62 protein-coding genes (2 of these 62 cut by a window edge) are annotated in these 57,671 nt (G+C 33.8%); 19 read left to right on the top strand and 43 right to left on the bottom strand.

The features are described 5' to 3' along the window. The 11 genes from ligA to HN014_RS22000 form a co-directional block, all read left to right on the top strand. A protein-coding gene (gene ligA, locus HN014_RS22050; RefSeq protein WP_176030990.1) for an NAD-dependent DNA ligase LigA crosses the window boundary here: on the top strand, window positions 1-1,057 show its 3' portion. The gene continues 932 nt to the left of window position 1, outside the view; only the last 1,057 of its 1,989 coding nucleotides appear in the window; its start codon lies beyond the left edge, outside the window; it ends in the stop codon at window positions 1,055-1,057. 31 nt (window positions 1,058-1,088) lie between these two features. After that, complete coding sequence (locus HN014_RS22045) at window positions 1,089-3,815, top strand: ATP-binding protein (RefSeq protein ID WP_176030989.1); 2,727 nt, start codon at window positions 1,089-1,091, stop codon at window positions 3,813-3,815. 85 nt (window positions 3,816-3,900) lie between these two features. Continuing rightward, window positions 3,901-4,425: a hypothetical protein gene (locus tag HN014_RS22040; RefSeq protein WP_254884062.1), complete on the top strand. Its 525-nt coding sequence runs from the start codon at window positions 3,901-3,903 to the stop codon at window positions 4,423-4,425. Between the two features lie 2 nt (window positions 4,426-4,427). Continuing rightward, window positions 4,428-5,300 carry a 4-hydroxy-tetrahydrodipicolinate synthase gene (gene dapA, locus HN014_RS22035; protein ID WP_176030988.1) on the top strand — a complete coding sequence of 291 codons (873 nt, stop codon included), beginning with the start codon at window positions 4,428-4,430 and terminating at the stop codon, window positions 5,298-5,300. A gap of 9 nt (window positions 5,301-5,309) precedes the next feature. After that, window positions 5,310-6,236 (top strand): ion channel, encoded by a 927-nt coding sequence (locus HN014_RS22030; protein ID WP_176030987.1) that lies wholly within the window; start codon window positions 5,310-5,312, stop codon window positions 6,234-6,236. Between the two features lie 109 nt (window positions 6,237-6,345). Then, window positions 6,346-7,143 (top strand): outer membrane protein assembly factor BamD, encoded by a 798-nt coding sequence (locus HN014_RS22025; protein WP_176030986.1) that lies wholly within the window; start codon window positions 6,346-6,348, stop codon window positions 7,141-7,143. A gap of 11 nt (window positions 7,144-7,154) precedes the next feature. Further along, window positions 7,155-7,487 carry a DNA-directed RNA polymerase subunit omega gene (locus tag HN014_RS22020; protein WP_176030985.1) on the top strand — a complete coding sequence of 111 codons (333 nt, stop codon included), beginning with the start codon at window positions 7,155-7,157 and terminating at the stop codon, window positions 7,485-7,487. 8 nt (window positions 7,488-7,495) lie between these two features. After that, entirely contained in the window at window positions 7,496-8,707 is a 1,212-nt protein-coding gene (gene coaBC / locus HN014_RS22015) for a bifunctional phosphopantothenoylcysteine decarboxylase/phosphopantothenate--cysteine ligase CoaBC (protein WP_176030984.1), read from the top strand. Beyond that, complete coding sequence (locus HN014_RS22010) at window positions 8,700-9,587, top strand: DUF4835 family protein (protein WP_176030983.1); 888 nt, start codon at window positions 8,700-8,702, stop codon at window positions 9,585-9,587. Before coaBC ends, HN014_RS22010 begins: the two co-directional genes overlap by 8 nt. Window positions 9,588-9,663: 76 nt before the next feature. After that, window positions 9,664-11,319: a DNA repair protein RecN gene (recN, locus tag HN014_RS22005; protein WP_176030982.1), complete on the top strand. Its 1,656-nt coding sequence runs from the start codon at window positions 9,664-9,666 to the stop codon at window positions 11,317-11,319. 79 nt (window positions 11,320-11,398) lie between these two features. Further along, a complete protein-coding gene (locus HN014_RS22000) occupies window positions 11,399-12,217 on the top strand; it encodes an enoyl-ACP reductase (protein WP_176030981.1) in 819 nt (272 codons plus the stop codon). A gap of 119 nt (window positions 12,218-12,336) precedes the next feature. Here the strand turns inward: HN014_RS22000 and HN014_RS21995 are convergent, their stop codons facing one another. The 10 genes from HN014_RS21995 to HN014_RS21955 form a co-directional block, all read right to left on the bottom strand. Next, a complete protein-coding gene (locus tag HN014_RS21995; protein ID WP_176030980.1) occupies window positions 12,337-13,203 on the bottom strand; it encodes a cation diffusion facilitator family transporter in 867 nt (288 codons plus the stop codon). A gap of 116 nt (window positions 13,204-13,319) precedes the next feature. Next, complete coding sequence (locus HN014_RS21990; protein WP_176030979.1) at window positions 13,320-14,048, bottom strand: hypothetical protein; 729 nt, start codon at window positions 14,046-14,048, stop codon at window positions 13,320-13,322. A gap of 362 nt (window positions 14,049-14,410) precedes the next feature. Beyond that, window positions 14,411-14,716, bottom strand: a complete 306-nt coding sequence (locus HN014_RS21985) for a hypothetical protein (RefSeq protein WP_176030978.1) — start codon at window positions 14,714-14,716, stop codon at window positions 14,411-14,413. Window positions 14,717-14,852: 136 nt separating this feature from the next. Continuing rightward, a complete protein-coding gene (locus HN014_RS21980) occupies window positions 14,853-15,344 on the bottom strand; it encodes a phosphoribosylaminoimidazolesuccinocarboxamide synthase (protein ID WP_176030977.1) in 492 nt (163 codons plus the stop codon). 286 nt (window positions 15,345-15,630) lie between these two features. Next, entirely contained in the window at window positions 15,631-15,918 is a 288-nt protein-coding gene (locus HN014_RS22695; RefSeq protein WP_254884061.1) for a YgcG family protein, read from the bottom strand. A 9-nt stretch (window positions 15,919-15,927) separates the two neighbouring features. Beyond that, the gene (locus HN014_RS22690) at window positions 15,928-16,173 is read right to left on the bottom strand and encodes a hypothetical protein (RefSeq protein WP_254884060.1); all 246 of its coding nucleotides are present in this window, start codon (window positions 16,171-16,173) and stop codon (window positions 15,928-15,930) included. Window positions 16,174-16,386: 213 nt separating this feature from the next. After that, window positions 16,387-16,815: a hypothetical protein gene (locus tag HN014_RS21970; protein ID WP_176030976.1), complete on the bottom strand. Its 429-nt coding sequence runs from the start codon at window positions 16,813-16,815 to the stop codon at window positions 16,387-16,389. Window positions 16,816-16,944: 129 nt separating this feature from the next. After that, window positions 16,945-17,529 (bottom strand): hypothetical protein, encoded by a 585-nt coding sequence (locus tag HN014_RS21965; protein ID WP_176030975.1) that lies wholly within the window; start codon window positions 17,527-17,529, stop codon window positions 16,945-16,947. A 29-nt stretch (window positions 17,530-17,558) separates the two neighbouring features. Further along, a complete protein-coding gene (locus HN014_RS21960) occupies window positions 17,559-19,256 on the bottom strand; it encodes a right-handed parallel beta-helix repeat-containing protein (protein ID WP_176030974.1) in 1,698 nt (565 codons plus the stop codon). A 161-nt stretch (window positions 19,257-19,417) separates the two neighbouring features. Next, on the bottom strand, window positions 19,418-19,984 hold the full coding sequence (locus HN014_RS21955; protein WP_176030973.1) for a nucleoside monophosphate kinase: 567 nt from the start codon (window positions 19,982-19,984) through the stop codon (window positions 19,418-19,420). A gap of 572 nt (window positions 19,985-20,556) precedes the next feature. Between HN014_RS21955 and HN014_RS21950 the strand changes: the two genes are divergently transcribed. Then, complete coding sequence (locus HN014_RS21950; protein WP_176030972.1) at window positions 20,557-21,963, top strand: hypothetical protein; 1,407 nt, start codon at window positions 20,557-20,559, stop codon at window positions 21,961-21,963. 26 nt (window positions 21,964-21,989) lie between these two features. On the opposite strand, the gene HN014_RS21945 is transcribed toward HN014_RS21950, so the two are convergent. From HN014_RS21945 to HN014_RS21865, 17 genes are all read right to left on the bottom strand, one after another. Next, window positions 21,990-22,328, bottom strand: a complete 339-nt coding sequence (locus tag HN014_RS21945; RefSeq protein WP_176030971.1) for a hypothetical protein — start codon at window positions 22,326-22,328, stop codon at window positions 21,990-21,992. A 40-nt stretch (window positions 22,329-22,368) separates the two neighbouring features. Continuing rightward, complete coding sequence (locus HN014_RS21940; RefSeq protein WP_176030970.1) at window positions 22,369-22,932, bottom strand: hypothetical protein; 564 nt, start codon at window positions 22,930-22,932, stop codon at window positions 22,369-22,371. 92 nt (window positions 22,933-23,024) lie between these two features. After that, on the bottom strand, window positions 23,025-24,065 hold the full coding sequence (locus HN014_RS21935; RefSeq protein ID WP_176030969.1) for a hypothetical protein: 1,041 nt from the start codon (window positions 24,063-24,065) through the stop codon (window positions 23,025-23,027). A 41-nt stretch (window positions 24,066-24,106) separates the two neighbouring features. After that, a complete protein-coding gene (locus tag HN014_RS21930; RefSeq protein ID WP_176030968.1) occupies window positions 24,107-24,763 on the bottom strand; it encodes a hypothetical protein in 657 nt (218 codons plus the stop codon). 158 nt (window positions 24,764-24,921) lie between these two features. Then, complete coding sequence (locus HN014_RS21925; protein WP_176030967.1) at window positions 24,922-25,371, bottom strand: hypothetical protein; 450 nt, start codon at window positions 25,369-25,371, stop codon at window positions 24,922-24,924. A gap of 803 nt (window positions 25,372-26,174) precedes the next feature. After that, window positions 26,175-27,587: a S41 family peptidase gene (locus HN014_RS21920; protein WP_176030966.1), complete on the bottom strand. Its 1,413-nt coding sequence runs from the start codon at window positions 27,585-27,587 to the stop codon at window positions 26,175-26,177. Between the two features lie 219 nt (window positions 27,588-27,806). Continuing rightward, the gene (locus HN014_RS21915; protein WP_176030961.1) at window positions 27,807-28,445 is read right to left on the bottom strand and encodes a DUF3885 domain-containing protein; all 639 of its coding nucleotides are present in this window, start codon (window positions 28,443-28,445) and stop codon (window positions 27,807-27,809) included. Window positions 28,446-28,633: 188 nt separating this feature from the next. Further along, a complete protein-coding gene (locus HN014_RS21910) occupies window positions 28,634-29,104 on the bottom strand; it encodes a hypothetical protein (RefSeq protein ID WP_176030965.1) in 471 nt (156 codons plus the stop codon). Between the two features lie 154 nt (window positions 29,105-29,258). Beyond that, window positions 29,259-29,981: a hypothetical protein gene (locus HN014_RS21905; RefSeq protein WP_176030964.1), complete on the bottom strand. Its 723-nt coding sequence runs from the start codon at window positions 29,979-29,981 to the stop codon at window positions 29,259-29,261. Between the two features lie 215 nt (window positions 29,982-30,196). Next, a complete protein-coding gene (locus tag HN014_RS21900) occupies window positions 30,197-30,856 on the bottom strand; it encodes a hypothetical protein (protein ID WP_176030963.1) in 660 nt (219 codons plus the stop codon). A gap of 526 nt (window positions 30,857-31,382) precedes the next feature. Beyond that, entirely contained in the window at window positions 31,383-32,126 is a 744-nt protein-coding gene (locus HN014_RS21895) for a hypothetical protein (RefSeq protein ID WP_176030962.1), read from the bottom strand. Between the two features lie 182 nt (window positions 32,127-32,308). Beyond that, window positions 32,309-32,947, bottom strand: coding sequence for a DUF3885 domain-containing protein (locus HN014_RS21890; RefSeq protein WP_176030961.1), 639 nt, complete (start codon window positions 32,945-32,947; stop codon window positions 32,309-32,311). Between the two features lie 88 nt (window positions 32,948-33,035). Further along, on the bottom strand, window positions 33,036-34,145 hold the full coding sequence (locus tag HN014_RS21885; protein ID WP_176030960.1) for a hypothetical protein: 1,110 nt from the start codon (window positions 34,143-34,145) through the stop codon (window positions 33,036-33,038). Between the two features lie 152 nt (window positions 34,146-34,297). Beyond that, window positions 34,298-34,738, bottom strand: coding sequence for a hypothetical protein (locus HN014_RS21880; protein ID WP_176030959.1), 441 nt, complete (start codon window positions 34,736-34,738; stop codon window positions 34,298-34,300). Further along, window positions 34,710-35,582 carry an endonuclease/exonuclease/phosphatase family protein gene (locus HN014_RS21875; RefSeq protein ID WP_176030958.1) on the bottom strand — a complete coding sequence of 291 codons (873 nt, stop codon included), beginning with the start codon at window positions 35,580-35,582 and terminating at the stop codon, window positions 34,710-34,712. The genes HN014_RS21880 and HN014_RS21875 overlap by 29 nt, the downstream gene beginning before the upstream one ends. Before the next feature lie 153 nt (window positions 35,583-35,735). Beyond that, window positions 35,736-36,734: a hypothetical protein gene (locus tag HN014_RS21870; protein WP_176030957.1), complete on the bottom strand. Its 999-nt coding sequence runs from the start codon at window positions 36,732-36,734 to the stop codon at window positions 35,736-35,738. 70 nt (window positions 36,735-36,804) lie between these two features. After that, on the bottom strand, window positions 36,805-37,107 hold the full coding sequence (locus tag HN014_RS21865) for a tyrosine-type recombinase/integrase (RefSeq protein WP_176030956.1): 303 nt from the start codon (window positions 37,105-37,107) through the stop codon (window positions 36,805-36,807). 358 nt (window positions 37,108-37,465) lie between these two features. Between HN014_RS21865 and HN014_RS21860 the strand changes: the two genes are divergently transcribed. From HN014_RS21860 to HN014_RS21840, 5 genes are all read left to right on the top strand, one after another. Further along, on the top strand, window positions 37,466-38,470 hold the full coding sequence (locus HN014_RS21860; protein WP_176030955.1) for a glycosyltransferase family 2 protein: 1,005 nt from the start codon (window positions 37,466-37,468) through the stop codon (window positions 38,468-38,470). Between the two features lie 98 nt (window positions 38,471-38,568). After that, window positions 38,569-39,534, top strand: coding sequence for a CdaR family protein (locus tag HN014_RS21855; protein WP_176030954.1), 966 nt, complete (start codon window positions 38,569-38,571; stop codon window positions 39,532-39,534). A gap of 7 nt (window positions 39,535-39,541) precedes the next feature. Continuing rightward, on the top strand, window positions 39,542-40,135 hold the full coding sequence (coaE, locus tag HN014_RS21850) for a dephospho-CoA kinase (protein WP_176030953.1): 594 nt from the start codon (window positions 39,542-39,544) through the stop codon (window positions 40,133-40,135). A 69-nt stretch (window positions 40,136-40,204) separates the two neighbouring features. Then, entirely contained in the window at window positions 40,205-41,773 is a 1,569-nt protein-coding gene (locus HN014_RS21845; RefSeq protein WP_176030952.1) for a sensor histidine kinase KdpD, read from the top strand. A gap of 3 nt (window positions 41,774-41,776) precedes the next feature. Further along, window positions 41,777-42,499 carry a response regulator transcription factor gene (locus HN014_RS21840; RefSeq protein ID WP_176030951.1) on the top strand — a complete coding sequence of 241 codons (723 nt, stop codon included), beginning with the start codon at window positions 41,777-41,779 and terminating at the stop codon, window positions 42,497-42,499. 86 nt (window positions 42,500-42,585) lie between these two features. On the opposite strand, the gene miaA is transcribed toward HN014_RS21840, so the two are convergent. From miaA to HN014_RS21800, 8 genes are all read right to left on the bottom strand, one after another. Next, complete coding sequence (gene miaA / locus HN014_RS21835; protein ID WP_176030950.1) at window positions 42,586-43,491, bottom strand: tRNA (adenosine(37)-N6)-dimethylallyltransferase MiaA; 906 nt, start codon at window positions 43,489-43,491, stop codon at window positions 42,586-42,588. Next, a complete protein-coding gene (locus HN014_RS21830; protein WP_176030949.1) occupies window positions 43,484-44,314 on the bottom strand; it encodes an ion transporter in 831 nt (276 codons plus the stop codon). Before HN014_RS21830 ends, miaA begins: the two co-directional genes overlap by 8 nt. Window positions 44,315-44,429: 115 nt before the next feature. Then, window positions 44,430-45,803: an exonuclease domain-containing protein gene (locus tag HN014_RS21825; RefSeq protein ID WP_176030948.1), complete on the bottom strand. Its 1,374-nt coding sequence runs from the start codon at window positions 45,801-45,803 to the stop codon at window positions 44,430-44,432. A gap of 34 nt (window positions 45,804-45,837) precedes the next feature. Continuing rightward, a complete protein-coding gene (locus HN014_RS21820; protein WP_176030947.1) occupies window positions 45,838-46,497 on the bottom strand; it encodes a YggS family pyridoxal phosphate-dependent enzyme in 660 nt (219 codons plus the stop codon). 44 nt (window positions 46,498-46,541) lie between these two features. Next, window positions 46,542-47,786, bottom strand: a complete 1,245-nt coding sequence (locus HN014_RS21815; protein ID WP_176030946.1) for a DUF1015 domain-containing protein — start codon at window positions 47,784-47,786, stop codon at window positions 46,542-46,544. Continuing rightward, window positions 47,786-48,391 (bottom strand): M23 family metallopeptidase, encoded by a 606-nt coding sequence (locus HN014_RS21810; RefSeq protein ID WP_176030945.1) that lies wholly within the window; start codon window positions 48,389-48,391, stop codon window positions 47,786-47,788. The genes HN014_RS21815 and HN014_RS21810 overlap by 1 nt, the downstream gene beginning before the upstream one ends. A gap of 14 nt (window positions 48,392-48,405) precedes the next feature. Further along, on the bottom strand, window positions 48,406-49,299 hold the full coding sequence (locus HN014_RS21805; RefSeq protein ID WP_176030944.1) for a 3-hydroxybutyryl-CoA dehydrogenase: 894 nt from the start codon (window positions 49,297-49,299) through the stop codon (window positions 48,406-48,408). A gap of 62 nt (window positions 49,300-49,361) precedes the next feature. Beyond that, on the bottom strand, window positions 49,362-50,324 hold the full coding sequence (locus HN014_RS21800) for a Gfo/Idh/MocA family protein (RefSeq protein WP_176030943.1): 963 nt from the start codon (window positions 50,322-50,324) through the stop codon (window positions 49,362-49,364). A 144-nt stretch (window positions 50,325-50,468) separates the two neighbouring features. Between HN014_RS21800 and HN014_RS21795 the strand changes: the two genes are divergently transcribed. Then, window positions 50,469-51,116 carry a protein-L-isoaspartate(D-aspartate) O-methyltransferase gene (locus HN014_RS21795; RefSeq protein ID WP_176030942.1) on the top strand — a complete coding sequence of 216 codons (648 nt, stop codon included), beginning with the start codon at window positions 50,469-50,471 and terminating at the stop codon, window positions 51,114-51,116. Between the two features lie 34 nt (window positions 51,117-51,150). Here the strand turns inward: HN014_RS21795 and smpB are convergent, their stop codons facing one another. Continuing rightward, window positions 51,151-51,615 (bottom strand): SsrA-binding protein SmpB, encoded by a 465-nt coding sequence (smpB, locus tag HN014_RS21790; RefSeq protein ID WP_176030941.1) that lies wholly within the window; start codon window positions 51,613-51,615, stop codon window positions 51,151-51,153. 147 nt (window positions 51,616-51,762) lie between these two features. Next, window positions 51,763-52,122, bottom strand: a complete 360-nt coding sequence (locus HN014_RS21785; protein ID WP_176030940.1) for a DUF3887 domain-containing protein — start codon at window positions 52,120-52,122, stop codon at window positions 51,763-51,765. A 453-nt stretch (window positions 52,123-52,575) separates the two neighbouring features. Here HN014_RS21785 and HN014_RS21780 point away from each other — a divergent pair, with 453 nt between their 5' ends. Then, a complete protein-coding gene (locus HN014_RS21780) occupies window positions 52,576-53,328 on the top strand; it encodes a DUF6503 family protein (protein WP_176030939.1) in 753 nt (250 codons plus the stop codon). Here HN014_RS21780 and HN014_RS21775 read toward each other — a convergent pair. The 6 genes from HN014_RS21775 to clpB form a co-directional block, all read right to left on the bottom strand. Then, complete coding sequence (locus tag HN014_RS21775) at window positions 53,325-53,834, bottom strand: phosphoglycerate mutase family protein (RefSeq protein WP_176030938.1); 510 nt, start codon at window positions 53,832-53,834, stop codon at window positions 53,325-53,327. The two genes, HN014_RS21780 and HN014_RS21775, sit on opposite strands and share 4 nt — an antisense overlap. A 4-nt stretch (window positions 53,835-53,838) precedes the next feature. Next, a complete protein-coding gene (locus tag HN014_RS21770; RefSeq protein ID WP_176030937.1) occupies window positions 53,839-54,924 on the bottom strand; it encodes an esterase-like activity of phytase family protein in 1,086 nt (361 codons plus the stop codon). Between the two features lie 353 nt (window positions 54,925-55,277). Further along, entirely contained in the window at window positions 55,278-55,772 is a 495-nt protein-coding gene (locus tag HN014_RS21765) for a thioesterase family protein (protein WP_176030936.1), read from the bottom strand. A gap of 62 nt (window positions 55,773-55,834) precedes the next feature. Then, window positions 55,835-56,431 carry a TetR/AcrR family transcriptional regulator gene (locus tag HN014_RS21760; protein ID WP_176030935.1) on the bottom strand — a complete coding sequence of 199 codons (597 nt, stop codon included), beginning with the start codon at window positions 56,429-56,431 and terminating at the stop codon, window positions 55,835-55,837. A 95-nt stretch (window positions 56,432-56,526) separates the two neighbouring features. After that, complete coding sequence (locus HN014_RS21755; protein ID WP_176030934.1) at window positions 56,527-57,111, bottom strand: hypothetical protein; 585 nt, start codon at window positions 57,109-57,111, stop codon at window positions 56,527-56,529. A 176-nt stretch (window positions 57,112-57,287) separates the two neighbouring features. After that, on the bottom strand, window positions 57,288-57,671 hold the 3' end of the coding sequence (clpB, locus tag HN014_RS21750) for an ATP-dependent chaperone ClpB (RefSeq protein ID WP_176030933.1). It continues 2,217 nt past the right edge of the window; the window shows 384 of its 2,601 coding nt (coding positions 2,218-2,601); its start codon lies beyond the right edge, outside the window; the stop codon is at window positions 57,288-57,290.

The raw sequence follows: 57,671 nt of genomic DNA, 5'->3' as shown, positions 1-57,671 counted from the left end.
AGAGCAAGTGGCTACTGTACTGAAAGAGATAACATATCAGGTGGGAAGAACTGGAGCAATTACTCCTGTTGCTAATTTGGAACCGGTACAATTAGCCGGAACTGTTGTAAAAAGAGCCTCTCTCCATAATGCAGATCAAATTGCAAAATTAGATGTTAGGGAAGGAGATACTGTATTTGTAGAAAAAGGAGGAGAGATCATTCCAAAAATAGTAGGGGTAGATATAACTAAAAGAGAAAATACCTCCCCAACAGTATATATATCAGTTTGTCCGGAATGTCAGACAGCATTGATACGGAAAGAAGGAGAAGCACAACACTACTGTCCAAATGACTTAGGGTGTTTTCCTCAGGTGGTAGGAAGAATACAGCATTTTATTGCTAGAAAGGCAATGGATATAGAGGGACTCGGAGGGGAAACGGTTGCTTTATTAGTCAAAGAGAACTTGATTACAAATTATGCAGATTTATATGATCTGAAAAAAGAACAAGTGATTCCGTTGGAGCGTATGGCAGAAAAGAGTGCAGATAACCTTATTAATGGAATTTTGAAATCAAAAGAAATACCTTTCGAGCGGGTGTTATTTGCATTAGGCATTCGTTATGTGGGAGAAACGGTAGCTAAAAAACTGGCAAAACATTATAAAAATATAGATGCAATTATAGCGGCTACAGAAGAAGAGCTGGTTAATGTAGAGGAAATAGGAATAAAAATAGCACAAAGTGTTCAGGAGTTTTTTAGTGTCGAGGCACATAAGGAACTAATACAACGATTAAAAAATGCCGGAGTACAGTTAGAAATTTCTGCGGAGAAACTTGCCGGGCAGACAGAGGTGTTAAGTGGGAAAGTTTTTGTGGTATCAGGAGTGTTCGAAAAAGTATCGAGAAATGAACTAAAAAAACTGATAGAAGACAACGGAGGAAAAGTATCCAGTTCAATTTCTTCTAAGACGTCTTATGTGGTGGCAGGAGCTAATATGGGACCTAGTAAGTTAGAAAAAGCAACCAAGTTGGGAGTTGCTATTATAAGTGAAGATGATTTCTTGGCAATGGTGTAGGGAGAAGAAGAAGGATAAAAGCATGTAATAATTGGATATACAGAAGTTAATTAAGTACTTTTCGGATTGTTATAAAGCCGATAATAGAGAGTTTAGTATTGTTAATTTCTTTTCGGCTAAATATGAAAATCACTGGATACAGGAAGCAGAAGAGGAATTGATTAATGGGAAGTATCCGCGACAATATATTCCTGAAGAACAAGGGGAAGAGATTTCCAAAAACCTGCAATTGTATAAGCGAGATAAGCAATTGTATTATTGTACAATGTTTATTGTGGGAAGGAAAAAACTGTTTAATAAAAAAACAGTTCGCGTGTGTGCGCCCTTGTTTTATTATCCTGCCACAATAATTCGGGAAGGAGAAACGTATTATGTTTCGTTGGAGATAGCAGAAAGAGAAGTGAACTACGGTTTTTTGAAAACACTGGAAATGTCATTGCCTTTTGAGGATTTTCGGGCTCATTTTACGCAGTTGTTGGAAGAAAATCTTGTAGAGTATTCTTTCTTGATGAAGGTAAAACGACTTTTTGAACGATATGTAGAGGGGCTTCATTTTTCAGACGATATTACACTGTTTCCTAAGCTGAGAAAAGGGAAAGAGCTTCGGAAAGTTTATAATGATAAGGAGGTGGAATTCGGGGTGTTTAGATTGGTTTCTGCTTCTGGATTGATGGTGTCTAGCAAAGCAAATAATATGCAAGGGGTGGTTAATGAATTAGAACGGTTATGTGAAGAGGTGTCATATTCTACTGCTGTTGAAGCGTATTTTGGGCAAGAAAAATACCTGGGAGATGCGATTTATAAACCAGGTGTTCAGCCTTTTATTTTAAACCATGCACAGCAGCAGATAGTTAAATCCGCGTATGAATTAAAAAAATCAGTTTTTATAGGTCCTCCGGGAACTGGAAAAAGTTATACAGTAGCAGCTATAGCAATAGATTACCTCAGTAAAGGGAAAAGCGTATTGGTTGCAGCAAGAACTGAAGAAGCTTTGCAGGTAGTATCAGATAAATTAGCCTCTTTTTCTGTAGGGAGATTCCGAATGAAAGTTGGGGGTAGCCGATATAAAATTTCATTAATAGCAAGTTTAGAACGCTATTTGTATAAGTTTAATACATTGCCTTATATACGAGAAATTGATAAAGATCATACGGGCTTGGAGTTTGTATATGAGGAATTGAAAAGAATAGAGAAAGCGTTTGAAACTGTAGAGGAAAAAAGCAGGAAATTAACCCAGACTATTCTGAGGAAACCGGGAGTGGTGAGAACAGTAAAGATGAAATGGGTGACGCTTTTTAAAACCTGGCAACAAGAAGAGTGGAGGTTGTTGGATTTGTATGTGAAATATCTCAATAAAGGAATTCAAGATACCAATAAAAAAATGATGGGACAGGTTTTGGGTAAGATCAGAGCCAGTGTCAGAGAAAATAGAAAAGAACTTCAGCGTTTGGTGAGTATGTTGAGGAATACAGATAAGTCGACAAAGTTATCAGAGTTAGAACTTTTTGATTTTAAGGTCGTTCTGGATGCATTGCCTGTTTGGTTGGTGAAAATAGATGAAGTGTCAGAGGTTTTCCCTTTGCAAAAAGAGCTTTTTGATGTGTTGGTGATAGATGAAGCAACCCAATGTGATATTGCCGGAGTTCTGCCATTGTTGCAGCGGGCAAAAAAAGTAGTTGTTACAGGGGATCCTAAGCAGTTGCGACATATGTGTTTTTTGTCTAAGCAACAGATGAAGTTGTTGAGTGTAAAGAATGAGTTACCATGGGAAGAGAAATATAACTACCGGGAACGAAGTTTGCTTGATTTTGTGTTAGAAGGAACTAGTAAGGTGGAGCAGGTAAATCTATTGGATGAGCATTATAGGTCATTACCGGATATCATTGGATTTAGCAATCAAAAATTTTATGATGATGCCTTGACAATTATGCATGATTTGCCTAAGAATAAAGGCAGGCAATCCGTGTTTATGCATCGCGTTCAGGGAAAAAGAAATACTAAAGGAGTTAATGAGAAAGAAGCAGAAGAAATAGTATTGTATATTCAGGAGGTGATCAGAAAAGAAGAAAAGTTGTCCAAAACTGCTGCGACTTCTATCGGTGTGATTACGCCGTTTAAAGATCAGATAACCTATATTGGTAAACTGGTAAAAAAAGAAATTTCTTTACAGGCGATGAATAAACATGCTATTCGGTTAGGGACTCCGTATTCTTTTCAGGGGGACGAAAGAGATATCATGTTGATTTCTATGACGGTTGATAATGATAGTCATCATAGCTCGTATAGTTATTTGAATAAAGAAGATATGTTTAATGTTATGGTTACTAGAGCCAGGAATAAACAAAAGATATATCTTTCGGTAGATGAAAATAGTTTATCAGAACATTCTTTGTTGAGGACCTATTTGGATTGGTTTGTAGGAGTGGAGAAATTAGGAGAAGAAGAAACAGGGAATAAATATTTTGATGATTTTGCAACACAGGTACAGGCATTTGTTATGCAGGAAAATCCGGATTCGCAATGTTTTATTGGGTATGAATTGTCCGGGCTGGTTATTGATGTGTTGATAGAGAAAAATAACAAATACTTAGGAATTGACTTAATAGGTTTTCCGGGAGATTTTGAGAAAACATTCTCTATGGAACGTTGCAGAGTACTACATCGGGTTGGTATAGAGGTGGTTCCGTTAAGTTATGTAACCTGGTATTTTGATGAACAGATAAAAAATGAATTGAGTATAAAGATAGAAAATCTGTAAACCTAAAATATCATTATTTCTTTATTGATAAGGGGATGTTTTTAAAATGTAAAATAGCTACATTTGTGAACTAATTTTTTTGTGAATGATTTTAAAAGGTCTTAAACGCAAAGCACTTAAAAAGGGCATTGAAACCAGTCTTAGTAAACGGGGAACTACTACTATGAATGTTTCTCATCTCAAAACACTGGCAGTACTTATAGATGCTTCTCAATCTGTAAATGTATTGTCATTGCTGAAGTTGGCTAATGAGCTGGGGGTAAAATCAGAACGACTCAAGGTGATGGGGTTCAAGGAAGATCAGAAAGAGATCAGTGATGATAAAGATGCTGCTTATTATAACGAACGTTGTTTTGCGGCTAATGGCAGTGTTAAAAGTACTTCACTCAAAGAATTTATACATACAGATTACGACGTTCTGATCAATTTTTATGCAGAGGATAAGTTAGAGCTCAATTACGTAGCTTCAGCTTCTCAGGCAAAATTTAAAGTTGGTTTTGCAGAAGTCGATAATCGAATTAATGATTTAGTGATCGGTTCGGCAATGGATGATACCAATCTTTTTATCGCCGAATTAAAAAAATATTTAAAAGTTTTAGACATAATTTAGCTATGAATGAGTTTTTAAGAGGGACAGGAGTTGCCTTGGTTACCCCGTTTAAAAATGATGGTACAATAGACTATGATGGAGTAACATCATTAGTGGAGTTTTGTATCAAAGGAAAAATAGAATACCTGGTAGTTCTGGGGACTACTGCAGAATCAGCTACATTGACGAAATCGGAAAAGAAAGCGTTAGTAGCTCATATCGTACAGGTGAATAAGAAACGATTGCCATTGGTTATAGGTATAGGAGGAAATAATACACAAGCAGTTATTGATGAAATAGATAGTACAGATCTCAGCGATTTTGCTGCCGTATTATCTGTTGTGCCTATGTATAATAAACCAAGTCAGGAAGGTATTTATCAGCATTATAAGAAAATTCAGGACCATGCTCCGATTCCTGTGTTATTGTACAATGTGCCATCGCGAACAGCGATTAATATGACAGCAGAAACTACCTTGAGATTGGCACAGTTGGATAATGTTATAGGGGTAAAAGAAGCTGTTGGCGATTTTACACAGGTATTGCAGATTATTAAAGAGAGACCAGAAGGGTTTTTGGTACTGTCAGGGGATGATGCTTTAGCATTACCAGCTGTTGCAGCAGGAGGAGATGGAGTAATTAGTGTAATAGGGCAGGGGTTTCCGGATGAATTCTCAGAGATGATTCGATTAGGATTAGCAGGAGAAACACAGAAAGCCTTCTCAGAGTTGTATAAGCTCTTACCAGCGGTTGATCATGCATTTGCAGAAGGGAATCCGGCGGGAATAAAACATATGCTTAAAACAAAAGGAGTTTGTGGAGATGCAGTAAGATTGCCTTTGATTAATGTATCTGATGAGCTGGCAGAAAAGATAGAAAACTTTATAGCTAATTAATGTATAAAAATGGCTAAAAGAATAAAAGATCCCGGTGTTGGAACTTCTTCCGATAAAAAAGCCAAACGGTTTATTAGTTTGGATGGGTCTTTTAATATAAAACATATAAACAAACCAAAATCACTATCCGCTAGCTATTCTTATCTGATAGAAGTTAGTTGGGTAGTGTTTTTTTTATGGGTGTTATTAGGGTATATTTTAGTCAATACTTTTTTTGCAGGGATATACCTTATGATTGGGATGTCCCATATTACAGCACCTACAGGAAGTATTTTCTATGATTTTCTGAATGCGTTCTTTTTCTCTGCTCAAACTATTACTACGGTAGGATATGGAGGAATGTCTCCTCAGGGCGTTCTCTTTGGGGTGGTGTCTTCTCTGGAAGCACTTGTGGGATTGTTGAGCTTTTCCTTTGTTACGGGATTGCTATATGGAAGGTTTTCAAAACCAAGAGCTAATATTCGATTTAGTGATGTGCTCGTGCTTCGGAAACATAAAGGAATCGACAGCCTGATGTTTAGACTGATGAGTAGAAATACCAATGTGATGATTCGTCCTCATATAGAGGTAACGCTGACATTGTCTACAGAAAATGAAGAAAACAAGTATGTGAATAATTTCTATCAACTAAAACTGGAAAGAAGTGCAATAACATACTTGCCGACCACCTGGACTGTGGTACATCCGATAAATGATAAAAGTCCATTGATAGATTATAGAAGAGAAGAGCTGTCCAAACTGCATGGAGAAATTCTCATTTTGGTAAGTTATTACGATGAGTCTTTTGCACAAGAAGTACATCAGGTACACTCATATATGCTGGAAGATATGAGGATGGATCATATATTTGAAAAAGCATTTTATCACGAAGAAGAAGGGTATACGGTTTTAGATCACAATAAGTTGAATAGAACATACCCGGATACAAGAAAGTGAAAATAAAAAGAAGTGCAACACTGTTATTATTTTATAGTTATTGAATAGGTAAATTAAAGTTTTTGTAATACCGCAGAAATAGCTATTTTTGCAAGATGTTTTTTAACTTATGAAGAGATTATTCTATTTACTGATATGCGTATTGCCTTTTGGGGCATGTAGTGAATATCAGAAAGTTCTCAAAAGTGAGGATGTATCCCTTAAATATAATATGGCAGAAGAGCTGTATAAAGAAGGTAAATATCAGAAAGCTTTGCGTCTTTTTGAACAGGTAGTGCCGAAATACAGAGGAAAACCACAGGCAGAGAGAATAATGTATCACTATGCTAATACCTATTATCAGTTAAAGGATTATTATGTAGCGAGTTATCAGTTTGATCGTTTTGTTACGTCATATCCTAAAAGCGAAAAGAAAGAAGAAGCACAGTTTAAAGCAGCAGAAAGTTATTATCATTTATCTCCCAGATACTCATTGGACCAGGAAGATACAGATAAAGCCGTAGAGAAGCTGCAAGGGTATATTAATACATATGCAGAAGAAGGAAAGCATTTAGAATCTGCGAATAAAATGGTGATTGATCTCAGAACGAAGAAAGAGCGCAAAGCATATGAGATCGCCAAGCAATTTCATCATAGAGAAGATTATAAAGTAGCAATTAATGCGTTTGATATGTACCTGGTGGATTACCCGGGGTCAGCATTTAGAGAAAAAGCATTATATTACAAGCTTGAGTCGCAATATTTACTGGCGATCGGAAGTTATGACTTCCTTGTTAAGGATCGATTAGAACAAGCCGAAGAGTATTACCGACTTTATAAAAAATACTATAAGACAGAAGGAGAGCATCTGGAAGATGCGAATGAAATAGCAGAAGATATAAAACTAAGACTAGAAAAAAGAAACTAAAATAGGCGAAGATGGATTTGAAAAAAAGCAATGCACCTGTTAATACAACAACAATAGACAAAAACTTGTTAGATCAGGAAACAGGGAATATATACGAAGCAATATCTATCATTTCTAAAAGAGCAAACCAAATCAATGTTGGGATAAAGAAAGAGCTTTTAGAAAAATTAGACGAGTTTGCTACGTATAATGACAGCTTGGAAGAAGTATTCGAAAACAAAGAACAAATAGAAGTTTCTAAATTTTACGAAAGATTACCAAAACCACATGCACTTGCAGCACAAGAGTGGTTAGAAGGTAAAATTTACTACAGAAACACAAAAGAAGATTCAGAATCTTTATAATCTAAACAATGTCTGTACTCAGCGGTAAAAGAATAGTATTAGGTGTTACCGCAGGCATTGCCGCATATAAAACTGCTACCTTAGTTCGGTTATGTATTAAAGCCGGTGCTGAGGTAAAGGTGGTTATGACCCCGGGTGCCAAAGATTTTGTAACACCCCTGACACTCTCTACATTATCTAAAAATCCGGTACAATCTACTTTTTATGATAAGGATAACGAAAATGAACTCTGGAATAATCATGTAGAGCTAGGATTATGGGCAGATTTGATGGTGATTGCTCCGGCAACAGCAAATACCTTGTCTAAAATGGCGTCGGGAACCTGTGATAATTTATTGCTGGCAACCTACCTTTCTGCAAAATGTCCGGTTTATTTCGCTCCAGCAATGGATCTGGACATGTATAAGCATCCCAGTACAGAACAAACACTGGATACCTTGCAGTCATATGGTAATATCATGATTCCGGCAGAATCAGGAGAATTAGCTAGCGGATTAGTAGGTAAGGGAAGAATGGCAGAGCCCGAACATATTGTTGCTTTTATAGAAGCAGATATAGAAGGAAAACTTCCCATGCGGGGAGTAAAGGTATTAATTACCGGAGGTCCCACTTATGAAGCAATAGATCCGGTGCGATTTATAGGGAATCATTCCAGCGGAAGAATGGGAATTGAGTTGGCTACATATGCCGCAAGCAAGGGAGCAGAAGTAACATTGGTATTAGGGCCCTCTTCGATTCCAGTCAGTCAGTCAGGAATTACTGTAGTTCCGGTTATGAGTGCTCAGCAAATGTATGAACAGGTAGAAAGCCGATTTCATCAAGTAGATATAGCAATTGCATCTGCTGCGGTAGCTGATTACAGACCTAAAACAGTATCTGCTCAAAAAATTAAAAAAACAGCAGGTGATTTTGTGATTGAGTTGGAACGAACAACTGATATTCTCAAATGGATGGGAAGTGTGAAAACACATCAGTTTTTAGTAGGTTTTGCATTAGAAACGAATAATGAAGAAGAAAATGCCAAACGAAAGCTGCAAACAAAGAACCTGGACCTGATTGTTCTGAATTCTATGAATGATAAAGGGGCAGGTTTTAAAGGGAAAACGAATAAAGTAAGTCTTATTAATCATAAATTAGAGATTAAAGCGTTTGAACTTAAAACCAAGGCAGCAGTTGCTGAGGATATATTTAATGAAATTAATCAGCTTAGAGATGTATAAAAGAATTCTATTCGTTGTTTTTTTGTTTAATATGGCTGTTCAGGCTCAGGAATTTAATGCCCGAGTCGTTGTTAATGCAGAGCAAACAGGGCAACCGAATCTACAGGTGTTTAAAACCTTGGAGCGTTCGATGACTGAGTTTGTAAATAATAATAAATGGACAGATAAAGAATTTAGAACAGAAGAACGAATCGAATGTACTTTTTTTATCAATATCAGTAGCTACGATAATGATAATTTTTCGGCAACCTTACAAGTACAGGCATCCAGACCTGTATTTGGTTCTGGTTATGCTACAACTATTTTTAATGTCAATGATAAACAATTTAATTTTAATTATCTGGAATTTCAGCCGCTGAACTTTAACCCTAATGGTTTTGAATCAAACCTGATTTCCGTAGTTTCTTTTTATTTATATACGATTTTAGGAGTAGATGCAGATACATTCGAATTAAATGGAGGAACTCCTTATTATCAGCAAGCCAAAACGATTGTAGGAAATGCACAGGGGAGTAATACGCTGGGATGGAATCTTCAGGATGGAGATAGAACACGATTTAAATTAAATGACGACTTGCTTTCAGGAACCTATGACGGATACAGGAAAGCAATGTATAGCTATCATAGAGAAGGCTTGGATGTGATGAATACCAATGTAAAAGAAGGAAAAAAAGTTATAGTAGAATCGATGAAGTCTATAGAAGAGATGCATAATGTAAGACCTAATTCTTATATGATGAGAGTCTTTTTTGATGCCAAAGCAGATGAGATATCGAGTATTTTTTCAGGCGGTCCTTCTATTGATATTGCCTCAACGATCACTTTGCTAAACAGGGTGGCTCCTACCTATTCAGACAATTGGAAAAAGATTAAATTTTAGCCATTTCTTTTTTTTGAAAGTTTTTTAAAACAATGGTATCTTTGGATTCTTGTAAACCCATTTAATATTCTATCCTTTGTTAAAAGGTCTTTCAATAAATAACTTCGCATTAATAGAACAATTACAGGTATCGTTTGATTCTGGATTGACTAATATTACAGGAGAAACTGGTGCCGGTAAATCATTGTTATTGGGAGCGCTAGGGCTTTTGTTGGGAAAAAGAGCAGATCTGTCCAGTAGTAAAGATAGCACTACTAAGTGTATTATAGAGGGGGTGTTTTCCCTGGGAAAATACAACTTAGTTACTTTTTTTGAAGAACAGGAACTGGATTATGAAGAAGAAACAATTATTCGTAGAGAGATTTTGCCTTCAGGTAAGTCCAGAGCTTTTATCAATGATACCCCCGTAACATTACAATCTCTGGCAGCTTTAGGAGGGAGGCTTATTGATATTCATAGTCAACATCAAACGCTGGACGTAACAACCAATGAATTTCAATTTCAGGTATTAGATGCGCTATCAGGAGCAGAAAGAGAAATAGAGTCCTATAAACGAGGATTGGTTCTTTTGAAACAAAAAGAAAAAGAAGTTGCTACACTTAGGCAAAATCAAGAAGAATTTACAAAGGAGTTTGAGTATAATTCATTTTTATATAAAGAACTGGAAGAAGCGAAGCTGAAAACAGAAGAACTTCAGGAGCTGGAAGAATTATATGAAACCCTAAATAATATAGAAGAAATACAGGAGCGATTGTCCGGAGCAGTCTCTTTACTTAATACAGAAGAAGTAGGGATATCGGATCAGTTGCATACGGTAAAATCTAATGTGTCACGAATAGCATCGTTTTCTAAAGCCTTAAAAGAGTTAGAAGCGAGAATTGAAAGTGTATATATAGAATTAGATGATATTGGAGGAACGCTGCATACAGAGCTCGAGAGTTTAGAGGCAGACCCGGGAAAATTACAGGAGGTTAGTCAGCGATTAGAATTGCTAAATACGCTTCAGGCTAAGCATGGGGTAAGTTCAATAGCAGCGTTGATTGCAATTCGAGATGAGCTGGAAGAAAAAGTACAAAAAACAGCTTCGTTAACAACGGACATTGAATCTCTGGATCAGGAAATTGAAAAAATTAAAACGAAGTTAGATAAAGTAGCGTTACTGATTCATGGTAAGAGGAAAAAAGCACTCCCTAAACTGGTTAAAGAATTAGAAACGATCCTCAGTGATCTGGGAATGGCAAATGCTACTTTTAAGGCAGCTGTAACCATGGAGGAAGCCTATCTGGCAAATGGGAAAGAAGTACTGGAGTTTTTGTTTTCTGCGAATAAAGGAGGAAACTACGGTTTGCTAAAAAAGGTAGCTTCCGGAGGAGAATTATCCAGAATCATGATAGCGATTAAAGCTATTTTATCCAGATATACACAATTACCTACCATTATTTTTGATGAAATTGATACAGGAGTATCAGGAGAAGTCGCTCATAAAATGGCAGATCTAATGAAAGCCATGAGTGAAAATCTGCAAGTTTTTAGCATTACACATTTACCGCAGATAGCAGCAAAAGGAGCCCATCATTATAAAGTATTCAAAGAAGATAGTAAGAATACGACCGTTACCCAGTTAAAGCTTTTAAGCAAAGAAGAGCGAGTAAAAGAAATAGCGGAGATGATCGGAGGAAAAGATATTTCAGAAGCCGCATTAAGCCATGCAGCTTCATTATTGGATCATTAAAATAAAAACAGAATACTAGGACATTTAGGTTGTTTTACTATCTTTACCGATCATATCATTTACTTTAAGTTATTACTAAATGTCACATAATTTATTAAAAGGAAAAAGAGGGATCATTTTTGGAGCATTAGATGAAAACTCAATCGCTTGGAAAACAGCAGAACGAGTTTTTGAAGAAGGTGGAACTTTTGTATTGACCAATGCTCCTGTAGCAATGCGAATGGGGGCAATCAATGAGCTGGCAGAAAAAACAAACTCCAAGATCATACCGGCAGATGCTACTTCATTAGAAGATTTACAGAATTTAGTGGAACAGTCTATGGAAATCCTGGGAGGAAAACTCGATTTTGTATTACACTCTATCGGAATGTCTGTCAATGTTCGAAAAGGACGTCATTATACAGATCTTAATTATGACTGGAGTGGAAAAGGATGGGATGTTTCGGCATTATCTTTTCACAAAACAATGCAGACATTGTATAAAAAAGATGCAATGAATGAATGGGGGAGTATTGTAGCATTGACCTATATGGCTGCACAACGCGTATTCCCTGATTATAATGATATGGCAGACAATAAAGCATATTTGGAATCTATAGCACGTAGTTTTGGATATTTCTTCGGAAAAGATAAAAAAGTTCGTGTAAACACCATATCACAATCTCCAACACCTACCACAGCAGGGAAAGGAGTAAAAGGGTTTGATGGATTTATCGATTATGCTGATAAAATGTCTCCTCTAGGAAATGCCACAGCAGATGAATGTGCTGACTATACAGTTACAATGTTTTCTGACTTTACTAAAAAAGTAACATTACAGAATTTATATCACGATGGAGGGTTCTCTAATGTAGGAGTAAGCCAGCACGTGATGGAGAAATTTATAGATTCAGAATAAGAAATACGGTTTTTTAATCCTATTGATACATAAGAGCTTACTCTATATCGGAGTAAGCTTTTTTAGTCTGGGAGGCCAGTGTTTTTTCTTGATGATTCAGGAGCTGAAAAAAGGAAACTTCAATTTGGTTCGATATGAATAAATACTTCTGTCAGATGTGGGATTTTATCGAGTAAATGATCTTTTAGTTTGTGCGCTAAATCGTGCCCTTCAACAACAGTAAGTGTTCCTTCTACTATCGCGTGAAGATCAGCATGGTACTTCATGCCTGTTTTACGTATAAAACACTTTTCTGTTCCTAGAATTCCAGGCACCTCAAGAGAAGCATTTCTGATTTCTTCTACTAAATCATCATAGAGATGTTCGTCCATGATTTCTCCCAGCGCAGGTCTGAAAATAAGATAGCTGTTGTATATGATAAAACCAGCAGCAGCCAGTGCTGCCCAATCATCAGCAGTTTCGAATCCTTTGCCAAAAATCAGCGAAATAGAAATCCCGATAAAAGCCATTATAGAAGTGATGGCATCACTTCTATGATGCCAGGCTTCTGCAATCAGAGAAGTACTGTTTATTTCTTTTCCTTTTTTGAGTACGATTCGATAAGATAGCTCTTTCCATAGAATGATAGCACTTAATACAAATAAAGTCCAGGGGGCAGGAGCCTGATGTGGAGTCTGTATGTTCTGAATGCTTTTATAAGCAATGATCGTAGCAGAGGTGACCAAAAATGCCACAATGATAAAGGTGATTAAGGGCTCGATTCTTCCATGGCCATATGGATGATTTTTATCAGCAGGTCGTTTTGCATAAGAAAAACCTAATAATACTAAAAAAGAAGCAAAAATATCTGTTGTAGATTCAATAGCATCAGCAATTAGTGCATAAGAATTTCCATAAATCCCGGCTATCCCTTTGATGATAGCAAGACAGGAGTTACTTATAATACTAAAATATGTAGTTTTTATGGCAGCTTTTTCATGGTTCATGTGCGAGGGGTAAATGCTGTTGCTGGAAAACAATATGTGAGTTTTATCAAAGACTAAAAGAATGTGTCAATGATACGATTAAGATAAGGATAAAAAATAACAAAACCGATGAATTGTCAAACAAGTGTTTTGATATATTCGAAACCATTGGTGTTCTTTATTCCGTGGGTTGGATAGCCTAAGGAAGAACTGATATCATCCCCATAAAAGAAATTAAAAAGGAGGTGATAGCTTTCTTCCTTTTTATGAGTATGGTAGAAATGTTTGATAAAGGTATCGTCGTTTTTTTCTTTGAGAGATCTGATACTGTTAGTGTGTTTGTAGACATATCGCTCTTGCTGTACATGTTCTTCTAGAGAGCGAGGTTTTCCGTTCAAGCGCCAATATAAAGTTCGATATACGTATTCGAGGGTTCTTTCTTCGATTAAACGCTTTGTGTATATTTCGCTGGACCAGAAATAAGGCGTGCAGAAATTACGCGTAACCAGGGCGTTTATGTTGAATTTACTGTCAAAGTCGGTTGTGTATCTGTTTGTCCATCCTCCCTTTTCATCATCTGCTATATTAAGTGCTACTTGTATAGGGTGTTTTGATGAGGTGTTTATAGGAGTGAGATTGCTAAGGGTGGTGGCGATTACGTCTTCTGCTCCTAATAGTTGCAGCTCTTTTATTTTTTGTAATAGATGAGGTTTTGCCATTGGGTTAAAACCTCCAATAGGAAATTTGAGCCCCCCTTTGACTCCTCCTTGAAGCATCCTAAGGTACGTTTTAAATCGTTCTATAGTAATCGGTTTTTGATATAGAGCTTCCATTGCAGATAGAACAGGTAGTACTTCGAATGTCATAAAGTAATTGTTTCGAGAGCGACTAAGCTACAAAAAAGATAGAGAACGAAACGTTGTTTTTGATAGAGGAAGGTTAGAAATGTTCGAGGTATTGGACTACCTGGTAATTTTAATATCTATATCATAAAACTAAAAAAACCTTCTTAAAAAGAGCTTAAAATTAGTTGGGTTTTGACAAATTACAGTAGGGGAGCGGTTACCGTATTACACGCAGTTATTTTTCAATTTCTTTAATGGATTTCAAAGTGTATTTGTCGTAAGCCATTAAGTCAAATACTTTTGATTGACCAGTATGTAACCATTTTTTGTAAATCAGTTTTCCATTCAGATAAACATAAAGTTCATTATCAACAGTCTTTTCTTTAAATACCATTTTCTTGAAAAGTTTTATTGAAATCTCGAACTCTTTTATTGTTATCTGAAGCTTTTCGATTTTCGTATTCTGCCCACCACATCACATCTCTCGGGTCGCCTTTTGCAGATTCCAAAAATGATTTAAAACTTTCAATTCCATTATCAGCTAAAAAAATAACACAGCGAATAATTCTATCAGAATTCAAATACTCATAATTAGTCAAATATTCGTTCAATATTTTTTTAGCAGAATCAAAATCCGAATTAAATCGAACTTTCATTTCTTTAACAATATCCTTTGGTAGTTCTTGCAATTTTGCTGCTAATTAAAAAGTGTTTATAAAAAAGCTCATAACTTCAAGGGTTCCAATATCCAGGATATAATAATAACAAACAATATAACAAGGAAACCAATATTTAACTTCAAAATTCTGTTGGCATTTCGTTATGTTATGCATTCAGTAATTTTTCTTCTACCATTATTCTTATTGCTTTTTCAGTTTCATTTTGCCCGTCATTCATTGAACCAGGTAGCATTATTAGTCTTTTCTTTAATTTAGAGTTATCATCTTCAAATAGCACTTCAAATCGAGAACGGGTTAATCCAAATATTGCTTTTTTTAATTTAACTTCTTTTATTTTATTTCTTTCTATTATTGGAGTTGTAGAATTATTCAAGCTTGTAATTATTCCATAGATCAGATATAGTCCGATAAAGCCGAAAAATATTGGTGTCACAATTTGATCATCTTGATAACTTTTAAATGCTGAATATAAAAGAAGTAAAGAAAGGCTACCATAAATTAATAATACTCTATTAATAGTATTTCCAACAGTAACTTTAGCTACATTACCAATTATTCCATCTCTCGTTAGAATAATTTTGTCAGATAAGATATGACAAAATCCAGTTTTCGTTTTAAATATCTTTTCTGTTTTCATTAACTTTTTATCGATTTACAAGGTTTATTATAAACTTTATCAGATGCTTTTTCAGCTTGTTCTCTAATTAATTTTGAACTGCCTTTTATTTTATAAACGATAACTATCCAATTTCAATTTTTAAGCGAACTTTGTAATTGGGTTTCTTCTTTTTTTGTTTACGATTATATCTTTCGTTTGCAAGGTGACTTAAAAGCCTTTTTCTTTGAGTTAAATATCCTTTTGGCTTTTTAAAATTAATGTTTAGTGTAAAATGTATTTTTACACCTTGTTGTACACTGTATTTTTATTTCCATTTTTCTATTAATTCAACTACTCCATTTTTAATACCTGCATAGAATTTTCCATTTTTAAATTCGGGTACTATGGTTTGGTTTATTACGTTTTTACAGATTTTGTCTGTCAAAATCTGTTTGGTTCCAGTTCCAGTTGCAATTCCGATTTTTCTACACGGATTGCACACGACAATTGTCATTCCATTATTTTTTTCTGCTTCACCAACTCCCCAATAATTACTTAAATCAATAGCAAATTTTTGTATATCCGAATAAGGTGAAATACTATCAATTGTCACAACTACTATTTATCGAGTTGTTTCAATGTTATAGTCATAAATCAAATCCGATAGTTCTTTCCTTTCAGAAGGACTGAAAATACTATTATAATCGTTTACTATTTGACCTTTAAGTTTAGTTTCTCTGAACTTTTCAATTGTCGAGAAATCGAATTCGGGAATAGGTTTTTTTGTTTTAGTTTCTTGCGCTGAACCTTTGCAAGAGAGCAAATTTAAAGCCAGAAAAAGGATTAATATTTTAGTTCCGATTTTCATTTTTTTGATTCTGTACAACGGTTAGTATATGGCAAGTAAGGCAGTAGAAAGCGATGACCTTTCAAGTTTGCACAGAGCCGAATTTTTGTATTTTGTTTTTAATTTATCTATTCTTAAAAGCCAAATCAACGATTTGGCGTTGTTGGTAAATAGCATTGAAATTTCGTAAACCACCGAATGCCCTATTTGCTATATACATTTAGCTTTTCGTTTTCATTTTTTTTCTGTCAAATCAATAAATTCAAGTATTTCAAGAGCATTATTTATCACAAAACTTTGTTTAGCGGATTTAGGATTCCAACCATTAGCTAAATAATAGTCAATCAATTTTATAATGACCATTGGTCTATTTAGATTTATCGTCCTACAATCAAAATTCTCTCCTTGAATTGTCGTTTTTCCTGTATTTGAGAACCAAATAACTCCCGAATCAGGATAACCAACGATCCATTTATCTTTTTCATTATTATGATTTATCAATACATTATCTTCCTCTCGAAAATGTAATTTAATAGGTGAGTTTTTAAATTTCTCTAGATAAATAACAATCAGTTCGGCACATTTTGATAATTTATATTCATCAAGATGGTAATGAGCTCTTTTCCAAAGATAAGTCTCCTTTTTGTGAATAATCTTCCTCATCTTTATTTTATTTATCCACTTCATTTTAATGAAAGCTAACGTTCTGTGTATGGCGTGTTGCGGAATTTTCCGAAGGAAACATTCCTATGAGTCACTAAGGTAGCAAATTTGCAATATACACTTTGTTACCTATAGTATTTTTAATTTTTTCGCTAATTCATTTCTCCAACTGTCAATCTCATTATATTTCTCATTGTATTCCTCCACTGGAATATCCAATAGTTTGTACAAAGCCTCTGATTTGTCAAATCCTAATTTTTCTCCTACAGTTTTAAATTTCACTATATCCAGTCCATTTTCAATATCGTCATTAAAATATTGAAACATAATATCTAAAAGAAGTAAATTCCAGTTAGTTCCGTAATCGGTATATATTTCGTCATTCTCTAGTTCGAAATGAAAGATTTTTTGAATAGTTTCATTGTATCCAAATACTCGAAAAGATTCTCCTTCATCATATATTGGAATTATATTTAACCCACTCAATATTTTGTAATTTGTAATTGTTGGAAAATAAAAATATGCACCATCGACTTTTTCAACACGAAATTTTAATTCAGAAATTTTTCCAATGTTTTCAATAAACGATTTTGGGGCGCCAAACTCTAATAGTTTAGATTCTCTTTTGTCTATTGGAATTAGTTTGTTCATATTGTAGGTAATGTTTGATGTATGAGGTATAATGTCCTGTTGGGAGATTATAACTTCATTCATCTGTGTTATAACCGTTTTTTTACAATCTATTACTCTATTTTTATAGATTGAATTAATCTTGTAGATACTATAAAATTATTTTTAACAAAGTTCCAATCGTCACCATCGCCGACATATATACCATAATTTCCTTCGACTTTATTATGAGTGATTGATATTGTATTATTTGATATTACATTTTGAATGTTGTATTTGTCATTAGTTAAAGGGTTGTCGTCCTGAACTTTAGCTATATATATCCCACAATAGTTTCTATCGTCGTTAATTTCCGGATTTTCCCCCGAACGTTTTATAAATCTATGGCGATTAAAGTTCATTATAGTGTTTGATTGAATTGAGGAGTTTTTAGACCTTTCTACAAAAATTCCGTGATAACGTTTATTCATAATTTGGTTGTTATTTATTGTTGCAAAATGGGCGTAACTAATGTGTATTCCGTGACCACTTGGAAATGCAACTTGACCAGTACTGTCAGAAGCTTTTGAGGGATATAGTTTGTTTGGGTTCCAAGTAAATGCTCCATCAATTAAATTATCATTAATTGCTCCAAAAAGACCACCAAAAGCTTTGATAGCAGTATCCGTCGATTTTAGAATAGAATTTCCTTCTATTTTTGTTCTATCGATACTTCCTTCAAAAAAAGTTTTACAATCATCTACATAATTATTGGTAATATGATTATAATAACCGATAACAGTATATGATTCAGGGGTATATGATGTTTGGAAAGCATAACCTTTGGGTCTTATTTTTATACAAGTAGAACCAATTAGAGAACTATCATTAGACTCACTACCCATTGAATGAAATCTGTTTCTATCTATTATATGTCCTCTTGTTTGTGGTTTATGATCATTGTGATCAAATTGAGCTTCTTTAATATAAATTCCAATATAACTAGCTCCAAAAAAACTATCAGTAATTTTTAGATTAGCGCCTTCTCCGTAAATACAATATTTAAAATGAGTAAATCTGCAGTTTGTAACTGAAGCATCTATGTCCTTTGTGTTATTAGACCTAATAAAATTGAGAGCCTTTCCTGTGGCATTAATTCCTTTTACAGTTTTGTTTTTTTTTGTAAAATTTAAATCTGAAAACACAATTCCATATGTAGTTATATTAAAAACACTTGAAATATTATCGTCGATAACGACTAAATCATTAGCAATAACATTACCGGCAGAATATGTCCCTTTTCCTTTTATTTTTATTGATGGAGTATCAATATTAATTTCAGTATTGATTAAATATTCATTTCCATTGAATATTATTTCTCCTCCTCCAATTAATGAATTAAAGGCTTTTTGAATTGGAATGTTATCTTGTTGATTATTCCCTAACGAATTTTGATAAGAGCATTCACCAAACCATTCAGGATAAACCACTTGATTAAATATTTTTATTTTATGATTTAATTCGTTTGTCTCAATAATTTGGGTAAGTAATGCTTTGATACTTCCTTTAATATCTAACGAAACTCCATTGCTTACTATTAACTTATTTCCTGTATAAAAGTTAAGTGTAATTCCAGGAGGAATATTCGTATTTTGTTGAATTAATATATTTCCTTTTATGGTTATTGTCCCAAATCCATTATTTGAATTATTTAGGTTGTTTATAGCATTTTGAAGATCTACTTGAGTTCCACCTAAAAGGACAAATTCAGTTTGAGAAGAACATAAAAAAGGAATGCATACAATCAATAATCCTAATAGTATCTTTTTCATAATATTTTTGAAGTTATTTTTAATTGGTTATAACGTTTACTATAAGTGGCGTAGTAGGGTAAAATGTTACCTCTGTGTTGAGTTTTTCTGCGCATTGATTGCTAACTTTCACTTTCTACAAGCATTGCACCTTGCCAAAAATACAATAGCTATTCGATTGGTCACTTAATAGTGTTATGTACTGATTTTATTTTAGTTTTGATTTCGTCCGAATCCCAGTTTATTGGATAATCAAGATGAATTTTTGAAATAATCTTCGAGTTTTTAAGTAGTTCTGCGATTTCTATATTCCATTTAAGAGCTTCCTGGAATTTAGTTTTCATTTTTTTCTCAACATTTTTATAATTCCGTTCTGAAATAAGTTCTTCTTTATTTTTTAACTCCAAAACCCATAATCTATTAATTTTGAAATCATATTCGCATAGTATTTTTCTTAAAGAGTCTAATTGTTCTTTTGTTCTGGGGTACCCCGTAATTAAAATTCCATTTGTAATTCCCTCAATATTTTCTCTAATTAATTCGGTAATCAAGTCGGTTGAAACTAATTTTCCGCCTTGTAGACATTTATGAATCTTAATAGCTAATTCAGATTCCGCTTCATTCCTCAATTTATTTCTAAATAAGTCTTTTATGGAAACTTTTGTCAAATCAAATATCTTGGTCAAGATGTTTTCAAACGGTTCTTGAGAAAAAAAAGTACTTACTGTTATTAGTTGACATTGTTTCATTTTAATTGAGCCTAACGTTATAAGTCTGTGTAGAAGCAGGGTAAAATGTTACCTTTGTCATTACTTTTTGAAAAATAAATTTCTGTACCTGAGGACGAAAAACTTGAAGCATATTCTATTGCTTCAGTAGATATATTATTTTCTTCAAAAACTAATTTTTTAAATGGTATTGACGTCTTTTTACAACTACTATGAAGTAAGAATAGAATACCCAAAACAATTGTTGAAAATACATTAATTGTAACTCCTAACGCTTTCATTTTATCTTATGATTTGATATTCTACATTGTTTTATATAAGTGTAATAGCAGAATTAAAACACTTACTATTTCTAGCAACTACTAAACTTTGATAAAAATACAGGATTTGAGTTGAAGCACTAAATAGCTATTATGTTTTGTTATGTTCTTTTTCTCTTAGTGATATATGATGATATATTTTTTCAAAAAATATTATAGACATTTGAAATGTAGTCAAAAGCAATATTCGATAGAGTAACTACTATCATCTTTTGATTATATAGGCGGAATCCGAAAAGCCTATTGTATCGTTATAAATTTAAAGTAAATATTATGTCTGTACTAATCACTAATCCTGAAATTGCAGAGATGACTAATTTCTCGTCTGAAAAAATGAATGCTAATGAAAGTAGTTATGTAATGAATGGCTGGGATTTAATTGCAGCCACCAAACAAAAGGTAATCAATAAACAGTTATTAAAGCTTCCAGAGATTACTGTTAATTCACCATTTGAAATAAAAGTTTTTGGGACGTCTATAAATTGTAAGGTTGATGTAGAACTTGGTGCACCCCAAATTGCTCCTGCTGAGAGATCGGGTTCCAAAGTTGATGTTACTTTTCCTATAAGAGGAGAAATAGTTATGGGCGATACTGAAATTGAATTACCTGATAATCAAATATTTATTGTAACTACCGATTTAACAGAAATCGAGGCAATGCTCCAGGATAAAAAGGAAGAAGACATGACTAAGTTTGATCTTATATTAAATATGACAAAAGGCTTTCTCGTAGATATTAAAGTTGAAGGATTAAATGCTGCAGAACTAGTTAGCTTAACAGAGCTTTTAGCTAAGATTATTAAGGAAAAGATCGGTGACGATGGTAAGGAGTTTGAAATTGCATCATTTTACTTAGCAAATGATAAAGTGAAAATATTAGCTCCTTTGATTCCGCATCTGGCTGATTTTACTTTTATCCGAAATGACGACAACATAGAGGAAAGTAATTTCCTGATCCTCATGTTAACAACTTCTACGAAGAAAGGGAATATCTATTTTAATGAGCTAATTCTACCAGATGATCAAGATAGTATGACCATGCTATCCAATAATATATTTATAAATGATATCGTTCGCCCAGGAGTAGTGGAGGGAATTAAAGGAGAAGCGAAGGACAAGGACAAGGTAAATGATCAGATTAAAACCAGATGTATAGATGATCGTATTGGTAACGAAATGTATCAGGTTTATAATGATGGTAAAATTAAATTGGAAAAAGACCATAATCCTTGGATTAATACGTTTGAATTGGATGTTAATTCAGAAAAAGAAAGTTTATACACTTATATAGATGTGAAGGCAGATGTTACATTTATGGATATCCATATTGATACTTGGGTAAAGAGTTGGTCGAAGCTTACAGTCGACGAAAATCAGATGATTGATATTAAAGAAATAAATACTGATTCAGGACATAAAACTCAGATGGAATGGTGGAAGTGGACGATTGTTAGTCTTGTTGCGTTGATTACTGCATTTATCGGTAGCATATTCGGTATGATTTTGCTGATAGCTGTTGGTATAATGAATGCATTCGCCTCTAATAATAATCCGGATTTAGGTGATAACCTTCAAGATATGGCAAAAGATCTCGTACAATGGCCAAATCAGAAATATATTCGAATTGAAGAAATCATAACCCCTGGTAACATTGTATTTTTTATGAAAGTTGATTTTTAATTTAGGATATACCTAATAAGTGACTATTATTTTATCCCTATCCAAGAATTAAAACTGGTGGTATTGTTTTGATTTGTTTTTAATATTTGGGCTTTAATATGAATGGCAACAGTATTTGTATCATGATCATACCCTTCATCTGCACCTATTTCCCAGTAGTGGAATTTCTCTAGGACAGAGTCATTCAAAAAATAATCTATTAAATGTTTTGAGGTATATAATATGTCTAAATATGAATGATCCGAATTCCAATAATAGTAGCACAAAGAAATTTCATTAATCTGCTCTAATATAGAGGTTAATTCATGTTCATCATTCTGAAAATTAACTGGAAACAATCTTACGTATCTGGAGGTATAATTCATTGTTTTCTATAATAGTTAACGGTTTTATGTACCTTGTTGTCTACAGTTTTTTACTTGTTAATTCACTCGAAATTATTTCGTTTTCATTTTCCTTAATGTGTTTTACTATCCCGACACCTAACGCAATGTATATTGTTGTTTTATAATTTTCCATTTCATTATTAACTTCAGTAATAGGACTTATTATATATTGACAACAAGTATATGTTTTGTTATTAATTTTCAGGTCTATATACTTAGAGAATAAGGTGATTTTACTAGTTGCTATCTCGGACATACTAAAACTATCTCCCATGTCATAGAACTCGGTAATTTCAGTATATTCAAAAGGAGTGTTTTCAATTGTATTTGGGTGTTTTAAAAATAAAGATCTAGTTATAAAAACTTTTTTTTCAAAATTAGAACGCCTCAAACCTTTCTCGGTGTTACGGACAAAATACTCCTCATCAAAAATATTAATTATATACATCTTATTTTCATCTTCCCATGAATCGATGACTTTATTTGTTACTATTCGTTCCTTAGTTTTAAATGTTTTTTTATTATAAATAGTCTGTTTGTAAATCCATTCATTACCGATTTTTAAAGGAATTAAATCTTTCAACTTACTTTTATTTAGGATTGATTCAAATTGTAGGGAACGTTTAGTATAAAATACGTTTTTAATGCATTTTTACACCTTGTTGGTGGTAGTTTTTATTCTTTTTTGGGTTTAGGAATGCTAATAGAGGGAAGTTCTTCCCCCATTTCTTTAGCTACTTGGTAATGGGACCAGTTCTCAATTTCCTGCTCCCCATAAATAATCATTCTTACTGCCGTATCCTTCACGTCCATATCACCTACATACATTCTCTCATGTTCAGGAATATTCTCATAAGCTTCTTTTAATTCTTCCTTTAATCTTACTGTGGGATTACCCATATATTTTTGATATATCTCTCGACATAATTCAATGGTTGAAGGTTCTCCATTTAACACCCGAATTGTGTCTTTTACTTCTAGTAGTTTTTCTGATATTTTCGCTGAATACCGTTCTTCTTTAATTTTGAAAAAGCCTAATCCAAAGATATTTACTTGAGTGCTAATAGGTAATTCTGTCAGTATCTTTTCTTCTAAGATCATTTGTTCAAATTGAGTCAATGATATCTCAAAGGGCTCCTCAAATCGATTAACCCATATTGATTCTTGGTCATAAACATCGAATCTCACTAAATGATATTCACCTTTCTCGTCCTTAAAGAAAAGGTTAATTCCCGTACCTTTTATTTTTTCAGGAAATGGGTCGTTTGGGGTTCTTTTCTTTTCCTTATAGATTTTTCCTTTTCCGCTTTCACCAATTGTTACTCCATTAACTTTTTTCTCCGAATAGCTGTAAATGTTGTCCAGTTTCGGATTTAGGTGTTTAACAATTGACCAAACGTAATCAATAAATGAATCTTTGTTGTAATTCCATGAACCATCACTTACAGTCCAACTTCCAAGACTATGAATTGAGATTTCTTCACCATTAGGAATATTAACAGCAACCCAACCTCTTTTGACGTCTTTTTTGAAATGCTCGAAATCTTCAAAATTCCAGCATTCAACCCGACCGTCTTCATATACTTCTAAGTCCACAAAAAAATGCGTTCCATTTCTGATAATTCCTGGAATTGAAACTCCTTCAATTACTTTAGTTCGATATGTGCTTGGGAGATTAAAGTCCACTTTATTTTTTCTAAATAGATTTAATTTCATTTATATTCAATTGCCACCAACGTTTAATGTAAAATGCATTTTTACATAGTGTTGTATTTTTGTTGTTTTTTTTGTTCAATTATCTGATTAATGTTCGATTTACATAATTCAATCAATTTTGACTGATCAAGTTTTTCATGGGCTTGCTTGCTGAATGCAACAATGTTGTAACTGTCAATCTTAATGTCTTGTGGAATTTTGAAGCCTTTTTTAATTTGTTTAAAAGTATCTGATTTTGAGAATTCAGAGTTTCTTGATTCAATCACTTCGATTGAGTTTTGTGCTACTATTAATTTCTTTTCCAGTTCTTTATAACCCCCATCAATTCTCCATGGGTCTAGGGAGCTTTTTTCAAGTTTAGACAATTCATCTTTCAAAAAGTTAAGTATCTGATTCATTCTTATTTTTGTCTCATTAATAATCTCAGACTCGTTAGTTAAATCACTAAACCCAAAATCAAAATCACGAGATTGATTTTTTGTATACCAATCATCAAATTCCTTATCACTACTGAATAAAATTTCGTTTTGGTTCACAGAATCTAAGATTTTTATTGGTCGACCTTTCTTGCAAACATTTGAGCTAAACCCAATGAGGTTTGATTGATGACTAGCCCAGAAGACCCGCTTATCAGTAAAATACTCTTCACCAAATAGTGAATAGTGTGATTTGTCTTTAAAAATTGCCTTATATCTCATTGATTTAGATTGATGAATTACAACGGTAACGCATAAGAATAGTAGCGGGTTTTTATGCTATAGCTTTTCCGTTTGTTACTGCTGTTTGTTCTATAAATTCATTTTCGTTTTAGCGATTAAACCGCAATTATTTTTATGCATTGTTGTGCTTTGTGTTTTTATTTTACCACGCCATCGTAATTGTCAAGTTTCCACCCTTTTTCAGGTCTTATTTTTCTCCAATCCCAATATTTGTCATAAAGTTCATCGTGAAGAAAATCTAGGTTTTCTGCTAATTCATCCGTTTTGTCAACAAAACAAATTTCAGTCCATTTTCCAAAACTCTCATCAGGTTCTGAAGTTCCGTCAATTATATTAAATAAATCGAACAAAACTCCAGCAGAGTTGTCAGCCAAAATTTTTCTTAATGCACTTTTTAAATTCGGGTCATTTTTTAATTTTTCTAAAGAGTTATATTCTTCTTGGGTAAAACCACAATTTGGCGGATATGTTACAAAATCCATATCACTTCCTTTATTTAGCTGATCAGAAATGAATTCAGCATTTTCCTCAATTTTTTGATTAGCGGATAATAAAAAAGTTTTGATGTTATATTCAGATAGTTTCATTTTTCAGCATTAAGCATAACGTTTACTATAAGTGGCGTAGTAGGGTAAAATGTTACCTTGCTATTGACATTTTCTGCGCTGATTTTATAATTTTCTTGCCATAAAATCTTTGCACAATAGCAACTATACACGAGCCTTCAAATCAACCCAAAAACCTGCTATGATATATACTTGATGCTAGAGTGCGTGTTTTTTTACGTTTCACTTTTCGTTTGGATTCGATTAAACTTCCATAAATATTTTTCAATTTCACATTCCTCTTGCGTTCCGTTTTTCACATTTCCTCCGCTTTCTGATTATCAATTTCGAGTTGCGTTCTGCTTTTTGTTTAAATAAAGTAATAATATTATGATCAAAACTGGTACAATCACACAAATCACAACTGATGCTTGTACATAATTCAATCCAATATGTTCAAACCAGTTTAAAAAATCTACAGATAGATCAAATAATTTATCTGAGAAAATTTCGAAATCTGGTATAATTAAAAATAATATTAGAACTAAAACCAGAAAGCTAATAATTAGGTGTTTTTTCTTGAGAATTTTACTGATCAAGAAAACAAAAAACGTTGGAATTACTATAAAATAGACAATGATATTTACTTCACGATATGTCAGTCCTGTAAGTTCTGAAATCCATTTTAGAAGTCTGTAAATTAAGTCAAAAATTTCATTCATTATTCAAAATGTACTCTAACGGTCTAGTGTATGAAAAGTAGCGGATTTCTACTCATTTACCTTTCGGTTTTGCACTGCTCTTTTTTATATTTACTTACTTTCATTTTATCACTTAAACCGCTATTACTTATAGACCGTGTTATGCCACGTTATTATTTTGTCAATTCCAATATCTTTAAACTCGTTTCCCTTATAAAAACTGTTGTAAAAACTGGTTCTGTCTTTTGGGTAATCAGTTTCATAGTTGGGCGGCACTCCTGTAATTTCATAAATGTTTCCTTTTGGGTCGCTATAAACTTCATTAGATAAGCTAAACTCCCAGCCATTCGGTAAGTTTTTCCATAAAATTTCAGAAAAAATTCCATTTGTTGAAGAACCAAAACGTTTTATTTCAGGGTAAGCCATTGTACCAAGAGCAAAAATTTCGGCAGCACTTGCTGTATTGTGACTTGTTAATACTGTCACTTTTCCTTGATAAACGTTCTTCGCTGGGTTTAAAATATATTCTTGCTCATTTGTGTAATTATTCCCATTTTTTGCCTTAATTGATAGAATGTGTTTTTGTTCTTTAATGAAATGACTCAATAGTTTTAATGCGACAGTTTCATAGCCACCACCGTTAAATCGTAAATCAATAATTATGGAATTAGTTTCTGCCAAATCTGACAGAATTTTGTTCATAGCAAAATCAACTCCTTTAAGCTCATCATCTAATTGAGTAATGCCAGATTTAGTTTCCAGAACTTTTTCATATTCTTGTTTAAACTCTTGTGCTGTTAAATCTTGATTTGGAATGTAATTAGAGAAATTGTTCATATCCGTAATCACAATGTAACCTATATTTTCTTTTTTCAGAATTCCCCATTGTATAAGGTCATTATTATAACTCTTGAAACCGTTCAAATAAGTAGTTACAATATCGTTTATTACTTCCTTTTTTGTTTTTCGGTTTTCATTCTTTTTGCTAATGACATTTTTTACTCTCAATGAATCTGGTACATCTAATCTGATGTGTCCATCATTAAAGCTGTTTAAAATATCTGCGAAAAGATTATACAATTCCTTATCGGACTGAATGTTTTTTAAGTTCTCTTGATATTCTATTTTTACGCTATTCCAATCGATATTACGTTGTTCGAAAAACGCATAATGTTTATCAAAAGTATTCCATAAAATGTTGAAATTTAGTTCAGGGGAATGATCTTTTTTTATGTTGTGATTTACACAATATTCAGGAAGTTTATCCGACCTTGTGAAACCATAATCAACAATACCACCTGGATTTAAAATAAGCTTGTCATTTTTGAAATCTACGATTCTAAATCTATCGGTTAATTTACCATTTGAAATTAATGGTAAACAAGAATTTTCAGTTGTATTAAAATATGTGTAAGTGGAATCTTTGATTGTTATAATTCTACCATAACCTTCTTGAATCCAAACTCCACTAATACTTTTATTAGGCATTGGTCTTTGGCAAGAAGCTAGAATTAAGATAAGAAAAATTGATGATTTTAATTGAGCTTTAATATTCATTGATTAATGTTTCAATAAGGACATCAAGTTTTTTAATTTGTTACAGTCCTAATGTGGTATAACGGTTTCGTGTATGAGTAGTAGCGTGTAAAAAGACACTAACTTTTCGGATTAACACCAAGCCGAACGTTTATTTTTGTTTTTATCTTTTATTAAAAGCCAAATTAACGATTTGGCGAATATTATTTTAGCAATTTACATTCTTAAATAACGTGAGCCCTATTTGCTATATACAGTGTTAGAGATAGTTTTTTTAAATTTTTCATCTATTTCTTCTCTGTCATATTCCAATATCCAATCATTGAAGTTTTTGTATAATTCCTTTAGGCTTAGTAATTCTTTTGCGCCAACATCCATTCCTCTGTCATCATAGATATTAATAATTGTATTTGAGCCTTTGATTATAAAAAATAACTCTCCTTCAATTCGCGGTGATTGGCTAGGGAAGTCAACATTTATTATGGCCGGAATAAGTTCAAGTATTAGTGAGTCATTTGCTTTCACTTTTTTTATTATTCTTCTCCATTCAAGTTTTTCACCATCATCTTCGATGTATGGATAAACAGCCATAGATCCTTGAACTGAATTGAAAGTCTTTAATAGTAATGGGGATGGGGTTATTTCATTCCCATCTGTACATTCTTGATAGATGATGTATACATCTTCAGTGTTTTTGAGGGCAAAAGAAGTAATCGCTGTTGCTCTTCTGATAGCTTCAACAAAATACTTTGTATTTGATGTGGGGATATCTTCAGGGCCTAGTTCAAAGCGTATAGAATTAGTTAGCCTAAATACAGGTTTGGATATTGAGAACTTTGGAAAATTTTCTAATATGTATTTGTCAAGTTCCTCTTTCATTTTTTAATTATCTCTAACGTTTAATATATGTGTCGTAGCAGGGCAAAATATTACCTTGCTTTTTGGTTTTTCTGCGCATTGGTTGCTAACTTTTACTTTTTGCAAGCATTGCGCCATCATAAATATACCACAACCATTTGATTGATCATTTTGCTGCTATGATCACATATATAGTGTTGTATACAGTTTTATTTTCTCCAGTGTGTTTTTCCGTCAACTTTTTTAAACTCCGATATTTCGTTCGAATAATAAATTCCATTGTCAAGTTCTTCGACTAGAATTTTTAATTCAACCTTTTCGTTGTTTTTCACAAGTTGATTCCGTTTAAATTTCTCAATCTTATTATATTCCTTTTGTGTTAAGAATATTTTAATGATTTTGGATTCTGTTTTTAAATTAATCCATGGCGATTTTAATAGATCATTTTTTTTAAGTAGATCGAAAATTCTAATCACTTCTAATTCATCTGGGGATATATTTTTACTTAATCGCAAGCTATCTAGAGATTTCTCAAATTTTGCAAATGTTTCATCATCAGTTTTATAGAAACTCCCTATATCAATTAGCTTAAAGTATAAATCACCTTGAACCTCTTGTCTCTTATTTGAACAAGAAGAGAAGATAGAGACTAATATCAACAAGAATAAGATTTTTTTCATAATTGTATACAACGGTCTAGGCTATGATTTCGTTGCGGAAAAATCCGCAGGATTCTTTCCGCCGTAACCGAAAGATAATAAATAAGCGTTGAATTCCGATAAGGAATTCAACCGCAATGAATTATAGCCATTGTTACCTTTAGTTATTTTTCGTTTATAGTCTATATTTTATCGGATTAGCAGCGCCTTTTTTCTTTGTGTGAGCCAACGATTTATTTATATATTTTTCTCTTATTTCAGGTTTCGCAATTGCTCCATTAAATCCCCAACGATTTTTTCTTTTATTATTCGGGGTTTCAATTTCGTACCATTCGTGAATTTCAAAAACTTCGATTACTATCCCACAATATTCAGAAAGTGCATATTTAGTTGTTTTCCTTTTTTGTTCTCCAACCACCCAAGCTTGTTTTGTTGATTCATAAATTTCATTACTTGAATTCCCTCTCACATATTTTTTGTTGATGTTTATTATAATTACTGGGTCTGTTAATTCAGTTAGTGGTTTTGCATTATGAATTCGAACAATTTCGTCAGCAGTCATAAGTCCTTTTCCGTTAGAGTGATGACCTAAAACTAAATTAGAGAATTCAAATCCAAATTTAATTCCAAAATCAATTATTGATGCTTCGATTTCAAATGCTTCTTTTTCAGTCAGTCCATGTCTAATAATTATATGTTCAACTTTATTCCCATTATCAATAATTTCTCTAATTGTGTCTAGTTTTAAACTAGAATGCTCATCTTTAATCGCACAATTTTGATGGTTAAACACTCTGTTTCCAATTCCTTTTCCGATATAAAAAGGTCGATTGTCATTCGGGTTTATTAATGCATAAACATAATAATCTAATTTTTCAATTGTTAGTTGGTCGAACATTCAGTAGTTTTTTTGGGGATAATTAAAGGTAACGGTGAGTATAAGAAACGTAGGGCAAGGTGATAAGCGATACGGTTCGGTTTGATAATAAGCCAAATATAATATTTTGCTTTTATCTTTTTTGTTGAAAATGCCAAATTTTATATTTGGCGACCTCGTAAAGAAACACGGACTTTTAAATTAAGCCTTAACCACCCTATGTTTTTTATACATTGTTAGCAATAGTTGTTTTCCAATGCTGGATGTCCATATGTTATCTCTTCCGTATTTAAATTGAAAGTATACCAATCAATTTTTTCTATTCTGTTTCCTCCAACGAAATTGAATAAATAGTCATTCATTCCAACATCAAGTGTAACGAATTCTATTGAATTATTGATTAGTTTTTTAATAATGAGTTTATCGTCAGATATTTTTTCATCATTATGTTTTTCGTTTAGTATTGGTCTGAATAATTTAATAAAAAAGCGTTCAACTAATTTTACTGATGTTTTACTATACAAATCTTTAATGTCATTAAAAATGTCAACAGGATTATTTTGAAATAAACTAATTCCGAAAAATGAAAATCGCATATGTAAAAAGAATACAACTAATTCATCTTTTGGATTTATTAATGTAGTTGCTTTCAATAATTTTTTATGAGGGCTAAATCTTTTTTTCTTATTAAAAGTCTCTCCCACATATAATACTTCGGGTTTAGATAATGATTTAAAAATTATTCCTTTTTTTTGAATACGACAAATCAAATAAACTCTCGAGGAAGAGATTATTTCATTGCTTTTTTCAGCCTGTTCCATTTTGTTTTCGTCAATTGCAATTGCATATGGAAGCATATAGGCATTATTTATTTTATAGCTAATTGTATCAGTCATTTTAAATAAAGTGTTTTAGGGAGTGGAGAGGGGGATTCGAACCCCCTTACTATTATCTTGATAAGTTAATGTCATTTAATCTGTCCTACAAGTCGAATTTGTGTATGGCTCCACACAATAGCACCCACTCCGACAATTACGCTTTTCAATATATTCATAGTTTTAAGTTTTAGTGTTTCATTAATAAATCGCTTTACAATGAAGCTAATCCAAAATTCTACGCTCGTAATCACATCATAAATTAAATCAACTTGTGTACACAAGCTTTTTTATATCTATTTATCTACTTTTTTGCCTTATCGACAAATTTGATTTCTAATTATTGCTAACGGTTTGTGTATGAAACGTAGCGCACAAAAGACACTAACTATTCGGATTAACACAGAGCCGAATTTTTATATTTTGTTTTTAATTTTCTCTTCTTTTAAAAGCCAAATCAAAAATTTGGCGGTCTTTGTAAAAATACACAAACCTTTAAGTTTAGCACTTATTAGCTATGTTTTATACACCGTGTTACCTGCAGATTTTATTTTCTAAATCTTTCCAAAATCTTATGTTGTAAATGGTTTATTATTCCCAAAACGTACTTCAAATGGTTTTCTGCATTGTTAATAGCAAATTGTCTTACTTCAGCGGATTGAAAATTTGGCATTTTTAAACTTTTATCCAGTTCAGGATTTTTAGCTCCGAGGCTAATAAATGTCAAATTATTTTCTCCTTTTAGAATGTTTTTTGGTGTAAAATGTGAAAACCCATCTCTAAATTTAAGTTTATAATCACTTAATTCTTTAGCTTCGTGGTCATTCAAAATTTTATACTTCTTACATCTTTGGATATTTCTCTCCATATTTTTTCCAGAATACTGTTTGTCCGCTTCGATGTATTTAGTTAAAATTTTTTCGTCACTATAGTCACAAAGTTCACCTACTTCATATTGAATTAGAGCCAATTTTAAAGCTCTTTCTAAGATAAGGTTCGTGTTTGTTATACTTGCAATATTAGCTCCAATAATTAAGCAATTAATTGATTCGAAAATATTAGATTCTAACTCTTTGAACATAAATAAATTGACTTCATAGAAATATTTCCTGAAACGATCATAATTGATATTCAGTCCTTTATCGAAAATTTCACGTAATTCGATTTTTTTTGATTCGTCAATAACTTTTAGTAATTCACTTTTTTCCTCAGAAATTATTGAGTCACTCTCATAGTTTTCAAGAAGATTGAAGTTCAAATCTTTATATTTCCAATTATTTGAGTTTTCCAATGTATTCGTGTTCAATTTGCAGGTAACGTTTAGTATATGGCAAGTAGGGCAGACGGGAGCAGAAAATGCTCTTAGCAGCACCAAGCCGAACGTTTATTTTTGTTTTTATCTTTTATTAAAAGCCAAATTAACGATTTGGCGAATATTATTTTAGCAATTTACATTCTTAAATAACGTGAGCCCTATTTGCTATATACAGTGTTAGAGATAGTTTTTTTAAATTTTTCATCTATTTCTTCTCTGTCATATTCCAATATCCAATCATTGAAGTTTTTGTATAATTCCTTTAGGCTTAGTAATTCTTTTGCGCCAACATCCATTCCTCTGTCATCATAGATATTAATAATTGTATTTGAGCCTTTGATTATAAAAAATAACTCTCCTTCAATTCGCGGTGATTGGCTAGGGAAGTCAACATTTATTATGGCCGGAATAAGTTCAAGTATTAGTGAGTCATTTGCTTTCACTTTTTTTATTATTCTTCTCCATTCAAGTTTTTCACCATCATCTTCGATGTATGGATAAACAGCCATAGATCCTTGAACTGAATTGAAAGTCTTTAATAGTAATGGGGATGGGGTTATTTCATTCCCATCTGTACATTCTTGATAGATGATGTATACATCTTCAGTGTTTTTGAGGGCAAAAGAAGTAATCGCTGTTGCTCTTCTGATAGCTTCAACAAAATACTTTGTATTTGATGTGGGGATATCTTCAGGGCCTAGTTCAAAGCGTATAGAATTAGTTAGCCTAAATACAGGTTTGGATATTGAGAACTTTGGAAAATTTTCTAATATGTATTTGTCAAGTTCCTCTTTCATTTTTTAATTATCTCTAACGGTTAGTATATGAAGCGTAGCCTGCCGATAGGTGGCTATGATTTCATATACATTGTTAGGCTTTCGTTTTTTATAAAATATTTTTTCCGAGCTGAGTAATCGAAACATTATCATTACTGATTTCTATACACTTTGCTCTTTTTAATTCTTCAATAGTTTCAAGCACTTCGGATTCTGTTAAAACCCCATTGTAATTAGATAGAATTTCATCTGTTTTAGCTGAACCTTCTTTAACAAAATTCACAAACCTCAAAAAAGAATCATCTCGATACGTGAATCCGTTTTTAAAATAAATATGATATTCATAATTGTCTTCAATCGCAGAAATTATTTGATTATATGAACCAATCAATCTTAAAAGTTTTTCGTGATGAGAATTGAATCGTTGCATTAAATCATATTCTTGATTTTTAAAAATCACTTTTTTTATTGCCGAAAATTTCAATTTCACTTCATCCATTTTCGGCATTTTATAGTTCAATAACTCTTTTCCAATAGAGTCTTCCAAGCTGTCAGAAATTGATTTCATCTTCTCATTATCAACTACAATAACTTGAACACCTTTAGATAAATTATCCGCTGTTTGATAGTCAATAAATTCTGATATCGGGAAACTCTCAAATTTTGAAGCGTATCCTAAATTTTTAAATTGAATTCCCTTAGATAAAAATAAGTTTACTCCGTCATAGTGTGGCTTTTTCTCTTTGATTCTTTCATTTTGTTCCCTTGTGAGATGACAATTATAACAAATGTCTTTTGGCAAGTATGGACTATCTGTTGGTATAATCAACTTATCACAGTCAGCACAATTAATTGCTTTGTCTTTCTCTATCCACCGAGGGCAGTCATCATCGGGATTAATTGGCGAAGGAAAGAAGAATTCTAATTTATATTTTTTAGATAGCTTCTTTCCAATTTCTTCAGCTAAAATTGCTTCGGGATAAGGTGGTACAGTTCCATTAAAAACTCTAATATCATCACCAAGTGATAAGTTCCCTAAATGATATGTCTCAACTTTTGAAGACTCCCAAAATCTTTTCTTGATTTTAACTACAACAAACATCATTAAAAACCAACCTTGAGTATCCCCGTCCCATTGAGCTTCAACAGCTATTGGAGTTCCTTTTATCCGTTCAATTTTGGCAACAGCATCGTCATATGTGAATTTTGTGTTCTGCATTGTCTTTAATGAAGCCTAACGGTCTCGGCTATGAGTAGTTGCGTGGTTTAGTACTTAACATGGCAAGTACACACCAAGCTGAAAATCCGCGAGGATTTTCAGAAGTAGGCGAGAACAAGCAATTACTTATAGCCATTGTTGTAGAGCGTTTTTTAAAATGGTAATTCGTCTATTTCATCACTTTGACTTGCTAATGAACTCAAGGCACTTACAACTTCTTTACTATTGAATATTTCAGTTAAAATTCTTTCTAAATCATCTATACTATCACCACTATATTTTTTGTCAGTCAAATTTGAATATACTGCAAAAGGATAAATTTTAAGCGTTGGATGAGCTAATCTTAACAACGTGAATGAATATCCTAGGCTGGGCGAAATAATTTTCATTGAATGAATAAACAACTCTCCATTAAAATCTTCTTTTGTTTGTCTATCAACCATTGAATGCGCTGATACGGAAGAGAGAGTTCCTTGTAGTTTTCTATTTGTGGCCTGAGTGAGATAACCTAGTTGCTCTGCCAAGAATTCTTTAGGTGTACTTTTATGGTCATCTTGCTTGATATTATTTGGCCATAAGCTCTTGTTGCTCATATTCTTCTTGTTTGATTAGTTTAACTTGAAATTTTATAGGTAAATGGTCCGAATAATTCTTGTCTATTCGTTTATAACCATTCACTTTTTTTAATAATGGTGTGTTATTGATTTTAGTGATTATTTTTAATTCATCTTCTTCAAAAAATGGTATCAATTCGGGTCTTATCATTACTTGGTCGAACAAATTCCAAAAATAATTTATTGGTTTATAAGAATTATAAAAATGTGTTCCTTGTACATCACCTTTAGATTCATCACCCAAAAAACTCCACATTGGGTTATAAAAATAATTATAAGACCTACCTTGATAATTTCTATCCATTGTTAAGGCAATTTCTTTATTACTTATATTATGAAGTCCAGTTGCATTTACTAAGCCATCTTCAAAAGGATTCATATTGAAGTCACCCAATATTATAGTGTTTCTTGTTTCAGATTTAAACTCCTGAAGTTCAATATCAGTTTTTAATTCTACACAAAGACCAAAATGGTCATTTGGATTTCCCCAATTTAATTTTGAAGGGAAATGTGTTATTGACAGTAACTTTTTTTGATATTTAGGTAGCAGAATTTCATAAATTCCATACCGTCCGTGTCCGCTTACTTCTTTTATCTCGATTTCTTGAAAACTAGAAAATATTTTAGGTCTATTGAAAATTCTAGTTTTAAATTTCCTAAAATCGGGATTAATATTTTTTAAAGAATTAAGTAAGAAATCATCGTCAGCAGTATTCTCGATAAGTACAATAAAATTAATATTATGTGAAATTACCATATTCTTAATTTCATCAATTAAGGGCTTTTGGTATGTATTCCAATATAATATATTTAATTCACTCATTCTTTTTTCTAAATGCTCTACAACGGGTTAGTGTATGATTTCGTTGCGTGATTAAGCACTAAAGTTAGCAAATAATCACAGATAGAAAATTCCAGCGGAATTTTCGTAAGTAAGCCTTTACTAGCAATGAATTATACACATTGTTAGCTCTAGTTATTTTATTTTTCTTTGTAAATCTGTTAATAAATGTTTGTCATTCGCCATAGACCAAGCGATTCTTTGGTCTTCTAAAGTAACTTCGTAATCTTTTAAATATCCTTTTCCGTAAATTCCAATTCCATTATCTATTTGCTCGTCTTCTATGGATTTTAAAATTTCCCTGATTTTTTCTGAAAGCAATAAATATTTTACTGCTGTTTCAGCAATGTCGATTGTTTTTATGTAACTAATTATATAACGATGAATTACTCTATTTCTCATATCATAAAGTAAATTCAATTCGTCAAATAATTCCTGTGTTATAATGTTTAGTGATTTAGCTTCTTTGTAAATATTTCTTTCCATTATTCCTCTTTCATTTTCTCCTTGAAAAAGATATTTTACCTCGATATTGTTGGTTTCTTGTTCCAATTGTTTTTTAAGAACAATAGAAATTCTCAAATAAGCATCAATTTGATTTGAAACTATTGCAATAATTTCTATGTGGGATTTAGACTCCAGAGCTCTTTCTCTTAAATCATAAGAACTAGCTAATGAACCATTAAAATTGTCATATTTATCCAAAGCAATCGCATAATCTCTTTCATCAGTAGGTACTACTCTAAAACTATCGAGAACCTTTTTTGACTTCTTAATTAATTTTTTCACTTTGGAAAGTTTTCTGTCTTTAGCAGAATAGATACATTTAGCCATACAGAATTGGTCGCCAACTTGAGCGTGCCATAAATACATATCGAATTCTTTGTCATCCATTCTTGATTCGAACCACTCAACTTTTGAATCACTTTTTTGAACAGGGAAATTTGGATTAATTCCTCGTTCGGATAAAGAATAGCAACTTAATTGAAAACATCCAGCAGAATTTTCATATTGTTCAAAACTATATGGCGATTTTTCCTCAATATCTTCGAATACTGCATTTCTGTATTGCCAGTTTGCAGGAATATTGATAATGAAAATTCCATTTGGTTCAGTCCAATGTTTTTCTGTCATATTTGGTTTTCGGTAATTAGAGCTAACAATTGGATATGTGTACCGGTACACATATTTCCATTATATTTTTCTACAAATCTAGCGGATTTCTAATTGATTTAAAATTATTTAGGGCAACTTGTGTGTATACTTCTGTTGTTTTTGTACTACTATGCCCTAGTAAAGTTTGGATGTATCTAATATCTGTTCCGTCTTCTAAAAGGTGAGTGGCAAAAGAATGCCTTAACATTTTCGGGGTTATTTTTCGTAAGATACTGGACTTTGCACTAGCCCTTCTAACAATTTTTGCCACCTGAGGCTCTTTCAAATTGATTAGGTAACAAGATGATATGAAGCGCTCGATTATGATGGTTTTAGAGGCTTTTTTATCCAATTATACTCCCTGAAAACAAGCGCAAAATTCTTCAGAAAACAATCTTTATATCGCAAAGAATGTTCCAAATTATAAATGTCGGGATGTAAATATTTGTTAAATAGTGTTTTATAGCTATTGAGGAGGGGTGCGCCGCGGGAGTTTAGGTGTGGATGTGCTGTGATGAAATTCTAAAATGCGATAGCGTAGCATCGTAGCCCAACTATGGTTGAATTCCTCATGTTTAGCAAATTGAAAAAAGTTTAAACCACTTCTATAAGAAGAGTTCATTTTCGAAACATAGTTTTGAGATGTATTTCTGTTTAAAATAAAGAGAACGGTTTTATTCAAAGAATCATTCTTTGATTACCTTTGCTGTATGAAGCCAGACTTTTCATTTATTATACCTGTTTATAACAGGCCCGAAGAGATTAAAGAATTATTAGCGAGTATGAAAGCTATGGAGTATGATCAGCCATATGAAATAGTAATTGTAGAAGATGGTTCCACTGATACTGCAGCCGCAGAGGTAGAAAAATATAAAGATCAATTATCGATCAGTTATTATCAAAAGGAAAATACGGGACCGGGAGATTCCAGGAACTATGGGATGCGTGTGGCAAAAGGGAATTACTTTATAATTTTGGATAGTGATGTAATTTTACCGGCGGATTACCTAAGCGAAGTCGCTTCTTTTTTAGCGAAGAAGTTTGTTCATTGTTTTGGAGGTCCCGATGATGCACATTCGAGTTTCTCGGACCTGCAAAAAGCAATTAGCTTCAGTATGACTTCATATATGACAACTGGAGGAATTAGAGGAAGAAAAAATACGATGGGTAAATTTCAGCCGAGAAGTTTTAATATGGGCTTATCCAGAGAGGCTTTTGAAAAATCATCCGGATTCGGAAATATTCATCCCGGAGAAGATCCGGATTTGACTATCCGTTTGTGGGAGCTGGGATATGAAACAGCTTTGATTCCAACGGCAAAAGTTTTTCATAAACGAAGAATCTCCTGGGAAAAATTTAAAATACAGGTTCATAAGTTTGGGTTGGTGCGGCCTATTTTGAATAAATGGCATCCGCAAACAGCAAAAATAACCTATTGGTTTCCAAGCTTGTTTATCGCATTTGCAATACTGTCGATAGTCGCTGCATGTTTTGGGTACTGGTATTTTGCAGCCTTCCTGGCAGGGTATTTTTTACTGATTTTTATAGGAGCACTGCGATCTTATAAAAGTGTATCGATAGCAATCAAAGCTGTAATAGCTGTTTTGATACAGTTTTATGGGTATGGAAAAGGTTTTTTAACCGCTTATTACTATATTCATGTATTAGGTAAAAAACCAGAAGAGAAGTTTCGGAAATTATTTTTTCGGCAGTAGGTAAAAAAATAGTTTAGCACGGGTGTTGATAAACCAGGGCAGGAACTCGGTGGGATGTCAGATTTTTAACGTCTCTTTTAAAACGATACTAATTATAGATGAAAGAACAAAGCAGTATACGTCATAGGTTTTCTTTTAAACGGAACAATGTAAAAACATTTCTGTTTTTTCTCACATTTACATCCATGCTATGGTTGTTTATTCAGTTTTCTAAAAACTATACAAGAGAGGTGGAGGTACCAATCCGATATGTGAATATCCCCAACGGAAAAATACTCAATACGACTAGTGACCTGAGCCTGAAGATTATTCTCAATGGAAACGGGTTTCGTCTGATGAGTAATAATTGGAAGAAAAATGCCTTGACTTTTGATGTAGAAGATGCTGTAACTGCTTCCGGTAGAGGGTATTCCTTTTTTATTGATAAGCAGGCATTATTACTTAAGAATAACCTGGATTTTAAAGGGCGGGTGTTATCTGTTCAGAAAGATACAATCCGGTTGAAGCTGGATGAGAATTTAGAAAAAAAGATACCTGTAACAATCAATGGAAATGTGACTTTTACAGCAGGTTACGGAAGTGCAGAAGGAGTAATTCCAAGCCCCGATTCAGTAATTGTCTCCGGAGCAAAAAGGATTGTGGATACGATTGCATCCATACAAACAGAAGAATTTCTGATAGAAGGGGTTCATAAAAACTACAGTACAAAAGTAGCTTTGGATCGAAGTGATTTTCCTTTGGGAGTTACTGTGAGTCCCTTAGAAATTACCGCTTCTATAGACGTAAGTAAATTTACGGAAGGAAGTCAGGAGATCCCGGTGACACTTATTAATGTACCTGACAATCATGAGGTAAAGGTATTTCCAAAAGAAGTCAAGGTAGTGTATAGGGTTGGGCTGGATACATATAATACAATAGCGCCCTCTGATTTTAAAATTATCGCGGATTATCAAAAGGTAGCAGAAGGGAGTTCTTTTTTGATTCTGGAGATTAAGGAATATCCGGTTACGGTTCACGATGTGAGGCTGGGAGAAAAACAGGTGCAATTTGTAATCTTAAAATAGAAAGAAGATGAAAGTAGTAGGACTTACCGGAGGAATTGGAAGTGGCAAATCGACAATTGCTAATATGTTTCAGGATATGGGGATTGCTGTTTATATCGCAGATAAAGAGGCAAAACAGTTGATGAATACAGATGAAACCCTACAAGCTGCTATTGTAGACTTATTAGGAGAAAAAGCATATCAGGACGGCGCATTGAATCGAGCGTATATAGCGAATAAAGTTTTTCGGGATAAAGCCTTGTTAGAAGCATTAAATAGTATCGTGCATCCTGCAGTAGCGAAAGATTTTAACAATTGGAAGAATAAACAAAAGGGGCAATACGTTATAAAAGAAGCAGCTATTCTATTTGAGAATGGAGGATATAAAAAATGTGATTATACGATCCTGGTTGTCGTGTCAGAAGAAGAACGTATCAGGCGGGTGATGCAACGAGATAATACAACAGAAGAACAGGTAAAAGATCGAATGAAAAACCAATGGACAGATGACCAAAAAGTCCCGTTTGCCGACTTTGTAATACGAAATAATAATCTGAAAAATACACACGATCAGGTTCAGAAAATCCACAATAAAATTATTCTCTTATCGTCTTGTGAATAAGTCATAGTATACTGTTAACATTTGGTTAAACCATAAAGTGGCTAAATGTTAAAGTCTTATTTTTGGGGCATGAATAAAAGACTATTCGTCCTGCTAATAATTTTGATGAGCTTGTCACTGATTGGTATCATTTTTGTGCAGGGATATTGGATTAATAATACGGTAGAAAATAATGAGGAACAGTTTTCGTTAAATGCAAAACATATTCTTATATCCGTATCAAAAGATATTCAGTATAGAGAGTTTGAAGAGATATTTTTTCCGTTGCAGCAAATTATAGATACAATTGATGCTCCGGATAATAAAACGATTCGACAATTGCTTGATATAAGCATTGATAGTACCAGAAAAGGATTGTCATATGCAAATGGTAGTTTAGAAGAAGATTATAAGCTGTTTTCTTCTTTTATAGCCTTCAATATCGATACGGTAAAGTTGAAAAAAGTAATATTGAATCGAAAGACAGATACGATAGGAGGAGAAAATGGAGCGCGTATCACAAAAAACAGAAAGATTTCTAAATTAGAAAGAATTCAAAGATTGACAGATCTTCAGCGAAGAGATTATGAAGAGGCTATAGGAGAAATCGCAAGTTATTTTCCGATACACAGGAGAGTAAAAAAAGAAGAGATAGAAAGATTAATAAATAAAGAGTTAGAAAAACGAGATATAAAAGTGGATTTTGAATATGCTATATATAGTAATGCACTAGCGACAAGAGTCCATTCTGATGATTTTAGCCTGGAATACCCAACTACTTATTCAGTACCACTTTTTATTAATGAACAAGGATTTAGTAAATATCAGTTGTATGTTAATTTTACAGGAAAGAAAAAATATGTGTTATCCTCGATAAAAGGGATGACAATTCTTTCTATCATGTTTACATTAATTATTGTTATTGCTTATTCCAGTGCATTATCTCAATTAATTATGCAGCGTCAGATATCGGAGATAAAAACAGATTTTATCAATAATATGACGCATGAATTAAAAACACCAATAGCAACTATAAACCTGGCGCTAGATGCCATTAAAAACCCGAAAATAGGTGGAGATAGCGAAAAAACACAACGATACCTGACGATGATACGAGAGGAAAATAAAAGAATGCATGCTCAGGTAGAAAATGTTTTACGGATTTCTCAACTGGAGAAAAATCAATTAAATATTAAAAAAGAAAGACTAAAGCTACACGATATTATAGAAGATGCAATAACCCATGTATCTCTTATAGTAGAAGATAAGTCCGGATATATTAAAACCCATTTGGGCGCATTTAAATCAGCGATATTAGCCAATGATAGTCATATGATTAATGTCGTAGTTAATATACTGGACAACGCTATAAAATATTCTGAAGACTCACCAAAAATAGATATCTATACAGAGAATGTTAAGGATAGCATTCTTCTGAAAATTAGAGATCAGGGAAAAGGGATGAGTAAAGTAGTACAAAAGAAAATATTTGAAAAATTCTTTAGAGAACACACAGGGGATCTTCACAATGTAAAAGGGCATGGCTTAGGACTTACTTATGTAAAAAGAATCATAGATGACCATCACGGTCAAATTTGGGTAGAGAGCGAAAGGGGAAAAGGCTCTACCTTCATAATTAAATTACCATTAATATCATAAAATATGGAAACAGAAAACAAAAAGATTTTGCTTGTTGAAGATGATCCGAATTTTGGAACTGTGTTAAAAGACTATCTTGTAATGAATGATTACCAAGTAGTCCATGCCAAGAATGGAATGGAAGGTTTTGAAAAGTTCAAAAAGGATGATTACGACATGTGTATTCTTGACGTAATGATGCCATACAAAGACGGATTTACATTAGCAAAAGAAATCAGAGATAAAAATGAAGAGATTCCTATTATCTTCCTAACTGCCAAGGCAATGAAAGAGGATGTGCTTAAAGGATACAAGATAGGAGCGGATGATTATCTTAATAAACCATTCGATAGTGAAGTGCTGTTAATGAAAATTCAGGCGATTATGCAGCGAAAAACTACTGAATCGGTAGTTGACAGTAAGCAGTTTGAGTTTATGATCGGAAGTTTCCATCTGAATTCTAAGTTGAGATTTCTTACCTATAAGGATGAAGAATCTATAAAATTGTCTCCAAAAGAAAACGAATTATTGCGTTTATTGGCGTTGCACTTAAATGACTTAATGCCTAGAGAATTAGCATTGACAAAAATATGGAGAGATGATAACTATTTTACCTCTCGTAGTATGGATGTGTATATCGCTAAACTTAGAAAATATTTAAAACAAGACGAAACGGTAGAAATTCTCAATATCCACGGAGAAGGATTTCGACTGGTAGTTCGAAAAGAAGGGGAAGAAGAAGACTAGAAAATGTTTTTTTTAACCAAACAAACCAATACTTTATTAAAGCAATATAAAAGGCTGTAGATGTCAGTGCATTTACAGCCTTTTTTTTATGAGAGAAACGTATCAATTTTCTGTATGATTTTCTTTGTGTCTTCCTGGTAGTCAAACCAGTGAATTTTTGGGTCTTTTCGGAACCAGGTTAGCTGTCGCTTAGCAAAGCGTCTTGTGTTCTTTTTTATTTCGGCAATAGCTGTTTCCAGAGACCATTCCTTATCCAGGTACTTGAATAACTCTTTATAACCAACAGTATTCAGGGCATTTAATGCTTTGAATTCATATAAAGCGGTTACTTCTTTTAGTAAGCCTTCCTCCATCATATGATCTACTCTGGTATTGATACGATCATAAATAATCTGACGATCGGCAGTAATCCCTATTTTTATAATATTAAAAGGACGGCTTTTTCCAGCGGTACTTAGAAAAGAAGAGTAGGGGGTACCGGTACCAATACAGATCTCTAGTGCCCGAATCAATCGATGCGGATTTTGAATATCCATTTTGTTGTACTGTACAGGGTCTAATGTTTGTAACTGTTCCTGAAGTGCCGTGATTCCCTTTTTTTCAAAAATGTCATTTAAAGTAATCCGGATGGCAGGATCTATTTCGGGGAAATCATCAAGCCCATCAGTTACTGCCCGGACATATAAACCGGATCCTCCAATTAGAATAGCGATATCTTTTTTGGCAAATAAGGAGGTTAAGATGCTGAGTGCTTCTTTTTCATAATCTCCTACAGAATAAGCATCCTGTATGCTGATATGTTGTATGCAGTGATGAGGTGCCATACTCAGCTCTTCTGTCGTAGGGGCTGCAGTTCCGATCTGCATTTCTTTAAAAAATTGCCGGCTATCCGCAGACAAAATTTCGCAATCAAAATGACGTGCCAGTTGAATACTTAGATTCGTTTTTCCAATGGCAGTAGGGCCAACAATAACAATAAGATGTTTATTCATTATAGAGTGATTCTCCGCAATTGTGACAAAATTTAGCCCCGTCCTGGTGGTTATTTTCATTACAATTATGACAAGATTGGGTGTTTAAGTGAACTTTTTTTGAGTGCTGAGAGTATTCTGCACTGACAATTCCTGTCGGAACAGCAATGATACCATATCCCAATATCATAATCAAAGCAGCTATAAACTGCCCGGCCGGGGTTACAGGAGCAATATCTCCGTATCCGACAGTAGTCATTGTTACAATGCACCAATAAACACTCACAGGGATATTTTTAAAGCCGCTTTCTTCTCCTTCTACCAGATAAACAATAGTTCCCAGAATAATACATAGCACAATAACGGCAAACAGGAATACAGAAATTTTTGCCCTGCTGTTTTTTATCGCGGTACTTAGTTTATTTGCCTCTCCAATGTATCTCGATATTTTTAATATTCGAAATACCCTTAATAACCGAAGTGCACGTACGGTAAGCAGTGCGTGGTATCCGGTAAAGAAAAAAGATAAGTATAACGGAATCGTAGATAGAAAATCAATGATCCCATAAAAACTAAAAATATAGTTAGAAGGCTTTTTTATCGAAACAATCCGGGCAATGTATTCTAGTGAGAAAAAAATAGTGATAATCCATTCTGCATAATATAGCAAATCATAAGTCGATTGCGGGAGTCCTTTGACACTCTCCAGCATCACGAAAATGATACTAAGTACGATTAATATCAGAAGAATGATATCGAAAAACTTACCAGCCGGCGTATCTGCTTCATAAATAATTTCATGAAGTTTATTTTTCCAATGAGTTTCTGCTTTGTTTGAGTTCAAATTAGTTGGTTTTGGTCTAAAAATACTAAAAAAAGTACGTATGCCCCAGAATGATTAAAGTATCATTTTTATTTTGATAAGGAATGATAGAGACATTTTTTTCAGAAACCATTATCTACTCATTACTGGTAGGTTTAATAATTTTTAACTTTTTGTTTTTTCTAATGTAACTTTGAATGATATGCTGGGCATCTCTGTTATGACTCATAGGTGTTATAATAGAGCGTAAAATCTCGATATTGTTTATCTGATAATTAAGGGTAAAGTACCCGAACCCCTGCAATATTCCATTTTCTATTAATACGACTCCGCGTTCGTCAACCTCTCTTCCCCGGTCGATCAAAACCATGGTTTCGTTTTTGAAAGAATGGTGATGTATTAATTCCATCACCCGTTCGTTATACTCGGCAGGAGATTCTTCTGATATACAAGCTCCATAGCATTGCTTAATAGTGTAGTTAAAACAATTTTTTTTGCCAGTATCTAATCCCATTAATTTTTGGCAGAGCTGATATTCCTCTGACCACTTAAACATAAAAGATTTGGCCTGCTGCCTGTTAGTGAATATAGTGATAGGTTTTTTTCTGAGGTCAATTCTTGCCGTTTTGAGATTGATATATCCTTTTTCGTCTGTAAATTGATAAAGAGCCTGATCAAAACGTGTTCTTCTCAGGGCCCGATTAAACTTAGGCTTGTGTAATTTGATTTCTTCATTCTCCTTTAATAAGGCGAGTAACTCACTTCCTGTAATCTCAAAAGTCACATGGGTAACTTCTTCCTGTATCCGTTTCGATTTCCGGTTATCACTGGTAAAATGCTGGTTGAGCCTTTTTTTGATATTCCTGCTTTTTCCGATATAGATAATCTTGCCTTCGGCATCGTGCATATAATATACTCCGGTCTCCGAAGGGACACTGTCAATAAGCTTTAGTAGCTTATCGTCAATTTGTCTTTTGGGTTTAAAACGAACCGTATTAGTGACAATCTTTTTTTCTACATCCTTGGCAAGAAGAAGTTTGAAAAGTTTTACAGTGGCTAAAGCATCTCCATTCGCCCGGTGCCTATCGGTCATGGGGATTCCCAGGCTTCGAACTAGTTTTCCGAGGCTATAGGATGGTTGATCCGGGATTAGTTTTCGGGAGAGTTCTACAGTACAAAGAGATTCTCTTTCGAATTCAAATCCCAGTCGTGAGAATTCTGTTTTCAGAATACGATAATCAAAACTCGCATTGTGAGCCACAATAATCGCATCTGTTGTGATTTCTACAATTCGCTTGGCAACTTCATAAAATTTGGGGGCATTTCTAAGCATTTCGTTATTAATCCCGGTCAGGTTGGATACGAAAGGCTGTATCGGACGCTCCGGGTTAATTAAACTTATAAATTGATCCACTATTTCATGACCGTCAAATTTATAGATAGCAATTTCAGTAATACCTTCTTCATTGTATTTTCCTCCTGTTGTTTCTATATCTAAAATTGCATACATATTGTATCGTTCCTACTTTTTTATACGGTTGTGGTTATACATAGTTTCTTTTTCCAAAAATAGAACTTCCAATACGAACCATGGTGCTACCGGAAGCAATGGCGACTTCATAATCCCCACTCATTCCTATGGATAGTGTTTTTAGTTGGGGGTATTGAGGAACCATTTCGTCGAATAGGTTTTTGATCACACTAAATTCTTGTCGAATCTGTTTTTGATTATCAGTAAAGGTAGCCATTCCCATAAACCCTTCGATATGAACATTGGATAAACTGCTGACCTCTTCAGAAGCTAATAGTGCTTGGGCATCTGAAGGAGAAAGTCCAAATTTACTCTCTTCTTCTGCGATTTTTATTTGTAACAGGCAATGGATGATCCGTTTATTTTTTAAGGCTTGCTTGTTGATCTCTTTTAATAGTTTTAAGCTATCAACTGCATGGATCAAGTGAACATATGGAGCCATGTACTTTACTTTATTTGTCTGTACATGCCCGATCATATGCCATAAAATATCCTGAGGAAGCTGCTCCCATTTTTCTGTCATCTCCTGAATTTTGTTTTCTCCGAATACTCGGTGTCCCGCCTGGTAGGCTTCTTTAATATCGGCGACAGGTTTGGTCTTTGATACAGCGACTAGGGTGATCTCTTTAGGTAATGATTCTTGTATGTCTTGCAGATTAGATGTAATGCTCATAATGTCTCTTTCTAAGATACTTCTTTTATGGGGTATCAACGAATTTATTTTTCAAATTCATAAATAGTGATCCCACTTCTTAATTTAGGCTCAATATACGTGCTTTTTGGAGGCATGGTCAAGCCCTCATCGGCTATATTTTTCATTTGTTCAACAGTCGCAGGAAATAAACCAAAACCTGCTTTGAATTCCCCGGAGTCAACTTTTGTTTTTACATAAACAATGTCATTTTTTCCATGAGAGTATTCGATTCTGTCATCAGTACGAAGATCTGTTATGTTTAAGATGGGTTCAAGAATTGTTTTGAACAGAATATGAGCGTCTAGAGAATCTAATGCAGTATTAAATTCGTAGATTGTTTTTCTCAGATACAAAGAGTAAAACTCTCCTTCCAGGTATAAGCTAAAATGATGAGGTTTACTGGGTTTGTACACTTCAATTCCTCGATTTTCGATACGGAACCACTCATCCAGACGAATTAAAAATTCTTCTTTAGTAAGTCCGTTCAGATCTTTAATAAGGCGATTGAATTCATATATCCGAAGTTCGGATTCGGGAATCAGGTAACTCATAAAGAAATTATAGGCTTCTGTTCCTGTATGATTAGAATTTTCTTCTTTCAGGTCTTTGGAAAGTAAATAAGAAGAAGCGGATCGATGATGTCCGTCAGCAATATAGATGGTTTCCATAGCTGCAAACTCTTTTTCGATCTGCCGGAGAATTTCCGGTTGATTGATTTGCCATAAATAATGAGTGTCTCTGTAGGTGGTGGTAAACTCATATTCGGCTCTTTCTGCTACTGTATTTTTTATGATTGAGGTTATGATGTCATTATCTGGGTAGGTGAGAAGCACAGGTTCTGCATTAAAACCTACTGTACGGAGATATTCTTTAAAGGTGGTTTCCCGATCCTGAATCGTATCCTCATGCTTTTTGATAACATTGTTCTCATAATCTTCGGCACTTGCGGCTGCTACAATACCACAAAAAGATTCCTGTTCCCTGTTGACAATCTTATACACATAATACGAGGTCTGTTGATCCTGAATAAAAATGTCGTCTTCCTTGAATTCCAAATACCTGTTTCGGACGAGCTTATATCGCTCTTCTCCCGAAATTACTTTTTGGTATTTGTAACCAGGGTTTACGATATGCAGAAAAGAATACGGATTATGCGTCATTCTGGAATCCCGTTCTTCTGGAGTATAACTTTGATAAGAGCGAGAGGCGATTAATCCTACTTTGTCTCTGGTGGGTCTGACTGCTTTAAAAGGTTTAATGGTAGCCATTAGTTTGAATTTATAAAATTTGTAGGATGTATATATCCTTTAGTATCATTGGAATATCCTTGTCCGATATCCATAAAGATATGATTTCTTATTTCCAGGTGTAAATGTGCGTAATATTTTCCATGGGCATTCCCTATAGTACCAATAGGTGTTCCTTTATGGAGTAAATCTCCTTTTTTGACCGCTATGGTATGACAATGTGCATAGACAGATTCATAATAGGAGCCTTGGTATTGATGAATAATACGAATTACATGTCCCCATCCGCCTCCGATATCCTGAGCAAAGGATACATATCCATTGGCAATGGCATAAATAGGATCGCCTAAATCACTATTTCCTCCCTTGATTCCATTCCAGTCTTCTCCCAAATGTGCATTTTCTCCAAAATGTTGCGCATTGTAATACCCTTTGGCATCAGGTTTGCCAACGGGGAAATCAAAACTACTGGCGATATAGGTTGGGTGTTTTTTAAAAAGATGATCCAGCTGCGGGTACTGCTGAGTATATGGAGAGGGACTTTTAGACATAGTAGCTAAACTTCCTTGCTCTTTTTTACAGCATATCTGTAATAAACAAATAAAAAGAAGGAAGTTTAGCTTCATAAAGTCATAAGAGATTATGCAAATTGCGTTGCTATTTTTTCCGCTTTTCTGCTCTCTGCATAGTCATAAAAGCCTTCTCCGCTTTTGATTCCTAGCTTACCGGCAGTTACCATATTTACTAACAGAGGGCAAGGTGCGTATTTCGGATTTTTAAACCCTTCGTACATTACATTTAATATAGAAAGACAAACATCTAATCCAATGAAGTCAGCTAATTGTAAGGGGCCCATTGGATGAGCCATTCCCAATTTCATTACAGTGTCAATTTCCTGAACTCCGGCCACTCCATTGTATAAAGTCTCAATAGATTCATTAATCATAGGCATTAAAATTCTATTGGCTACGAACCCTGGATAATCATTTACTTCTACAGGAACTTTACCCAGTGTTTTGGAAAGCTCCATAATCGTATTAGTAACTTGGTCAGAAGTGTTATACCCTCTGATAATTTCTACTAACTTCATAATAGGTACAGGGTTCATAAAATGCATACCGATTACTTTGTCTTGCCTGGAAGCTTTTGTAGCAGCTGCTATCTGAGTAATCGAAATGGAAGAAGTATTTGTAGCAAGAACCGTATCTTCTCCGCAAACTTCATCCAGCTCTTTAAAAATGTTCAATTTCAATGGTACATTTTCTGTGGCAGCTTCTACTACCAGTTGTGCATATTCAACTCCTTCTTTGATGTCTGTAAAAGTGGTGATATTGCCAAGTGTTTCTTCTTTATCAGCTTCAGAAATCACTTCTTTTTTGATCATTCGATCGAGGTTTTTGGTAATGGTTGCAATTCCCCGGTTCAGTGATTCTTGAGAGATGTCAATTAATTGAACTTTGAAACCTTTTTGGGCGAATGTATGTGCGATACCATTCCCCATTGTTCCTGCGCCGATAACAGCTATATTTTTCATGTCGTTGTCTGTTTTATAAATATTCAGAAAATAGTATTTTCTATGATGATCAATGTTGTAATCTAGTTAAAGCAAGCGATAATTTGCAAAGCTACCTCCAGTGCTTTTTTACCTTGTTCGAGCGAGACAATAGGAGTGCTGTCATTTTTTATAGCCTCGGCAAAAGTATCCAACTCATCAAGGATTGCATTGTTACTGGGGACACTCGGATTATCAAAATAAATTTGTTTTTTTACCCCTTCTGCATTTTGCAAAATCATGGCAAAATCGTCAGGTTGTTCGGGAGCGTCTTTCATTTTTACGACTTCGCATTTCTTTTCGAAGAAGTCCACCGATATATAGGCATCTTTTTGGAAGAAACGCGCCTTTCTCATATTTTTTAAGGAAATCCGGCTGGCAGTAAGATTGGCAACACAGCCGTTTTCGAACTCTATTCTTGCATTTGCGATATCAGGTGTTTCGCTAATTACAGATACTCCGCTGGCACTAATGTTTTTTACTTCAGAATTCACTACGCTAAGAATAGCATCTATATCGTGAATCATTAAGTCCAGTACTACAGGCACATCTGTTCCTCTGGGATTAAATTCTGCCAGTCGATGTGCCTCAATAAACATAGGGTTGTCTATTTTTTTTGCCACCGAGGTATAGGCAGGATTAAATCGCTCTACATGACCGACTTGTCCTTTTACATTATATGTATTAGCTAGTTCAATAAGCGCTTCTGCTTCTTGTACAGTATTGGTAATAGGTTTTTCTATAAATACGTGTTTTCCTGCTTTAATAGCTTTCTTTGCAACTTCAAAATGGGCAAAAGTAGGAGTGACAATATCAATCACATCTACAGCATCTATTAAGGCTTCGGCAGAGTCGAAAGGGGTAAAACCAAATTCTTTGGCAATAGCTGCTACCTGTTCTTTATTGGGGTCATAGAACCCGACTAAATTATAATTTGTTGATTGTTCTAATAAACGTAAATGAATTTTACCAAGGTGCCCCGCACCAAGTACTCCTGCTTTGAGCATATTTCAAGGTTTTAGACAAAAATAACATTATTTATAAATTTTAATTCTTATTTGTATCTAAAATGTAAAATATTCCTTTTAGAAGTAAAATTGTATGAGAATCTTTAAAATCTTTACGTAATTTTGGCTATTCAAAAAACGCGAATGAGAGCTAAAGATACGTTAAAACAAGCTGGAAAAAGAAAACAACTGGTCAAGGTATTGATTGATAAAGGGATTAAGGATAAAAAGGTGTTAGAAGCCATTAATTCAATTCCCAGGCATTTGTTTATGGATTCTAGTTTTGAAGATCATGCGTATCAGGATAAGGCATTTCCAATTGGTGCGGATCAAACCATTTCACAGCCATATACGGTGGCTTTTCAGAGTGAATTAATGGAGGTTAAAAGTGGTGATAAGGTATTGGAAATAGGAACAGGTTCTGGGTATCAGACAGCTGTATTATGCGAATTAGGGACTAAAGTATATAGTATTGAGCGACAAAAAGAACTGTTTAAAAAAGCCAAACTGTTTCTTCCTAAAATCGGATATCGCCCCAAACAATTGATTTTTGGTGATGGGTATAAAGGATTAGCCGAATTTGCGCCTTATAAAGCTATTATTGTTACTGCGGGCGCTCCTTATGTTCCTAAACCTTTATTAAGTCAATTAGCAATAGGAGGGAGGTTGGTGATTCCTGTTGGAGAAAACGCTCAGATTATGACCTTGTTCATACGAAAAAGTGAGACACAATTCGAAAAACACGAGTTTGGAGAGTTTCGTTTTGTCCCGCTGTTAGAAGATAAAAACTAAAAAGTAAAAAGCCTTTGCCATTGCAAGGGCTTTTTTAATTGTTATACGCTTTTTTTATACGATCCAGATTTCTCTTATTATCTCTGTTTTTAATCGTTTCTCTTTTGTCGTAAAGCTTTTTCCCTTTGGCGAGTACAATATCTAATTTAGCAAGCCCCCGTTCATTAATAAATAATCGGGTAGGAATAATGGTAAGACCGCTATTCTTTACTTCTTTTTCAAGCTTTTTTAATTCTTTTTTATTCAGGAGTAATTTTCGTTCACTCTTAGGATTGTGATTAAAATACGTCGCATGCGAATATTCTTCGATATGCATATTGATCACGAATAGTTCTCCCCCATTGTGGAATTCACAAAAACTTTCGGCAATACTGGCTTTTCCTTCTCGAATTGCTTTAATCTCTGTTCCTGCCAGTTTAATTCCGGCAGTGTATTTATCTAAGAATTCGTATTCGAATTTTGCCTTTCTGTTTAATATATTAATTCTGTTCTGACCCACGAGTTGATTTTTAATACTATTTCGGTAACGCTGTAAGCGCCCATAAAGCGAGGTAATATTTTATGGAACATCTTATAAGATGGCTGTAAAAATACAAAGCTTTCTCGAAAAGAAAGCTTTGTTATAGGATATATCTATAAAATTCGCCTATAATTGATCAAATTGAATAGATATTATTTTGTCTTGATCGTCCAGTAATAATTCCATGGACAGGCTTGCTTTCTCAAATGTAGCAGTATACGTATGTACTTTTCCCGAAGTGTTTTGGAATTCGGTTTGGGTTAATTTCCCAAATTGACTATAACATCCTTTTACAAAGGCAGCGACTCCTTCTTTTGTTATGTCATTTTGCGTTTCGGGAGTGTACAGTTCAAAAATAGCTGCTGCATCTTGCTGGTTAAAGTGTTCTGTAAATGAGGTGGTTACTTTTTTGTAAGCATCGGCTTCCTGTGCAGTAATAGTCATTGATAGAACTGTAGAAAATAATAAAATAAGGGTATGTTTCATGAGTGTATTTTTTGGGGTTTGTTAGATTGCAAAATTACTAAAAAATCTTTTTTGTTAACATATCTCTACTCAGGAAGGGGTGGTTTTGTATGAAGGAGTATACCGGATTAAATCTGGTCTGACGAGTGCAGAAAAGTAAGAAGGGAAGGTTTGCAGAGGAATTGGAAGTTGCACCGGTTATTTAGAGAGAGGTACAACAGACGTTGAGAAAAACAAGTGCTGCCTTTTCGATACGTTTCAGTGTATTGGCACCTTGATTATTGGGGGATACGATAGTCGTACTTGTAATGCTTTAACAAAATTCTAGCATAAATGATTAGAATAAAGAGTACTTTCGTTATTACAGATGTACCTTGAGATTTGTACTGAGGTACTTTAAAAGAAATAAGTTTTTAATAGTAAGGAGGCTTCCTGAAATTGTAACATCTCACTATGTGAGTAAAATAAGTAGTTATGGTTCGTTTTTTATTTTTTTCGTTTTTTTTCGTGATTCATGTTTCGGTATTTTCTTATCAGCAGACGGCGCAGGAAATTGTAGATAAAGCAATCGAAAAGGCTGGAGGAACGGTATTCGATCAATCTGTGATTCATTTTTCCTTTAGAGGGAAACAGTATAGAAGTGAACGAAGAAAAGGAGTGTACCAATTGGAGCGCAAGGTTGTATCAGATACAAAAGAAGTGCACGATGTAGTGAGTAATAAAGGATTATTGCGGCGTGTGAATGGATGTGCGGTTACAGTTGCAGATTCTTTGGTGACTAAAATCAGTGATGGGGTAAACTCAGTGCACTATTTTGCAATGCTTCCGTATGGATTAAATGCTGCTGCAGTGAATAAAACCCTGGCAGGAGAGACGGTATTAAAGGGGGAACCTTATTACAAGATAAAAGTAACTTTTGATCAGGAAGGAGGAGGAACGGATTATGAAGACGAATTTATGTATTGGATACATAAAGAGCGTTATACCGTTGACTATCTGGCGTATAAATATGCGGTTAATGGCGGGGGAATTCGCTTTAGAGAAGGATATAATCCACGAGTGGTTTCAGGCATTCGATTTGCAGATTATAAAAATTATAAAACGGAGGTCTTGCATACAGATTTGTCTCAATTGGATACATTGTTTGAGACCGGGAAATTAAAGCAGGTTTCTGTTATTGCCTTAGAAGATATTCATGTGTATGTACTGAAAGAAGATTGCTGTTAATTAATGTCCAATACAGTTTCTGTAATTTGATCTCCTGTGATTTTGATAATAAATAATTTGCCGTAATCTTCATGTTCGAGATCATCGTATTTCTTTTTTTGCAATAGCGTGTTTATAAAAGAAGGGATGGTATTAGAGTGCCCGATAATTACGGTAGTTTTTCCTTTTGTTTTTTGTTTAAAATCTTTCGATAATAGCTTGTTGGGAGCGTATGTGGTTATTGGTACCTTATTTTTTTGGGCGATAGGTGTAGCTGTTAGTTTTGTTCGTAGAAATTGAGTGCTGTATACGTAATCAATTGAGGAGGGAGCTAAAATAGCTGCCCACTTTTTTGCTCTGATATTTCCTTTTTCGGTAAGCATAGGATTTGGGTTTCTGGGGTCACTGAGGTCTTTTTCTGCATGCCGAATCAAGAAGTAAGTTGTTGTTTCTGATGCGGTAGAAGTAGTGGGAGAGGAGCAACCAATAATAAAGATGGAAAAGAGAAATATACAGATGTGTTTCATAGGATTATTTTTTAATGATCAATTCCATGAGGATAAATTGGTTGATCTGGATATCTGATGGATTGAAGTTATTGTCAGCAATAAGAATGAGAGATGGGTTGCCATTAGGAAGGGTAGGACCTATCGTAATACCTTCTATATTGTCTACTATGTTATTTGTTAATTTTGCTCTGACGCTTTCAAAATCAAAGAGTAATTTTTTGGAAGCACTGGAATAAGGGGCATCGGATAAAGAGGTCTGATGAAGGGTGTTGGTTGCATTTTTCTTATCAGCTACATAGAGTTTGACAGTATTTCCCTGTGTTCCGTAGCCGGATACATATCCTCGTTCCAGGATGATAAAAAGATCAGTAGTGATTTGTACCAGTCCGGTAATCCCATTGACTCCGAATTTTCCTTTTGGATCTCTTGCTAGCTTGTCCAGTGGGTAAGTAAATTGAAATGAAGGAGTTTTGCTCTTTTTGTCAAAGAAAGTGATTCTAGCGGGAGCCCCCTGATGCAGGAATGAAGGTTCTTCTCCGTCCTTTTGTAAAGGAAGCTCCATAGATGCCCAAAATCCCTTATTGTGTATGTCAGGGGTTAATCCCTCGAAAACAGCATTGTGTCTGGGGGCATTGCTCCCTGTAGCAAGCAGGTTGTCGGGAAGCTTGAAAGCATCTATGAAAGTACCGTTGAGCTCCGTAGTGAATATAGCAGGATTGCTATTGTTTTTAACAGACCCCTCACTGGTAAAAACCAATGTATTATTATCAGACAGTCGCAATGCTTCCAGATCCAGGGTTTTTTCTTCTGGGTTTTGAACTTTAATCGGAGCAGTAAAACGGATGTCTTCTATTTTGTTATTATTGATCTCTATAGAAGCTTTGTAGAATCTGGGATGTCTGGCGTCATCACATACGATATAATATTGATCGCTTTTTGGGTCATAATCAATACTGGAAAGCCCTCCAATTCTGGAACTACTAAATACAGTATCATTCTGTACAACATACTCGTCATGGAACTTTATGGAGATGTGTTTTCTGCTTTTGCAAGCAGTTAGGGTAATAAGAAAAAAGAATAAAAAATGAAAAAAGATACTTCTGAACATGCTGATTATTTATGATTGTAAAAGTACTGTTTTTTGCTTTCAGAAGATGGAAATAGGGTGTTATTATACGGTATAAAAAATATAAAAGAGACGTTATCATGGGTATGATGAAGTCTCTTTGTATATAGGTGATATGATAAATTAAATGAATTCTGGAAAAATGTTGCTGTTTTCCCTAATAGGTCTATTCAAAAATGCCTAATTGCCAGGACACGACAAGCATTGATAAAAGGGCGATTATAAAAAATCCAATAAAAACATAATAAACTCTTTTTCTGGAAGAATTTATCCTTTTCGAGAATTTCATAGTGATGTATTTAATTGATTGATGTACTCTATAAGACGCCAAAAAACTAAAAAAGTTGCATTTTTTTGGATTTAATTTCTAAAATTCTTTCATCAAAGCTTTTTGCTTCAACAGGAGACTTAACTGATTCAAAAAGAGATAGTAACTGTTCATTGTGGTTCCATTTTTTTTGCTTTAGTAGATTAAAGTGAATGAATGTACTCCACAACACTGCTTTTAACTCTGTTTTATCTTCATTGAGCATCCTGATTTCTACTTGTAGCATGTTTTTATCAAAATTGATTAATTGTGATTCGATGCATACTTTCTCCATGGTAAATGCAGGCTTGAGATAAGCAATCTGATTGCTTCCGACTACCCAGCTTACTCCTTGGTTCTTTGCCATTTCAAAAATGTCAATTTGATAATGTTCTGCTACCTGATCTTCCCGGGCGTTGATCATATAATTGAGGTAAGAGGCGTTGTTTAGGTGGTTAAAAGGATCACAATCTTGAAATCGTATTCTGGCAAAACTGTTTAAAATTTTAGGTAAGGTCTTCATTATCTTTGTTTTTGTTAGTGAATAATTTTATACCAATCGGTATATTTTAGGTTAAAAAAATATTATTTTTTTATTTCATTCAGGATCATTTGATCCACTTTATCCATAATTGAAGAAAGATAGTTTTCGTCATTCATGGTATAGGTCATAAATACGGCTCCCTGGATCATTGTATAAATTTGTTTAGCATATAGCCAGGAATCTATAGCGGGTTTAATTTCTCCTTCTTTTTTTCCTTGTTCAATAATTTTTACCAGATTCTTTTGTATTCTTTCTATGGTATACTGAACATGTGCAAACAGTTCTGTGTTTTGATTATTAGCATCTACTCCCATATTTATAATAGGACATCCACCGTATTCATAGATGTAATCATAATAGTTGCGATAGAACTTAGTAAGTAAGGTCAATTTTTCAAAAGGCGAGTCACTTCTGTTTTGGTACTCTGTAATCCTGCGAAGTACTCCCTTTACGACCATATTAAAGGCTTCAATAGCGAGTTCTTCTTTGTTTTTGAAATTTCCATAGATAGCGCCTTTAGTGAGTCCAGTAGCTTTGGTAATATCACTAAGACTTGTAGCTGCATACCCGTTTTTATTAAAAATAGGGGCTACTTTCTTAATAATAAATGCCTTTGTCTGATCTGCTTTACTCGCCATAAAATTTACTTCTGAAACAAAAGTATCAAAAAAATAATACCAATCGGTATATTTTTATGTTAATTCTTTTTAAAATTTATAAAAGCAGAGAGGGGTTAGTGCATTTCTCTTGCTACCATACAGTTATCGGTACTTTTCTTGCTTTTGTAGTCAAGGAGAATTTTGTATTTTTTTAGGATGTCCTGACTTTGATTGCATCGTATTTTTTTAGAAGATACGGAGTTGGTTTTTATCGGTTGGTTGTTTTTGGTTTGGTATTCTTTTACTTTACACAAGATAGATTTTTCCTTGTCAAAATAATATCTTTTTTCCATCGTATGAGTAATATCAATAGGGTCTGGAGACTCTTTATATGTTTTGTAATGAGTTGTATGTGTAGTGAGTTGAAAAAAGAGCTGATTGTTCCATACATAATACTCATCTTTATGGCTAATATGATTCTGAGTATATGTGTGAAGAATGTGTTTTAGTTCGCTGCTGTTGTAATAATAAGTTATTATCCCACTTTCCGTAAAATCCTTGCAAAAATAAGAACTGTTTTCTTTGCTAAAAGAATTGCTCCCTATCAACTCTCTAATAACTTCATATTTTGTAGAAATATCAGAAATAATGCCCTTTTGATCCTGACTTTCTACATTTAAACAGCTCAATAATAGTACTGTTATACAAAATGTTCTCATCGGAGGCAATTTAGTTAAAACTTTTTCTTTTTTCAGAAAAAATTATCACCAAAATTACGGTTTTTTTGTTGATATCTTGTTGGAAACCATTAATGTATCGTGTGGTATTTATAAAAAAAGCAATAAACCGGATGGCTTATTGCTTTTTTATTTAACACAAATTAATCAAAATTGCTTTAAGAAACTAGGTCTGTTTGGTTTCTAAATATCAATGCATCGTCAAATGCATCAATAAGGATAATGCTATCTGTAGAGACATTTCCTGCTAATATTTCTTTAGAAAGAGCATTGAGCACTTCTTTTTGAATGACTCTTTTTACGGGTCTGGCTCCAAACTCAGGCTGGAACCCTTTTTCTGCTAAAAGGGAAATGGCGTCATTTGTGGCATCTAAGGTAATTTGCTGCTGAGCCAGCATGGCAGATACCTGTTTTAATTGCAGGGCAACTACCTTTGTAATATCTACTTTAGTCAATGGAGTAAAGGTTATGATATCGTCTATTCGGTTTAGAAATTCCGGACGAATGGATTGTTTCAGTAGTTCTAATACTTCTGTTTTAGC

Source organism: Aquimarina sp. TRL1, from assembly GCF_013365535.1.
Taxonomy (GTDB): domain Bacteria; phylum Bacteroidota; class Bacteroidia; order Flavobacteriales; family Flavobacteriaceae; genus Aquimarina; species Aquimarina hainanensis.
Note: the sequence above shows the minus strand (reverse complement) of the source record. Positions and strands in the feature narration are given on the sequence as shown.

Bases quoted from the DNA above. Each gene is read 5' to 3' on its own strand.
- HN014_RS22040 (WP_254884062.1), top strand. From the start codon at position 3,901: ATGATTTTAAAAGGTCTTAAACGCAAAGCACTTAAAAAGGGCATTGAA.
- dapA (WP_176030988.1), top strand. From the start codon at position 4,428: ATGAATGAGTTTTTAAGAGGGACAGGAGTTGCCTTGGTTACCCCGTTT.
- HN014_RS22030 (WP_176030987.1), top strand. From the start codon at position 5,310: ATGGCTAAAAGAATAAAAGATCCCGGTGTTGGAACTTCTTCCGATAAA.
- HN014_RS22025 (WP_176030986.1), top strand. From the start codon at position 6,346: ATGAAGAGATTATTCTATTTACTGATATGCGTATTGCCTTTTGGGGCA.
- HN014_RS22020 (WP_176030985.1), top strand. From the start codon at position 7,155: ATGGATTTGAAAAAAAGCAATGCACCTGTTAATACAACAACAATAGAC.
- coaBC (WP_176030984.1), top strand. From the start codon at position 7,496: ATGTCTGTACTCAGCGGTAAAAGAATAGTATTAGGTGTTACCGCAGGC.
- HN014_RS22010 (WP_176030983.1), top strand. From the start codon at position 8,700: ATGTATAAAAGAATTCTATTCGTTGTTTTTTTGTTTAATATGGCTGTT.
- HN014_RS22000 (WP_176030981.1), top strand. From the start codon at position 11,399: ATGTCACATAATTTATTAAAAGGAAAAAGAGGGATCATTTTTGGAGCA.
- HN014_RS21995 (WP_176030980.1), bottom strand. From the start codon at position 13,203: ATGAACCATGAAAAAGCTGCCATAAAAACTACATATTTTAGTATTATA.
- HN014_RS21990 (WP_176030979.1), bottom strand. From the start codon at position 14,048: ATGACATTCGAAGTACTACCTGTTCTATCTGCAATGGAAGCTCTATAT.
- HN014_RS21980 (WP_176030977.1), bottom strand. From the start codon at position 15,344: ATGAAAACAGAAAAGATATTTAAAACGAAAACTGGATTTTGTCATATC.
- HN014_RS22690 (WP_254884060.1), bottom strand. From the start codon at position 16,173: ATGAAAATCGGAACTAAAATATTAATCCTTTTTCTGGCTTTAAATTTG.
- HN014_RS21970 (WP_176030976.1), bottom strand. From the start codon at position 16,815: ATGAGGAAGATTATTCACAAAAAGGAGACTTATCTTTGGAAAAGAGCT.
- HN014_RS21965 (WP_176030975.1), bottom strand. From the start codon at position 17,529: ATGAATGAAGTTATAATCTCCCAACAGGACATTATACCTCATACATCA.
- HN014_RS21960 (WP_176030974.1), bottom strand. From the start codon at position 19,256: ATGAAAAAGATACTATTAGGATTATTGATTGTATGCATTCCTTTTTTA.
- HN014_RS21955 (WP_176030973.1), bottom strand. From the start codon at position 19,984: ATGAAACAATGTCAACTAATAACAGTAAGTACTTTTTTTTCTCAAGAA.
- HN014_RS21950 (WP_176030972.1), top strand. From the start codon at position 20,557: ATGTCTGTACTAATCACTAATCCTGAAATTGCAGAGATGACTAATTTC.
- HN014_RS21945 (WP_176030971.1), bottom strand. From the start codon at position 22,328: ATGAATTATACCTCCAGATACGTAAGATTGTTTCCAGTTAATTTTCAG.
- HN014_RS21935 (WP_176030969.1), bottom strand. From the start codon at position 24,065: ATGAAATTAAATCTATTTAGAAAAAATAAAGTGGACTTTAATCTCCCA.
- HN014_RS21930 (WP_176030968.1), bottom strand. From the start codon at position 24,763: ATGAGATATAAGGCAATTTTTAAAGACAAATCACACTATTCACTATTT.
- HN014_RS21925 (WP_176030967.1), bottom strand. From the start codon at position 25,371: ATGAAACTATCTGAATATAACATCAAAACTTTTTTATTATCCGCTAAT.
- HN014_RS21920 (WP_176030966.1), bottom strand. From the start codon at position 27,587: ATGAATATTAAAGCTCAATTAAAATCATCAATTTTTCTTATCTTAATT.
- HN014_RS21915 (WP_176030961.1), bottom strand. From the start codon at position 28,445: ATGAAAGAGGAACTTGACAAATACATATTAGAAAATTTTCCAAAGTTC.
- HN014_RS21910 (WP_176030965.1), bottom strand. From the start codon at position 29,104: ATGAAAAAAATCTTATTCTTGTTGATATTAGTCTCTATCTTCTCTTCT.
- HN014_RS21905 (WP_176030964.1), bottom strand. From the start codon at position 29,981: ATGTTCGACCAACTAACAATTGAAAAATTAGATTATTATGTTTATGCA.
- HN014_RS21900 (WP_176030963.1), bottom strand. From the start codon at position 30,856: ATGACTGATACAATTAGCTATAAAATAAATAATGCCTATATGCTTCCA.
- HN014_RS21890 (WP_176030961.1), bottom strand. From the start codon at position 32,947: ATGAAAGAGGAACTTGACAAATACATATTAGAAAATTTTCCAAAGTTC.
- HN014_RS21885 (WP_176030960.1), bottom strand. From the start codon at position 34,145: ATGCAGAACACAAAATTCACATATGACGATGCTGTTGCCAAAATTGAA.
- HN014_RS21880 (WP_176030959.1), bottom strand. From the start codon at position 34,738: ATGAGCAACAAGAGCTTATGGCCAAATAATATCAAGCAAGATGACCAT.
- HN014_RS21875 (WP_176030958.1), bottom strand. From the start codon at position 35,582: ATGAGTGAATTAAATATATTATATTGGAATACATACCAAAAGCCCTTA.
- HN014_RS21870 (WP_176030957.1), bottom strand. From the start codon at position 36,734: ATGACAGAAAAACATTGGACTGAACCAAATGGAATTTTCATTATCAAT.
- HN014_RS21860 (WP_176030955.1), top strand. From the start codon at position 37,466: ATGAAGCCAGACTTTTCATTTATTATACCTGTTTATAACAGGCCCGAA.
- HN014_RS21855 (WP_176030954.1), top strand. From the start codon at position 38,569: ATGAAAGAACAAAGCAGTATACGTCATAGGTTTTCTTTTAAACGGAAC.
- coaE (WP_176030953.1), top strand. From the start codon at position 39,542: ATGAAAGTAGTAGGACTTACCGGAGGAATTGGAAGTGGCAAATCGACA.
- HN014_RS21845 (WP_176030952.1), top strand. From the start codon at position 40,205: ATGAATAAAAGACTATTCGTCCTGCTAATAATTTTGATGAGCTTGTCA.
- HN014_RS21840 (WP_176030951.1), top strand. From the start codon at position 41,777: ATGGAAACAGAAAACAAAAAGATTTTGCTTGTTGAAGATGATCCGAAT.
- miaA (WP_176030950.1), bottom strand. From the start codon at position 43,491: ATGAATAAACATCTTATTGTTATTGTTGGCCCTACTGCCATTGGAAAA.
- HN014_RS21825 (WP_176030948.1), bottom strand. From the start codon at position 45,803: ATGTATGCAATTTTAGATATAGAAACAACAGGAGGAAAATACAATGAA.
- HN014_RS21820 (WP_176030947.1), bottom strand. From the start codon at position 46,497: ATGAGCATTACATCTAATCTGCAAGACATACAAGAATCATTACCTAAA.
- HN014_RS21815 (WP_176030946.1), bottom strand. From the start codon at position 47,786: ATGGCTACCATTAAACCTTTTAAAGCAGTCAGACCCACCAGAGACAAA.
- HN014_RS21810 (WP_176030945.1), bottom strand. From the start codon at position 48,391: ATGAAGCTAAACTTCCTTCTTTTTATTTGTTTATTACAGATATGCTGT.
- HN014_RS21805 (WP_176030944.1), bottom strand. From the start codon at position 49,299: ATGAAAAATATAGCTGTTATCGGCGCAGGAACAATGGGGAATGGTATC.
- HN014_RS21800 (WP_176030943.1), bottom strand. From the start codon at position 50,324: ATGCTCAAAGCAGGAGTACTTGGTGCGGGGCACCTTGGTAAAATTCAT.
- HN014_RS21795 (WP_176030942.1), top strand. From the start codon at position 50,469: ATGAGAGCTAAAGATACGTTAAAACAAGCTGGAAAAAGAAAACAACTG.
- HN014_RS21785 (WP_176030940.1), bottom strand. From the start codon at position 52,122: ATGAAACATACCCTTATTTTATTATTTTCTACAGTTCTATCAATGACT.
- HN014_RS21780 (WP_176030939.1), top strand. From the start codon at position 52,576: ATGGTTCGTTTTTTATTTTTTTCGTTTTTTTTCGTGATTCATGTTTCG.
- HN014_RS21775 (WP_176030938.1), bottom strand. From the start codon at position 53,834: ATGAAACACATCTGTATATTTCTCTTTTCCATCTTTATTATTGGTTGC.
- HN014_RS21770 (WP_176030937.1), bottom strand. From the start codon at position 54,924: ATGTTCAGAAGTATCTTTTTTCATTTTTTATTCTTTTTTCTTATTACC.
- HN014_RS21765 (WP_176030936.1), bottom strand. From the start codon at position 55,772: ATGAAGACCTTACCTAAAATTTTAAACAGTTTTGCCAGAATACGATTT.
- HN014_RS21760 (WP_176030935.1), bottom strand. From the start codon at position 56,431: ATGGCGAGTAAAGCAGATCAGACAAAGGCATTTATTATTAAGAAAGTA.
- HN014_RS21755 (WP_176030934.1), bottom strand. From the start codon at position 57,111: ATGAGAACATTTTGTATAACAGTACTATTATTGAGCTGTTTAAATGTA.